Here is a 40,908-nt window from a genome sequence, read left to right on the forward strand (position 1 = left end):
TACTTGATGCGATAATATTTAACTGCAACCAAAAACCTCAAGCCAGGGACATTGATGCACGGGGAATCGCCAACCTGCTATGGGCCATGGCTAAACTGGCGGACAACAGGCAGAAGCGGAGGCCAGAGCTCAACGAGGCCGTGGCCGCGCTGCTGCCCCACGTTAACACACAGAAAGCTAACTTTAACCCACAGGGTATCGCCAACCTGCTGTGGGCCATGGCGAAACTGGTGGACAACGGCCAGGAGCAGACACCAGAACTCAAACAGGCCGTGGCCGCGCTGCTGCCCCACGTTAACACACAGAAAGCTAACTTTAACCCACAGGGTATCGCCAACCTGCTGTGGGCCATGGCAAAACTGGTGGACAACGGGCAGGAGCAAATACCAGCACTCAAAGAAGCCTTGGCCGCGCTGTTGAACCAATTGAACGCACAAAAAGCTAACTTCAGACCACAGGGTATCGCCAACCTGCTGTGGGCCATGGGGAAACTGGTGGACAACGGGCAGGAGCGGACAACAGAGTTAAATGAGGCCGTGGTCGCGCTGTTGCCCCACGTGAACGTACAGAAAGATAACTTTAAACCACAGGAAATCGCCAACCTGCTGTGGGCCATGGCGAAACTTGTGGGCAACGGGCAGGAGCAAACACCAGGGCTCAAAGAGGCTCTGGTTGCGTTGTTGCCCCACGTGAACGTACAGAAAGCTAACTTTAAACCACAGGAAATCGCCAACCTGCTGTGGGCCATGGCGAAACTGGTAGACAACGGCCAGGAGCAAACACCAGAACTCAACGAGGCCGAGGCCGTGCTGTTGCCCTACGTGAACGCACAGAAAGCTAACTTTACACCACAAGGTATCGCCAATCTGCTGTGGGCCATGGCGAAACTGATGGACAACAGGCAGGAGCAGACTCCAGAGCTCAAAGAGGCCGTGGCCGCGCTGCTGCCCCACGTGAACGCACAGAAAAACCAATTTATTCCTCAGCATATCGCCAACCTGCTGTGGGCCATGGCGAAACTGGTGGACAACGGCCAGGAGCAGACACCAGAACTCAAACAGGCCGTGGCCGCGCTGCTGCCCCACGTGAATGCACAGAAAAACCAATTTATTCCTCAGCATATCGCCAACCTGCTGTGGGCCATGGCGAAACTGGTGGACAAAGGGCTGGTGCAGACACCAGGGCTCAACGAGGCCGTGGTCGTGCTGTTGCCCCACGTGAACGCACAGAAAGCTAACTTTACACCACAGGAAATCGCCAACCTGCTGTGGGCCATGGCGAAACTGGTGGACAAAGGGGAGGAGCGGACACCAGAACTTAAAGTGGCCGTAGCCGTGTTGTTGCCCCACGTGAAGGCGCAGAAAGACCAATTCAATGCCCAGGATATTACCAACCTGCTGTGGGCCATGGCGAAACTGATGGACAGCGAGCTGGAGCGGTCACCAGGGCTCAACGAGGTCGTGGCCGCGCTGTTGCCCTACCTGGACGCTAAGAAAGATCAACTTATCCCTCAGCATATCGCCAACCTGCTGTGGGCCATGGCGAAACTGCTGGACAACGGGCAGGAGCAGACACCAGGGTTCAAACAGACCGTGGCCGCACTGTTGCTCCTCGTGAACGCACAAAAAACCAACTTTAAACCACAGGAAATCGCCAGCCTGCTGTGGGCCATGGCGAAACTGGTGGGCAACGGGCAGGAGCAGGCACCAGAACTCAAAGAGGCCGTGGCCGCACTGTTGCTCCTCGTGAACGCACAGAAAACCAACTTTAAACCTCAGGAAATTGCCAACCTGCTGTGGGCCATAGCGAAACTGGTGGACAACGGGCAGGAGCAGACACCAGAACTCAAACAGGCCGTGGCCGCACTGTTGCTCCTCGTAAACGCACAGAAAACCAACTTTAAACCTCAGGGTATCACCAACCTGCTGTGGGCCATGGCGAAAATGGTGGACAACGGCGAGGAGAGGACAACAGAGTTCAATGAGGCCGTGGCCGCACTGTTACCCCACGTGAACGCACAAAAAGCTAACTTTACACCACAGGGTATTGCCAACCTGCTGTGGGCCATGGCGAAACTGGTGGACAACGGGCAGGAGCGGACAACGGAGTTCAATGAGGCCCTGGTCGGGCTGCTGCCCCACGTGAACCCACAGAAAGCTAACTTTAAACCACAGGAAATCGTCAATCTGCTCTGGGCCATGGCAAAACTGGTGGACAGCGGGAAGGAGCAGACACCAGAACTCAATGAGGCCGTGGCCGCGCTGTTGCCACACGTGAACGCACAAACAGACCAATTTAATGCCCAAGGCATCGCCAACCTGCTGTGGGCTATGGCGAAACTGGGTGAACTCGTTGACCTGAACGTGGTTACATCCACGTTCGAATCGCTTGTCTACCGAATCAGTGACAACCCTCAGCTCTCTCAGCAAGACATATCGATGTCTCTCTGGGGAGTCATGGTATGCTGTGCCAGATTGTCTCTGTTCTCCAATACCAATAACATTAACGTGCTTGAAAAGAACATGGATGACCTGTTTACTCGCCTGGAAAATACATTCCCGAACAATGAAGATGATCAATCCATCCTTGCCCTGGCCGCCATTTGGCTTGGCAGAACGTGTCCAGTCGTCCCCCATTACCAGACAAATATTTCAAAAACCCAGGTCGACTTTCGCGATCAACTCCAATCATGCTTTCCCTCTTTGCGGATTGAAGAAGAAAAGAGTCTGAATTCATTACCTCCGGTTGACCTGCTCCTGCCAGATCACAACATAGTGATTGAAGTTCAGGGACCGTCTCATTACGTGGGTGGTGATTTCAACACCAGGAATGGTTCGACTCTACTGAAAATCGCACTGTTACAAAAAGCAGGTTTTGAGGTCATTGAAATTCCGGTTAACAGGCTTTGCCATCAGGATTTAATGAAACCATACATTGATCAAATAAAAATCAGGACAGGGATCCCGCCACAGGGGCATGGCTCTGTACCACTTAAAAGAAGTTGGGCAGATGCGGTATACATTACTGCTGATAAAGGCAGGCAACCCTCAAATCATGGTTACTCAACCGCCGAAGAACATCATGAAGAACAAAACGGTAAACCAGCCAAGAGGAAGAAAACAAACAGCCAGTAATCCTCTCCCTTCGACCCAGGAACCGTTTCCACATTACTGCAAAATGAACTTCTGAACAGAACCGCAGTCTGCTTTTTATATTTCCATGAATTAATGAAATATAGTTATGGATAGATGCTCTGCTGGTATCAGTGGTCAATACGCAAGATCAGGCAATGATGACAAAAAAACGGATGACCAAACCGCTTCTTCAAGGCGTGGACGATATAAATATACCACAGTCAGACAATGGGATACCCCCTCCCGCACTGCCCCGGGGCGTAATGAATTTTACCATTCTTCTTTCACACGCTCTTCTCAACATCTACAGTACCGTTCAGTAAACCCTGCTCAAGATTTCAATAGCCTCACCAAACAGGAAATAATGGATGGCCTGCTGAGTAAATCTTATCGTTTCGGTGATCGCTATGATGGGAGACATCACGGTCAATATGCCAGCTTAATTAAAAAATACACGTCAGCTGCTAAACGACCGTTAAATCGAGCGGAACAAAGCCAGCTGATGCGTTTGCTGCAAAATTTCACAGCAACGCGGACCTGGAATTGGCGAAGCCTGACGACGACACTCCACTCATTTACTTCAGCAGGTGTTTTTACTACCCATAGCCCCATAGATGAGCGTGTTAAGCATACTCAAGTTGCCTTATTGTCAACACTGCTTGATGCAATAATATTCAAGTGCAACCAAAAACATGAAGCCAGCTATGTTGGTGCCCAGGAAATCGCCAACATGCTGTGGGCTATGGCGAAACTGGTAGACAGCGGGCAGGAGCGAACACCAGGGCTCAACACGGCTGTGGCCGCACTATTGCCCCACGTGAACGCACAGAAAGACCAATTTATTCCTCAGCATATTGCCAACCTGCTATGGGCCATGGCGAAACTGGTGGACAACGGGCAGGAGCGAACACCAGGGCTCAATGAGGCCGTGGCCAGGCTATTGCCTCACGTTAAAGCACAGAAAGACCAATTTAACACCCAGGGCATTACCAACCTGCTGTGGGCCATGGCGAAACTGGTGGATAACAGGCATGAATTGACTCCAGGACTCAAAGAGGCTGTGGCCGCACTGTTGCCCCACGTGAACGCAAAAAAGAACCAATTTATTCCTCAGCATATCGCCAACCTGCTGTGGGCCATGGCAAAACTGGTGGACAACGGGCAGGAACAGACACCAGAACTCAAAGAGGCCGTAGCCACGCTGTTGCCCCACGTGAACGCACAGAAAGCTCACTTTAAACCACAGGAAATCGCCAACCTGCTGTGGGCCATGGCGAAACTGGTGGACAACGGGCAGGAGCAAACACCGGTGCTCAACGGGGCCGAGGCCGCACTGTTGCCCCACGTGAGCGCACAGAAAGCTAACTTTACAGCACAGGGTATCGCCACCCTGCTGTGGGCCATGGCGAAACTGGTGGACAACGGGCAAAAGCGAACAACAGAGTTCAACGAGGCAGTGGCTGCGCTGTTGCCCCACGTGAGCACACAGAAAGCAAACTTTAAACCACAGGGTATCGCCAACCTGCTGTGGGCCATGGCGAAACTGGTGGACAACGGGCAAAAGCGAACACCAGAGTTCCACGAGGCGGTGGCTGCGCTGTTGCCCCACGTGAACGCAAAAAAAAACCAATTTAATCCTCAGCATATCGCCAACCTACTGTGGGCCATGGCGAAACTGGTGGACAACGAGCAAGAGCAGACACCAGGGCTCAACAAAGCCGTGGCCGCGCTGTTACCCCACGTAAACGCACAGAAAGAACAATTTAATGCCTTGGAAATCGCCAACCTGTTATGGGCCATGGCGAAACTGGTGGATAACAGGCATGAGTTGACACCAGGGCTCAAAGAGGCTGTGGCTGCGCTGTTGCCCCACGTGAGCGCACAGAAAGCAAACTTTACACCACAGGGTATCACCAACCTGCTGTGGGCCATGGCAAAACTGGTAGACAACGGGCAGGAGCAAACACCAGGGCTCAAAGAGACTGTGACCGCGCTTTTATCCCAAGTGAACGCACATAAAGACCAATTTATTCCTCAGCATATCGCCAACCTGCTGTGGGCCATAACGAAACTGGTGGACAACGGGCACGAGCAGACACCAGGGCTCAACAAGGCCGTGGCCGCGCTGTTGCCCCACGTAAACGCACATAAAGACCAATTTAATGCCCAGGGAATCACAAACCTGCTATGGGCCATGGCGAAACTGGTTTATAAGGGTCTGGAGCGGACACCACAGCTCAAAGAGGCCTTGGCCACGCTGTTGCCCCACGTGAACGCACAGAAAGGTAACTTTACACTACAGGAAATCGCCAACCTGCTTTGGGCCATGGCGAAACTGGTTGATAAGGGGCTGGAGCGAACACCACAGCTCAAAAAGGCCGTAACCAGGCTGTTGGCCTTCGTGAACGTACAGAAAGATAGCTTTAAACCACAAGAAATCGCCAGCCTGCTGTGGGCCATGGCGAAACTGGTGGATAGCGGGCAAGAGCGGACACCAGAGTTTAACAAGGCCGTTGCCACGCTATTGCGCAACGTGAACACACAGAAAGCTAACTTTAAACCACAGGAAATCGCCAATCTGCTGTGGGCCACTGCGAAACTGGCGGATAGCGGGCAGGAGCGGACACCAGAGTTTAACGAGGCCGTGGCTGTGCTGTTGCCTCACGTGAACGCAGCGAAAGCTAACTTTAAACCACAGGGAATCGCCAACCTGCTGTGGGCCATGGCGAAACTGGGTGAACTCCTTGAACTGAACGTGGTTATCTCTACGTTCGAAGCGCTTGTCTACCGAATCAGTGAAAATCCTCAGCTCTCTCAGCAAGACATATTTATGTCTCTCTGGGGGTTAATGGTATGCTGTGCCAGATTGTCTCTGGTCTCTGATGCCAACAAAAATAACTGGCTTGAAAGGCACATGGATGACCTGTTTACCCGTCTGGAAAATACATTCCTGCACAATGAAGAGGATCAACGCATCATTGCCATGGCCGCCAGTTGGCTTGGGAGAGCATGCCCGTTCGTCCCCCATTACCAGACTATCAGGTCAAGACCTCAATCCGACTTCCGCGATCAACTCCAATCATGCTTTCCCTCTTTGCAGATTGAAGAAGAAAAGAGTCTGAACTCACTGCCTCCGGTTGACCTGCTCCTGCCAGATCACAACCTGGTGATTGAAGTTCAGGGACCGTTTCATTACGTGGGTGGTGATTTCAAAACCAGGAAGGGTTCGACTCTGCTGAAAATCGCACTGTTGCAAAAAGCAGGATTTGAGGTCATTGAAATTCCGGTTAACAGGTTATGGAATGAGGATTTAATGAAACCATACATTGATCAAATAAAGACCAGGATAGGCATCTCGCCACAGGAGCATGGTTCTGTATCACTTGAAAGTGAGTGGACATATGAGGCATACGTTACTGCTGATAAAGGCGGGCAACCCTCAGATCACGGTTACTTAACCACCGAAGAACATTCAGAAGAGCAAACCGGCAAACCAGGATACAGGAAGAAAACAAAAAGCCAGTAATCCCTGCCCTTCGACCCAGGAACCGTTTTCACATTCCAGCAAAATGAACTTCTGAACAGAACAGCAGTCTGCTTTTTATATTCTCATGAATTAATGAAATATAGTTATGGATAGAAGCTCTGCTGGTATCAGTGGTCAATACGCAAGATCAGATAATGATTACAACCAAACGAATGACCATGCCGCTTCTTCAAGGCGTGGACGATATAGACATGCCACAGTCAGACAATGGGATAATCCCCCCCGCACTGCCCCAGGGCGTAATGAATTTTACCAATCTTCTGCCACATCCCCTTCTCAATATCTACTGCGCCGTTCAGTAAACCCTGCTCAAAATTTTAATGCTCTCACCAAACAGGAAATAATGGATGGCCTGGTGAGTAAATCGAATCGTTTCGGCCATCGCTATGACGGGAGAGATCATGGCCTGTATGCCAGTTCAATTAAAAAATACACGTCAGCGTCTAAAAGACCGTTAAATCGAGCGGAACAAAGCCAGCTGATGCGATTGCTGCAAAATTTCACAGCAACGCGAAGCTGGAATTGGCTAAGCCTGACAACCACACTTCATTCATTGACTTCAGCGGGTGTTTTTACCCTTCATAGCCCCTTGAATGATCGTGTTAGGTTTACTCAAGCTGCCTTATTGTCAACACTGCTTGATGCAATAATATTCAAGTGCAACCAAAAAGCTGAAACCAGCTATATTGGTGCCCAGGGTGTCGCCAATCTGCTGTGGGCCATGGCGAAACTGGTAGACAGCGGGCAGGAGCGAAAACCAGTGCTCAACGAGGCTGTGGCCGCACTGTTGCCCCACGTGAACACACAGAAGGACCAATTTATTCCTCAACATATTGCCAACCTGCTGTGGGCCATGGCGAAACTGGTGGACAACGGGCAGGAGCGGACACCAGGGCTCAATGAGGCCGTGGCCAGGCTATTGCCCTACGTGAACGCACAGAAAGGTCACTTTAAACCACAGGAAATCGCCAACCTGATGTGGGCCATGGCGAAACTGGTGGACAACGGGCAGGAGCGGACACCAGGGCTCAATGAGGCCGTGGCCAGGCTATTGCCCTACGTGAACGCACAGAAAGGTCACTTTAAACCACAGGAAATCGCCAACCTGATGTGGGCCATGGCGAAACTGGTGGACAACGGGCAGGAGCAGACACCAGAGTTCAACGAGGCCGTGGTCGCGCTGTTGCCCCACGTGAACGCACAGAAAGAACAATTTAATGCCCAGGGTGTCACCAACCTGCTGTGGGCCATGGCAAAACTGGTGGATAACGGGCAGGAGCAGACGCCAGAGCTCAACGAGGGTGTGGTTGCGCTGTTGCCCTGCGTGAACGCACAGAAAGCTCACTTTAAACCACAGGAAATCGCCAACCTGCTGTGGGCCATGGCGAAACTGGTGGACAACGGGCAGGAGCAGACACCAGAGTTCAACGAGGCCGTGCCCGCGCTGTTGTCTCAGGTAAACGCACATAAAGACCGATTTGATGCACAGGGTATTACCAACCTGCTGTGGGCCATGGCGAAATTGGTGGACAACGGCCAGCAGCGGACACCAGGGCTCAACGAGGCCGTGGCCGCGCTGCTGCCCTGCGTGAATGCACAGAAAGACCAATTTATTCCTCAGCATTTCGCCAACCTGCTGTGGGCCATGGCGAAACTGGTGGACAACGGGCAGGAGCGGACATCAGAGATCAAAGAGGCCGTGGCCGCGTTGTTGCCCCACGTGAACGAACAGAAAGACCAATTTAATGCCCAGGGTATCACCATCCTGCTTTGGGCCATGGCGAAACTGGTTGACAGCGGGCAGAAGCGGACACCAGCGCTCAAAGAGGCCGTGGCCGCACTGTTGCCCCACGTGAATACACAGAAAGCTAACTTTAAACCACAGGAAATCGCCAACCTGCTATGGGCCACGGCGAAACTGGTGGACAACGGGCAGGAGCGGACACTGCAGCTTAAAGAGGCCGTGGCCGTGCTGTTGCCACAAGTGAACCCAGAGAAAGCTAACTTTAAACCACAGGAAATCGCCAGCCTGCTGTGGGCCATGGCGAAACTACTGGACAACGGGCAGGATAGGACACCAGAGCTTAAAGAGGCCCTGGCCACGCTGTTGCCACACGTGAACGCACAGAAAGATAACTTTACACCACAGGCTATCGCCAACCTGCTGTGGGCCATGGCGAAACTGGTGGATAGCGGGCAGGAGCGGACACCAGAGTTTAACGAGGCCGTGGCCGCGCTGTTGCGCCACGTGAACACACAGAAAGCTAACTTTAAACCACAGGAAATCGCCAATCTGCTGTGGGCCACGGCGAAACTGGGTGAGTTCGTTGAGCTGAACATGGTTACCTCTATGTTCGAATCGCTTGTTTACCGAATCAGTGAAACCCCTCAGCTCTCACAGCAAAACATATTGATGTCTCTCTGGGGAGTAATGGTTTGCTGTGCCAGGTTGTCTCTAGACTCCAATAACAATAACTGGCTTGAAAAACACATGGATGACCTGTTTACTCGTCTGGAAAACACCTCCCCAGACAATGAAGAAGATCAATCCATCACTGCTATGGCCGCAAGCTGGCTTGGGAGAGCGTGCCCGGTCGTCCCCCATTACCAGACTACCATGTCAAAACGTCAATCCGACTTTCGCGATCAACTCCAATCAAGCTTTCCCTCTTTGCAGATTGAAGAAGAAAAGAGTCTGAACTCATTGCCTCCGGTTGACCTGCTACTGCCAGATCACAACATGGTGATTGAAGTTCAGGGTCCCTCTCATTACGTGGGTGGTGATTTCAAAACCAGGAATGGTTCGACGCTGCTGAAAATCGCACTGTTGCAAAAAGCAGGATTTGAGGTCATTGAAATCCCAATTAACATGCTTTGGAACCGGAATTCAATGAAACGATGTATTGATCAAATAAAGGCCAGGGTAGACATCTCGTCACAACGTCATGGCCCTGTATCACTTAAAAGAAGGTGGGCAGATGCGGCATACGTTACTGCTGATAAAGGCACGCAACCCTCAGATCACGGTTACTTAACCGCCAAAGAACATTCAGAAGAGCAAACCGGTAAACCAGCAAAGAGGAAGAAAACAAACAGCCAGTAATCCTCTCCCTTCGACCCAGGAACCGTTTTCACATTCCAGGAAAGTTCTACCAACGTTGAAGGCCTGTTGTCACTGAATTTCGCCCCAAATGAACTTCTGAACAGAACAGCAGTCTGCTTTTTATATTCTCATGAATTAATGAAATATAGTTATGGATAGAAGCTCTGCTGGTATCAGTGGTCAATACGCAAGATCAGATAATTATTATAACCGACCGGGTGGCCATGCCGCTTCTTCAAGACGTGGACGATATAGATATGCCACAGTCAGACAATGGGATACCCCCTCCCGCACTGCCCCAGGGCGTAATGAATTTTACCATTCTTCTTTCACACGCTCTTCACAACATCTACAGTACCGTTCAGTAAACCCTGCTCAAGATTTCAATACCCTCACCAGACAGGAAATAATGGCTGGCCTGCTGAGTAAATCTTATCGTTTCGGTGATCGCTATGATGGGAGAGATCACGGTCAATATGCCAGTTCAATTAAAAAATACACGTTAGCTGCTAAAAGACCGTTAAATCGAGCGGAACAAGGCCAGCTGATGCGTTTTCTGCAAAATTTCACAGCAACGCGGAGCTGGAATTGGTTAAGCCTGACGACAACACTTCACTCATTTACTTCAGCGGGTGTTTTCACCCCTCATAAACCAATGGATGAGCGTGTTAAGCTTACTCAAGCTCACTTATTGTCAGCACTACTTGATGCAATCATATTCAAGTGCAACCAAAAAGCTGAAACCAGCTATATTGGTGCCCAGGGTGTCGCCAACCTGCTGTGGGCCATGGCGAAACTGGTAGACAGCGGGCAGGAGCGAAAATCAGGGCTCAACGAGGCTGTGGCCGTACTGTTGCCCCACATGAACGCACAGCAAGACCCATTTATTCCTCAACATATTGCCAACCTGCTGTGGGCCATGGCGAAACTGGTGGACAACGGGCAGGAGCGAACACCAGGGCTCAATGAGGCCGTGGCCAGGCTATTGCCCGACGTGAACGCACAGAAAACTCACTTTAAACCACAGGAAATCGCCAGCCTGCTGTGGGCCATGGCGAAACTGGTGGACAACGGGCAGGAACAGACACCAGCGTTCAACGAGGCCGTGGCCGCGCTGTTGTCCCGGGTAAACGCACATAAAGACCGATTTAATGCACAGGGTATTACCAACCTGCTGTGGGCCATGGCAAAACTGGTGGGCAACGGGCAGGAACAAACAGCAGGGCTCAAAGAGACCGTGATCGTGCTGTTGCCCTGCGTGAACGCACTGAAAGACCGATTTATACCTCAGCATATTGCCAACCTGCTGTGGGCCATGGCGAAACTGGTGGACTACGGGCAGGAGCGGACACCAGGGCTCAAAGAGGCCGTGGCCGCGCTGTTACCCAACGTGAACGCACAGAAAGACCAATTTAATGCCCAGGCTATTGCCAACCTGCTGTGGGTCATGGCGAAACTGGTGGGCAGCGGGCTGGAGCGGGCACCAGGGCTCAAAGAGGCTGTGGCCACGCTGTTGCCCCAGGTGATCGCAAAGAAAGCTAACTTTAAACCACAGGGTATTGCCAACCTGCTGTGGGCCATGGCGAAACTGGTGGACTACGGGCAGGAGCGGACACCAGGGCTCAAAGAGGCCGTGGCCGCGCTGTTACCCAACGTGAACGCACAGAAAGACCAATTTAATGCCCAGGCTATTGCCAACCTGCTGTGGGTCATGGCGAAACTGGTGGGCAGCGGGCTGGAGCGGGCACCAGGGCTCAAAGAGGCTGTGGCCACGCTGTTGCCCCAGGTGATCGCAAAGAAAGCTAACTTTAAACCACAGGGTATTGCCAACCTGCTGTGGGCCATGGCGAAACTGGTGGACTACGGGCAGGAGCGGACACCAGGACTCAAAGAGACCGTGGCCGCGTTGTTGCCCCACGTGAACGCACATAAAGCTCACTTTAAACCACAGGAAATCGCCAACCTGCTGTGGGCCATGGCGAAACTGCTGGACAACGGGCAAGAACGGACACCAGAACTCAAAGAGCCTGTGGTCGCCCTGCTATCCCACGTGAACATACAGAAAGCTCACTTTAAACCACAGGAAATCGCCAACCTGCTGTGGGCCATGGCAAAACTGGTGGACAACGGACAAGAGTGGACACCAGAGCTCAACGAGGCCGTGGCCGCGCTGTTGCCTCGTGTGAACGCACAGAAAGCTAACTTAATACCACAGGAGACTGTTAACCTGCTATGGGCCATGGCGAAACTGGGCGAACTCATTGAGCTGAACGTGGTAACATCCACGTTTAAATCGCTTGTCTACCGAATCAGTGGCAACCCTCAGTTCTCTCAGCAAGCGATATTGATGTCCCTCTGGGGAGTAATGGTATGCTGTGCCAGATTGTATCTGGTCTCCGATGCCAACAAAAATAACTGGCTTGAAAAGCACATGGATGATCTGTTTACTCGCCTGGAAAATACATTCCCAGACAATCCAGACAATAATGAAGAGGAACAATACGTTATTGCCATGGCCGCAAGTTGGCTTGGGAGATCATGCCCGTTCGTCCCCCATTACCAGATAATCATGTCAAAACCTCAATCCGACTTCCGCGATCAACTCCAATCATGTATTCCATCTCTGCAAATTGAAGAAGAAAAGAGTCTGAATTCATTACCTCCGGTTGACCTGCTACTGCCAGATCACAACATGGTGATTGAAGTTCAGGGGCCCTCTCATTACGTGGGTGGTGATTTCAAAACCAGGAAGGGTTCGACTCTGCTGAAAATTGCACTGTTGCAAAAAGCAGGATTTGAGGTCATTGAAATTCCGGTTAACAGGCTTTGGAATCAGGATTTAATGAAACCGTACATTGATCAAATAAAGACCAGGACAGGCATCCCGCCACAGGGGCATGGCTCTGTATCACTTAAAAGAACGTGGGCAGATGCGGCATACGTTACTGCTGATAAAGGCAGGCAACCCTCAGATCACGGTTACCTGACCGCCGAAAAACAGTTAGAAGAACAAACCGGCAAACCAGCCAGGAGGAAGAGAAAAAACAGCCAGTAACCCCCCCCTCCCTTCCACCCAGGAACCGTTTTCACATTCAAGTAAAGTTCTACCAGCTGAAGACCTGTTGCCCCTGAATTTCGCCCCGGATGATTTGAAGATAATGGATGGTTGGCATCAGGAGCAGATGAGTTTCTCCCACTGCTTACATTGATCAACATTCCAGCAAAATGAACTTCTGAACAGAACAGCAGTCTGCTTTTTATATTCTCATGAATTAATGAAATATAGTTATGGATAGAAACTCTGCTGGTATCGGTGGTCAATACACAAGATCAGATAATTATTATAACCGACCGGGTGGCCATGCCGCTTCTTCACGGCGTGGACGATATATATATGCCACAGTCAAACAATGGGATAACCCCTCCCGCACTGCCCCGGTGCGTCATGAATTTTACCATTCTTCTTTCACACGCTCTTCTCAACATCTACAGTACCGTTCAGTAAACCCAGCTCAAGATTTTAATGCTCTCACCAGACAGGAAATAATGGATGACCTGGTGAGTAAATCTTATCGTTTCGGTGATCGCTACGATGGGAGACATCACGGTCAATATGCCAATTCAATTAAAAAATACACGTCAGCGTCTAAAAGACCATTAAATCGAGCAGAACAAAGCCAGCTGATACGTTCACTGCAAAATTTTTCCGTAACACGGAGCTGGAATTGGCGAAGCCTGACGACAACACTTCATTCATTGACTTCAGCGGGTGTATTTACCCCTCATAACCCCATGGAGGAGCGTGTTAAGCATACTCAAGCTGCGTTACTGTCAACGCTACTTGATGCAATAATATTCAAGTGCAACCAAAAACCTCAATCCAGGGATATTGATGCCCAGGGTGTCGCCAACCTGCTGTGGGCCATGGCAAAACTGGTAGACAGCGGGCAGGAGCGAACACCAGGGTTCAACGAGGCTGTGGCCGCACTGTTGCCCCTCGTGAACGAACAGAAAGACCAATTTAATGCCCAGGGTGTCGCCAACCTTCTATGGGCCATGGCGAAACTGGTGGACAAGGGCCAGGAGCGGACACCGGGGCTCAATGAGGCCCTGGCCAGGCTATTGCCCGACGTGAACGCACAGAAAGATAACTTTAAACCACAGGAAATTGCCAACCTGCTGTGGGCCATGGCGAAACTGGTGGACAACGGGCACGAACAGACACCAGGGCTCAACGGGGCCGTAGCTGTGCTGTTGCCCCTCGTGAACGCACAGAAAGCTCACTTTAAACCACAGGAAATTGCCAACCTGCTGTGGGCCATGGCGAAACTGGTGGACAACGGGCACGAGCAGACACCAGGGCTCAACGGGGCCGTAGCCGTGCTGTTGCCCCTCGTGAACGCACAGAAAGCTCACTTTAAACCACAGGAAATCACCAACCTGCTGTGGGCCATGGCGAAACTGGTGAACAACGGGCAGGAGCAGACACCAGAGTTCAACGAGGCCGTGGCCGCACTGTTGCTCCTCGTGAACGCACAGAAAACCAACTTTAAACCACAGGAAATTGCCAACCTGCTGTGGGCCATGGCGAAACTGGTGGATAACAGGCATGAGTTGACACCAGGGCTCAAAGAGGCTGTGGCCGCATTGTTGCCCCACGTGAACCCCAAAAAAAACCAATTTATTCCTCAGCATATCGCCAACCTGCTGTGGGCCATGGCAAAACTGGTGGACAACGGACAGGAACAGACACCAGAACTCAACGAGGCCGTGGCTACGCTGTTACCCCACGTAAATGAACAGAAAGCTAACTTTAAACCACAGGGTATTGTCAACCTGCTGTGGGCCATGGCGAAACTGGTGGGCAGTGGGCTAGAGCGGGCACCAGAGCTCAAAGAGGCCGTGGCTGCGCTGTTGCCCCATGTGAACGCACAGAAGGACCAATTTGATGCCCAGGGTATCGCCAACCTGCTGTGGGCCATGGCGAAACTGGTGGACAACGGGCACGAGCAGACTCCAGAACTCAACGAGACCGTGGCCGCGCTGTTGTCCCAAGTGAACGCACAGAAAGCTCACTTTGAATCACAGGGTATCGCCAATCTGCTGTGGGCCATGGCGAAACTGGTGAACAACGGGCAGGAGTGGATACCGGGTCTCAAAGAGGCCGTGGCCGCGTTGTTGCACCACGTGAACGCACAGAAAGCTCATTTTACACCACAGGGTATCGCCAACCTGCTGTGGGCCATAGCGAAACTGTTGGACAACGGGCAGAAGTGGTCACCAGGGCTCAATGATGCCGTGGCCGCGCTGTTGCCCCACGTGAACGCAAACAAAGACCAATTTATTCCTCAGCATATCGCCAACCTGCTGTGGGCCATGGCGAAACTGGTGGACAACGAGCAAAAGCGAACACCAGAGTTCAACGAGGCGTTGGCTGCGCTGTTGCCCCACGTGAGCGCACAGAAAGCAAACTTTAAACCACAGGGTATCGCCAACCTGCTGTGGGCCATAGCGAAACTTGTAGACAACGGGCAAGAGCTAACAACAGAGCCCAAAAAGGCCGTGGCCGCCCTGTTGCCCCACGTAAACACACATAAAGACCAATTTAATGCCCTGGGAATCGCTAACCTTCTGTGGGCCATGGCGAAACTGCTGGACAACGGGGAGGATAGGACACCACAGCTTAAAGAGGCCGTGGCTGCGCTTTTGCCACACGTGAACGCACAGAAAGGTAACTTTAAACCACAGGGTATCGCCAACCTGCTGTGGGCAATGGCGAAACTGATGGATAGCGGGCAGGATCGAACAACAGGGCTTCACGAGGCCGTGACTGCTCTGTTGCCTCACGTGAACGCAAAGAAAGACCAATTTAAAGCCCAGGGAATCGCCAACCTGCTGTGGGCCATGGCGAAACTGGGTGAACTCCTTGAGCTGAACGTGGTTATCTCTACGTTCGAATCGCTTGTCGACCGCATCAGTGAAAATCCTCAGCTCTCTCAGCAAACGATATTGATGTCCCTTTGGGGAGTAATGGTATGCTGTGCCAGGTTGTCACCAGACGCCAATAACAATCACTGGCTTGAAAAGCACATGGATGACTTGTTTACTCGCGTGAAAAATACATCTCCGGATAACTTAGAGGATCAATCCGTTATTGCCATGGCAGCAAGTTGGCTAGGTAGGGCCTGTCCTGTCGTCCCCCATTACCGGACAACTATTTCAAAACCTCAAGCCGACTTCCGCAATCAACTCCAATCATGCATTCCCTCTTTGCAGATTGAAGAAGAAAAGAGTCTGAACTCATTACCTCCGGTTGACCTGCTACTGCCAGATCACAACATGGTGATTGAAGTTCAGGGTCCCTCTCATTATGTGGGTGGTGATTTTAAAACCAGGAATGGTTCAACCCTGCTGAAAATCGCACTGCTGCAAAAAGCAGGATTTGAGGTCATTGAAATCCCGGCTAACCAGCTTTTGAACAACGATTTAATGAAACCATATATTGATCAAATAAAGATCAGGACAGGCATCCCGCCACAGGGGCATGGCTCTGTATCACTTAAAAGAAGGTGGGCAGATGCGGCATGCGTTACTGCTGATGACAGGCAACCCTCAGATCACGGTGACTTAACCGCCGAAGAACATTCAGGAGAACAAACCAACCCGACAAAGAGGAAGAAAACAAACAGCCCGTAATCGTCTTCCTCCCATCATGACTCAAGTAAACTTTTCAGCAAAATGAACTTTTGAACAGAACCGCTGTCAGCTTTTTAAATTTTCATGAATTAATGAAATATAGTTATGGACAGAAGCTCTGCTGGTATCAGTGGTCAATACGCAAGATCAGGTAATGGTTGCAACCAACCAGGTAACCATGCGGCGTCTTCAAAGCGTGGGCAACATAGGCATGCCACCGTCAGACAATCGAATAAATCCCCCCCCACTGCCCCGGGGCCTAATGTTGACCATTCTTCTGGCACACCCCCTTCTCAATCTCTACAGCGCCGTAAAGTAAACCCTGCTCAAGGTTTTAATGCCCTCATCACACAGGAAATAATGGATGATCTGGTGAGAGCATCGGATCGTTTCGGTCATCGCTATAATGGGAAAAATCACGGTCAATTTGCCAGTTCGATTAAACAATACACGTCAACGTCTAAAAGACCGTTAAATCGAGCGGAACAAAGCCAGCTGATGCATTTGCTGCAAAATTTCACCGCAACGCGGAGCTGGAATTGGTTAAGCCTGACGACAACACTTCACTCATTTACTTCAGCGGGTGTTTTCACCCCTCATAAACCAATGGATGAGCGTGTTAAGCATACTCAAGCTCGCTTATTGTCAGCACTACTTGATGCAATCATATTCAAGTGCAACCAAAAAACTGATACCAGCTATATTGGTGCCCAGGGTGTCGCCAACCTGCTATGGGCCCTGGCAAAACTGGTAGACAGCGGGCAGGAGCGAAAATCAGCGCTCAAAGAGGCTGTGGCCGCACTGTTGCCACACATAAACGCACAGCAAGACCCATTTATTCCTCAGCATATTGCCAACCTGCTGTGGGCCATGGCGAAACTGGTGGACAATGGGCAGAAGCGAACACCAGTGCTCAATGAGGCCGTGGCCGGGCTTTTGCCCCTCGTGAACGCACCGAAAGCTGACTTTAAACGACAGGAAATCGCTAACCTGCTGTGGGCCATGGCGAAACTGGTGGATAACGGGCAGAAGACACCAGAACTCAAAAAGGCTATGGCTGCGCTGTTGCCCCGCGTGAAGGCAAATAAAGATCAATTTAATGCCCAGGATATCGCCAACCAGCTGTGGGCCATCGCGAAACTATTGGTCAACGGGCACAAATGGACACCCGAACTCAACGATGCCGTGACCGCATTGTTGCCTTGCGTGAACAAATTTTTGCCTTGCGTGAACAAATTGTTGCCTTGCGTGGACAAACAGAAAGCCCAATTTACTCCTCAACATCTCGTCAACCTGCTGTGCGCCATGGCAAAACTGGTAGACAACGGGCAGAAGCAGACACCGGGGCTCAAAGAGGCCGTGGCCGCGCTGTTGCCAAAAGTGAAAGAACAGAACGCAAATTTTGTACCACAGGGTATCGCCAACCTGCTGTGGGCCATGGCGAAACTGGGGGAGAACGGCCAGGAACAGACACCAGAACTCAAAGAGGCCGTGGCCGCGCTGTTGCCAAAAGTGAAAGAACAGAAAGCAAATTTTAAACCACAGGGTATCGCCAACCTGCTGTGGGCCATGGCGAAACTGGTGGAGAACGGCCAGGAACAGACACCAGAACTCAAAGAGGCCGTGGCCGCGCTGTTGCCCTTTGTGAAGGCACCAGAAAAAACATTTAATGCCCAGGAAATCACCAACCTGCTGTGGGCCATGGCGAAACTGATGGACAACGGGCAGGAGCGGACACCAGAGTTCAACAAGGCCCTGGGGGCGCTGTTGCCCCACGTGAACACACAGAAAGACCAATTTATTTCTCAGCATATCGCCAACCTGCTGTGGGCCATGGCGAAACTGGTGGCTAACGGGCAGGAGCGAACACCAGAGTTTAACCAGGCCATGGCCGCGCTGTTGCCATGCATCAACACGGAGAACGCTAACTTTAACCCACAGGAAATCACTAACGTGCTGTGGGCCATGGCGAAGTTGGCAGACAACGGGCTGGAGCAGACACCAGGGCTCGAAGGAGCTCTGGCCGCGTTGTTGCCCCGTGTGAACGCTCAGAAGGAGCAATTTATTCCTCAAAATATCGCCAACCTGCTGTGGGCCCTGGCAAAACTGATGGACAAAGGGGAGTCGACACCTGAGCCCAACGCGGTCATTGCCGGGCTGCTGCACCAGGTGAACGCACAGAAAGCCAATTTTAAACCACAGGGTATCGCCAACCTGCTGTGTACCATGGCGAAACTGGTGGACAACGGGCAGGAGCGATCACCAGAGTTTAAGGAGGCCATGGCCGCGCTGTTGCCATGCATCAACACGGAGAAAGCTAACTTTAAACCACAGGAAATCGCTAACGTGCTGTGGGCCATGGCGAAACTGGCGGACAACGGGCTGGAGCAGACACCAGGTCTCAAAGAAGCTGTGGCCGCGTTGTTGCCCCATGTGAACGCTCAGAAGGGGCAATTTATTCCTCAGCATATCGCCAACCTGCTGTGGGCCATGGCGAAGCTGGTGGACAAAGGGCTGGAGCAAACTCCAGAGCTCAAAGAAGCTGTGGCCGCACTGTTGCTCGACGTGAATGCACAGAAAGACCAATTTAATGCCCAGGGTACCGCCAACCTGCTGTGGGCCATGGCGAAACTGGTGGACAACGGGCATGAACAGACGCCGGAGCTCAAAAAGGCCGTGGCTACACTGTTACCCCACGTGAAAACACAGATAGACCAATTTATTCCTCAGCATATCGCCAACGTGCTGTGGGCCATTGCGAAACTGGTGGACAACGGGCTGGAGCAGACACCAGGGCTCAAAGAAGCTGTGGCCGCGTTGCTATCCGATGTTAACGATAAGAAGAAGCAATTTATTTCTCAGCATATCGCCAACCTGTTGTGGGCCATGGCGATGCTGGGTGAACTCGTTGAGCTGAACCTGGCTACCTCTACGTTCGAATCGCTTGTCTATCGAATCAGTACAAACCTTCAGTTTTCTAATAAGGAAGAGATATCGATGTCTCTCTGGGGAGTCATGGTATGCTGTGCCAGGTTGGCTCTAGACACCAATGCCAATAAAAATAACGTGCTTGAAAAGCACATGCATGAACTTTTGACTCACCTGGAAAATACATCGCCAGATAAAGAAGAGGATCAATCCATCAGGATCATGGCTGCAAGTTGGTTTGGCAGAGACTGTCCGGTCGTTCACCATTACCAGACAAACAGTTCAAAAACCCAGGCCGACTTCCGCGATCAACTCCAATCATCTATCCCATCTCTGAAAATTGAAGAAGAAAAGAGTCTGAACTCACTGCCTCCGGTTGACCTGCTCCTGCCAGATCACAAAATGGTGATTGAAGTTCAGGGACCGTCTCATTACGTGGGTGGTGATATCAAAACCAGGAATGGTTCGACTCTGCTGAAAATCGCACTGTTGCAAAAAGCAGGATTTGAGGTCATTGAAATTCCGGTTAACAGCCTTGACAATCAGGATTTAATGAAACCATACATTGATCAAATAAAAACCAGGACAGGGATCCCGCCACAGGGGGATGGCTCTGTATCAATTAAAAGAAGGTGGGCAGATGAGGCATGCATTACTGCTGATGACAGGCAACCCTCAGATCACGGTTACTTAACCGCCGAAGAACAGTCAAAAGAACAAACCGGCAAACCAGCCAAGAGGAAGAAAAAAAAGCGAGGAACCCCCTCCTCTCGACCCAGGAACCGTTTTCACATTCCAGCAAAATGAACTTCTGAACAAAACCACAGTCTGCTTTTTATATTTCCATGAATTAATGAAATATAATTATGGACAGAAGCTCTGTCGGCATCAGTGGTCAATACGCAAGATCAGATAATGGTTACAGCCAACCGGGTGACCATACCGCTTCTTCAAGGCGTGGGCGATATAGACATACCACCGTCAGACAATGGAATAATCCCCCCCGCACTGCCCCGGGGCGTAATGAATTTGACCATTCTTCTTTCACACGCTCTTCACAGCATCTACAGTACCGTTCAGTAAACCCTGCTCAAGATTTCAATACCCTCACCAGGCAGGCAATAATGGATGGCCTGCTGAGTAAATCGAATCGTTTCGGTGATCGCTATGATGGGAGAGATCACGGACAATATGCCAGTTCAATTAAAAATTACACGTTAGTTTCTAAAAGACCTTTAAATCGAGCTGAACAAAGCCAGCTGATGCGTTTTCTGCAAAATTTCACAGTAACACGGAGCTGGAATTGGCGAAGCCTGACGACAACACTACATTCATTTACTTCAGCGGGTGTTTTTACCCCTGATAACACCATGGATCAGCGTGTTAAGCGGACACAAGCTGCCTTATTGTCAACGCTGCTGGCTGCAATAATATTCAAGTGCAACCGCAAAGCTGCAGCATGGGATATTGATGCCCGGGGAATCGCCAACCTGCTGTGGGCCATAGCGAAACTGGTGGACAACGGCCAGAAGCACACACCAGAGTTCCGGGAGGCCGTGGCCGCGCTGTTGCCACACGTGGATGCACAGAAAGACCAATTTATACCTCAGCATACCGCCAACCTGCTGTGGGCCTTAGCGAAACTGGTGGAGAACGGCCAGGAGCAGACACCAGAACTCAAAGAGGCCATGGCTGCCCTGTTACCCTGCGTGAACGCACAGAAAGCTGACTTTAAACCACAGGAAATCACTAACCTGCTGTGGGCCATGGCGAAACTGGTGGACAACGGGCAGAAGCAGACACCGGAACTCAAAAAGGCTGTGACTGCGCTGTTGCCCCGCGTAAAGGCAAAGAAAGATCAATTTAATGCCCAGGATATCGCCAACCAGCTGTGGGCCATTGCGAAACTGTTGGTCAACGGGCACGAATGGACACCCGAACTCAACGATGCCGTGACCGCATTGTTGCCCCGCGTGAACAAACAGAAAGCCCAATGTACTCCTCAACATCTCGTCAACCTGCTGTGGGCCATGGCGAGACTGGTGATCAACGGGCAGGAACAGAAACCTGAGCTAAACGAAGCCGTAGCCACACTGTTGCCCCATATAAACGCACAGAAAGACCAATTTAATGCCCAGCATATCGCCAACCTGATTTGGGCCATGGCAAAACTGGTGAGCAATGGGCAGGAGCAGACACCAGAACTCAAAGAGGCCGTAGCCGCGCTATTGCACAAAGTGAAAGAACAGAAAGCAAATTTTAAACCACAGGGTATCGCCAACCTGCTGTGGGCTGTGGCGAAACTGGTGGACAACGGCCAGGATCAGACACCGGGGCTCAACAAGGACGTGGCCGCGCTGTTGCCCTGTGTGAAGGCACAAAAAGAACAATTTAATGCCCAGGGTGTCGCCAACCTGCTGTGGGCCATGGTGAAACTGATGGACAACGGTCAGGAGCGGACACCCGATTTCAATGCGGCTGTGACCGCGCTTTTGTCCCAGGTGGACATAAAGAAAGCTAACTTTAAACGTCAGGAAATCGCCAACCTGATTTGGAGCATGGCAAAACTGGTGGACAACGGGCACAAGTGGACACCCGAGTTCAACGAGGCCGTGACCGCGCTGTTGCCCCATGTGAGCGCACAGAAATACCGATTTATTCCCCAGCATATTGCCAACCAGCTGTGGGCCATGGCGAAACTGGTGGACAACGGGCTGAAGCGGACACCACAGCTCAAAGAGGCCGTGGCCGCGCTACTGGCACACGTGAACGCAGATAAAGCCAACTTTAAACCACAAGAAATCGCCAACGTGCTGTGGGCCATGGCGAAACTGGCGGACAACGGGCTGGAGCAGACACCTGGGCTGAAAGAAGCTGCGGCCGCGTTGTTACCCCATGTGAACACTCATAAAGAGCAATTCATTCCTCAGCATATCGCCAACCTGCTGTGGGCCATGGCAAAACTGATGGACAAAGGGGAGTCGACACCAGAGCCCAACGCGGTCATGGCCGGGCTGCTGCACCAGGTGAACGCACAGAAAGCCAATTTTAAACCTCAGGGCATCGCCAACCTGCTGTGGGCCATGGCGAAACTGGTGGACAACATGAAGGACCGGATACCAGAGCTCAACGAAGCTCTGGTTGCACTGTTGCCCCACGTGAACGAGCAGAAAGTTAACTTTAAACCACAGGAAATCGCCAACGTGCTGTGGGCCATGGCCAAACTGGTAGACAATGGGTATGAGCCGACAACAGAGTTCATCAAGGCTATAACCGCGCTGTTGCCCTGTGTGAACGCACAGAAAGGCCAATTGATTCCTCAGCATATTGTCAACCTGCTGTGGGCCATGGCGAAACTGCTGGACAACGGGCTGAAGTGGATACCGGGGCTCAAAGAGGCCGTGGCCGCGCTGCTGCCCCACGTTAGCCCACAGAAAGCTAACTTTGAACCACAGGGTACCGCCAACCTGTTGTGGGCAATGGCGAAACTGGTGGACAACGGGCAGGAACAGACGCCGGAGCTCAACGAGGCCGTGGCGGCACTGTTGCCCCACGTGAACACACAGAAAGACCAATTTATTCCTCAGCATATCGCCAACCTGCTGTGGGCCATGGCGAAACTGATGGACAAAGGACAGGAGCAGACGCCAGAGTTCAATGATACCGTGGGCGCGCTGTTACCCCTCGTGAACGCACTGAAAGATCAATTTACTTCTCAGCATATCGCCAACCTGTTGTGGGCCATGGCGAAGCTGGGTGAACTCGTTGAGCTGAACGTGGTGATATCGACGTTCAAATCCCTCGTCTACCGAATCAGTGGCAACCCCCAGGTCTCCAGGCAAGCGATATTGATGTCTCTCTGGGGAGTAATGGTATGCTGTGCCAGGCTGTCCCTGGTCTCCAATGGCAATAAAAATAATGAGTTTGAAAAGCCTATGGATGAACTGTTTACCCGGCTGAAAACAGACTTCCCGGACAATGAAGAAGATCAATCCATCATTGCCATGGCCGCAAGTTGGCTTGGGGTACCTTGTCCGTTCTTCCCCCGTTACCAGACCGTCATTTCAAAACCTCAAACCTTCTTCCGTGAGCAACTCCAATTATGCCTTCCCACTTTGCAGATTGAAGAAGAAAAGAGTCTGAACTTTTTACCTCCGGTTGACCTGCTGCTGCCAGATCACAACATTGTGATTGAGGTTCAGGGCCCCTTTCATTACGTGGATGGTGATTGCAAAGCCAGGAATGGGTCGACTCTGCTGAAAATCGCACTGTTGCAAAAAGCAGGATTTGAGGTCATTGAAATCCCGGTTAACCAGCTTGGTAACCAGGATTCAATGACATTATGTATTGATCAAATAAAAACCAGGGTAAACCTCTCAGCAAAATGAACTTCTGAACCGCACAGCAGTCTTCTTTTTATATTTTCATGAATTAATGAAATATAATTATGAATAGAAGCTCTGCCGGAATCAGCGGTCAATGCGCACGATCAGGTAATGCTTACAACCAACCGAATGACCATGCCGCTTCTTCAAGGCGTGGGCGATACAGGCATGCCACAGTCAGACAATGGGATCCTCCTTCCCGCACAGCCACGGGGCGTAATGAATTTTACCATTCTTCTGCCCCACGCCCTGCTCAATATCTACTGCGCCGTTCAGTAAATCATGCTCAAGATTTTAATGCGCTCACCCAACAGGAAATAATGGATGGCCTGGTGAGTAAATCGTATCGTTTCGGTCATCGCTATGATGGGAGAGATCACGGCCTATATGCCAGTTCAATTAAAAAATACACGTCAGCGTCTAAAAGACCATTAAATCGAGCTGAACAAAGCCAGCTGATGCGTTTGCTGCAAAATTTCACTGCAACGCGGAGCTGGAATTGGCTAAGCCTGACGACAACACTGCACTCATTTACTTCAGCAGGTGTTTTTACCCCCCATAAACCTATGGATCAGCGTGTTAAGCGTACACAAGCTGGCCTGTTGTCGACACTGCTGGATGCAATAATTTTCAAATGCAACCGAAAAGCTAAAGCATGGGATATTGATGCCCGGGGAATCGCCAACCTGCTGTGGGCCATGGCGAAACTGGTGGACAACGGCCAGCTGCGCACACCAGAGTTCAAAGAGGCCGTGGCCGCGCTGTTGCCTCACATGAATGAGCAGAAAGACCAATTTATTCCTCAGCATATCGCCAACCTGCTGTGGGCCATGGCGAAACTGACGGACAACGGCCAGGTGCAGACACCAGAACTCAATGAGGCCATGGCTGCCCTGTTGACCCGCGTGAACGCACAGCAAGCTGATTTTAAACCACGGGAAATCGCCAACCTGCTATGGGCCATGGCGAAACTGTTGGACAACGGGCAGGAGCAGACACCAGAGTTCAACGAGGCCGTAGCCGCGCTGTTGCTCCACGTGAACGCACAGAAAGACCAATTGAATGCCCAGGATATCACCAATCTGTTGTGGGCCATGGCGAAACTGGTGGACAACGGGCAAAAGCAGACAACAAAGCTGAAAGAGACTGTGGCTGCACTGTTGCCCTACGTGACAACACAGAAAGCTCACTTTATACCACAGGAAATCACCAGCCTCCTGTGGGCTATGGCGAAACTGGTGGACAACGGGCAGGAGCAGACACCAGCGCTCAACGAGGCCGTGGCCGCCCTGTTGCCCTGCGTGAAAACACAGAAAGCTGACTTTAAATCACGGGAAATCGCCAACCTGCTTTGGGCTATGGCAAAACTGATGGACAACGGGCAGGAGCAAACTCCGGGGCTCAACGAGGCCGTGGCCGGGTTGTTGCCCTGCGTAAACACAGAGAAAGACCAATTTATTTCTCAGCATATCGCCAACCTGCTGTGGGCCATGGCGAAACTGGTGGACAACGGGCAGGAGCAGACACCAGCGCTCAAAGAGGCCGTGGCCGCGCTGTTGCCTCGCGTGAACGTACAGGAAGGCCAATGCATTCCTCAGGCTATCCCCAATCTGCTCTGGGCTATGGCGAAACTGGTGGACAACGGGCAGGAGTGGATACCGGGGCTCAAAGAGTCCGTGGCCGCGCTGATGCCGCAAGTGAGCGCTCAGAAAGCTAACTTTGAACCACAGGGAATCACCAAACTGCTGTGGGCCATGGCGAAACTGGTGGACAACGGCCAGGAGCAGACACCAGAACTCAACGAGGCTGTGGCCGCCCTGTTGCCTCACGTGAACGCACAGAAAGGCCAATTTCATGCCCAGGGTATCACCAACCTGCTGTGGGCCATGGCAAAACTGGTGGACAATGGGCAGAAACAGACGCCAGGACTCAACGAGGCCGTGGATGCGCTGTTGCCCCACGTGAACGCACAGAAAGACCAATTTACGCCTCAGCATATCGCCAACGTGCTGTGGGCCATGGCAAAACTGGTGGACAACGGGCAGAAACAGACACCAGGACTCTACGAGGCCGTGTACGCGCTGTTGCCCCATGTGAAGGCACAGAAAGCGAACTTTAAACCACAGGGTATCACCAACCTGCTGTGGGCCATGGCAAAACTGGTGGACAACGGGCAGGAGCGAACACCAGAGTTCAACGAGGCCATGGCCGCGCTGTTGCCCCACGTGAACGCACATAAAGAACAGTTTCATGCCCGGGCTATCGCCAACCTGCTGTGGGCCATGGCAAAACTGATGGACAGTGGGCAGGAGCGGACTCCAGAGTTCAACGAGGCCGTGGCCGCGCTGTTGCTAAACGTGAAGTCACAGAAAGCTGACTTTCAAACACAGGAAATCGCCAACCTGTTGTGGGCCTTGGCGAAACTGGTGGATAACGGAATGGAGCGAACAACAGGGCTTAACGAGGCCGTGGCTCTGCTGTTACCACGTGTAAACGAAAAGAAAGCCAACTTTACACCACAGGGTATCGCCAACCTGCTGTGGGCCATGGCGAAACTGGTGGACAACGGGCAGGAGCGGACACCTGAGCTCAACAAGGCCATGGCCTCGTTGTTGCCCCACGTGAGCGCACAGAAAGCCAACTTTACACAACAGGGTATTGCCAATCTGCTGTGGGCCATGGCGAAACTGCTGGACAACGGCCAGGAGCGGACTCCAGAGTTCAACGAGACCGTCGTCGTGCTGTTGCCCCACGTGAATGCCAAAAAAGACCAATTTATTGCTCAGAATATTGTTAACCTGCTGTGGGCTATGACAAAACTGGTGGACAACGGACAAGAGCGAACACCAGGGCTCAACGAGGCCGTAGTAACGCTGTTGCCCCAGGTGGACGTACAAAAAGACCAATTTAATGCCTGGGGGATCGCCAACCTGCTGTGGGCCATGGCGAAACTGGGTGAACTCGTTGAGCTGAGCGTGGTTAGCTCCACGTTTGAATCGCTTGTCTACAGAATCAGTGACAACCCTCAGCTCTCTCAGAAAGACATAAAGATGTCTCTCTGGGGAGTCCTGGTATTGTGTGCCAGGTTGTTTCTAGACTCTAATACCAATAAAAATAACGTGTTTGAGAAGCACATGGATGACCTGTTTACTCGCCTGGAAAATACCTATCCAGACAATGAAGAGGATCAATCCGTTATTGCCATGGCCGCAAGCTGGCTTGGCAGGGCGTGTCCGTTCGTCCCCCATTACCAGACAAACATGTCAAAATCTCAGGCCGACTTTCGCGCTCAACTCCAATCATGCATTCCCTCTTTGCAGATTGAAGAAGAACAGAGTCTGAGCTCATTACCCCCGGTTGACCTACTACTGCCAGCCCACAACATGGTGATTGAAGTTCAGGGACCGTCTCATTACGTGAATGGTGATTTCAACACCAGGAATGGTTCGACTCTGCTGAAAATCGCACTGCTGCAGAAATCAGGATTTGAGGTCATTGAAATCCCGGTTAACCAGCTCAGGAGCCAGGATTCAATGAAACGATGCATTGATCAAATAAAGACCCGGGTAGACATCCCGCCACAGGGTCATGGCTCTGTATCACTTAAAAGCGGGTCGGCAGATGAGAAATACGGCACTGCTTATATATAAACATTTCAGCAAAATGAACTTCCGAACAAAACAGCAGTCTACTTTTTTATATTTTCATGAATTAATGAAATATAATTATGGATAGAAGCTCTGCAGGTATCAGTGGTAAATACGAAAGATCACATAATAATTATAACCGACCGAATGACCAGGGCGCTTCTTCAAGGCGTGGCCGATATAGACATGCCACAGTCAGACAGTGGGATGATACCCCACGCACTAACCCGGGGCGTAATAAATTTTACCGTTCTTCTGACGCATGCCCTTCTCAACATCTACAGTGCCGTTCAGTAAACCCTGCTCAAGATTTTAATGCGCTCATCAAACAGGAAATAATCGATGATCTGGTGAATAAGTCGCATCGTTTCGGTCATCGCTATGATGGGAGAGCTCACGGCCTATATGCCAGTTTAATTAAAAAATACACGTCAGCGTCTAAAAGACCTTTAAATCGAGCGGAACAAAGCCAGCTGATGCGTTTGCTGCAAAATTTCACAGCAACGCGGACCTGGAATTGCCGAAGCCTGACGACAACACTTCATTCATTTACTTCAGCGGGTGTTTTTATCCCCCATAACCCCATAGATGAGCGTGTTAAGCGTACTCAAGCTGCCTTATTGTCAACGCTACTTGATGCAATAATATTTAACTGCAACCAAAAACCTGAAGCCAGGGATATTGATGCCCGGGGAATTGCCAACCAGCTGTGGGCCATGGCGAAACTGGTGGACAACGGGCAGGAGCTGATACCAGAGCTCAAAGAGGCCGTAGCCGCGCTGCTGCCCCACGTGAACGTACAGAAAGCTAACTTTATACCACAGGGCATCGCCAATCTGTTGTGGGCCATGGCGAAACTGGTGGACAACGGGCAGCAGCTGACAACAGAGTTCAACGAGGCGGTAGCCGCGCTGTTGCCCCATGTGAACGCACAGAAAGCTAATTTTAAACCACAGGAAATTGCCAACCTGCTGTGGGCCATGGCAAAACTGGTGGGCAACGGGCAGGAGCGGACACCAGCACTCAACGAAGCCGTGGCCGCGCTGTTGCCCCACGTGAAGGTACAGAAAGACCAATTTATTCCTCAGCATATCGCCAACCTGCTGTGGGCCATGGCGAAACTGGTGGACAACGGGCAGAAGCGGACACCAGGGCTCAAACAGGCCGTGGCCGCGCTGTTGTCCCATGTGAATATACAGAAAAAACAATTTATTCCTCAGCATATCGCCAACCTGCTGTGGGCCATGGCGAAACTGGTGGACAACGGGCAGGAGCAGACACCAGAGCTCAACGAGGCCGTGGCAGCGCTGTTGCCCCTCGTGAACGCACAGAAAAAACAATTTATTCCTCAGCATATCGCCAACCTGCTATGGGCCATGGCGAAACTGGTGGACAACGGGCAGGAGCGGACACCAGGGCTCAACGAGGCCGTGGCCGCGCTGTTGCCCCACGTGAAAGTACAAAAAGACCAATTTATTCCTCAGCATCTTGCCAACCTGATGTGGGCCATGGCGAAACTGGTGGACAACGGGCTGGAGCGAACACCAGGGCTCAACGAAGCTGTGGCCGCGCTGTTACCCCACGTAACCACACCAATAGCGAACTTTAAACCACAGCATATCGCTAACCTGCTGTGGGCCATGGCGAAACTGGTGGACAACGGGAAGGAGCGGACACCAGGGCTCAACGAGGCCGTGGCCGCGCTGTTGCCCCACGTCAAAGTACAAAAAGACCAATTTATTCCTCAGCATATTGCCAACCTGCTGTGGGCCATGGCAAAACTGGTGGACAACGGGCAGAAGCGAAGACCAAGGCTCAAGGAAGCTGTGGCCGCGCTGTTACCCCACGTAAACACACAAATAGCGAACTTTAAACCACAGGAAATCGCCAACCTGCTGTGGGCCATGGCGAAACTGGTGAACAACGGGGAGTGGACACCAGGGCTCAACGAGGCCGTGGCTGCACTGTTGCCCCACGTGATCGCACAGAAAGACCAATTTATTCCTCAGCATATCGCCAATCTGCTGTGGGCCATGGCAAAACTGGTGGACAACGGGCAGGAGCAGACACCAGTGAGCATAGAGGCCGTGGCCGTCCTGCTGCCCCACGTAAACGCACAGAAAGCTAAATTTAAACCACAGGAAATCGCCAACCTGCTGTGGGCCATGGCGAAACTGGTGGACAACGGGCAGGAGCAGACACCAGGGCTCAACGAGGCCGTGGCCGCGCTGTTGCACCACGTGATCGCACAGAAAGACCAATTTAATCCTCAGGGTATCGCCAACCTGCTGTGGGCCATGGCGAAACTGGTAGGAAGCGGGCAGAAGCGAACACCACAGCTCAACGAGGCTGTGGCGGCGCTGCTGCCCAGCGTGAACGTACAGAAAGGCCAATTTAGTGCTCAGGGTATCACCAACCTGCTCTGGGTCATGGCGAAACTGCTGGACAACGGGCAGGAAAAGTCAGCAGAGCTCAAAGAAGCCTTGGCCGTGCTGTTGCCCCACGTGAACTCACAGAAAGACCAATTTAATCCTCAGGGTATCGCCAACCTGCTGTGGGCCATGGCGAAGCTGGGTGAACTCGTTGAGCTGAGCGTGGTTACCTCTACGTTCGAATCGCTTGTCTACCGAATCAGTGACAACGCTCAATTCTCTCAGCAAGCGATATTGATGTCTCTCTGGGCAGTAATGGTATGCTGTGCCAGGTTATCTCTTGTCTCCAACGCCAATAAAAATAACGTGCTTGAAAAGCACATAGATGACCTGTTTACTCGCCTGAAAAATACATCACCAGCCAGTGAAGAGGATCAATCCATCATTGCCATGGCCGCAAGCTGGCTTGGCAGAGCGTGTCCGATCATCCCCCATTACCAGACTAACATGTCAAAAACTCAAACCGACTTTCGCGATCAACTTCAATCATGCATTCCCTCTTTAAAGATTGCCGCAGAAAGGAGTCTGAACTCATTACCTCCGGTTGATCTGCTACTGCCAGATCACAATATTATTATTGAAGTTCAGGGACCCTCTCATTACCTGTGTGGTGATTTCAAAACCAGGAATGGCTCGACTCTGCTGAAAATCGCACTGCTGCAAAAATCAGGATTTGAGGTCATTGAAATCCCGACTAAATCGCTTTCGAACCCGGATTCAATAAAACGATATATTGATCAAATAAAGACCAGAGTGGACATCCCGCCGCAGGGCCATGGCTCTGTATCACATAAAATCGGGTGGGCAGATGAGGCAAACGCTACCGCCGATAAAGGGGGTCAATCCTCAGATCACTGTTACTTAACCGCCGAAGAGCATTCAGAAAAGCAAACAGGCAAACCAAAAAAAGGAAGAGAAAAAAAAGCAATAAGCAGTTGGCCAAAATGATTTGAAAATAACGGATTGGTGGCATAAGAAGTAGATGTGTATCCCCAACGAGCTGGTTTTATAAATATTTCAGTGAAATGAACTTCTGAACATAACAGCAGTCTACTTTTTACATTCTCATGAAATAATGAAATATAATTATGAATAGAAGCTCTGCCGGTATCAGTGGAAAATCCACAAGATCAGATAATGGTTACAACCAACCGAATGACTATGCCGCTTCTTCAAGGTGTGGGCGATATGGACATGCCACAGTCAAACAATGGGATGATCCCCCCCGCATAGCCCAGTGGTGCAGTGAATTTTTAGCCGCTTTATCTTCTCAATTTCTGGTGCGCCGTTCAGTAAACCCTGCTCGAGATTTTAAGGCGCTCATCAACCCAGTAAGAATGGATGACCTGGTGAGTAAAACGAGTCGTTTCGGTCATCGCTATGATGGGAGAGATCACGGTCAATATGCCAGTTCAATTAAAAATTACACGTCAGCGACTAAAAGACCGTTAAATCGAACTGAACAAAGCCGACTGATGCCTTTGCTGCAAAATTTTACAGTCAGACGGAGCTGGAACTGGCGAAGCCTGACGACAACATGTCACTCATTGACTTCAGCGGGCGTTTTTACCCCTCATAAGCCCGTGGATCAGAGTGTCAAGCTCACTCAAGCTGCTTTATTGTCCACGCTATTGGATGCAATAACGTTCAAGTGCAACCAAAAACCTCAAGTCGAGGATATCAATGCCCGGGGAATCGTCAACCTGCTGTGGGCCATGGCAAAACTGGTGGACAACGGGCAGAACCAGACATCAGAGCTCAAACAGGCTGTGGCCGCGCTATTGCCCTTCGTGAACGCACAGAAAGATAATTTTACACCACAGGGTATCGCCACCTTGCTGTTGGCCATGGCGAAACTGGGTCAGCTTATTGAGCTACATGTGGTTACCTCCACGTCCGAATCGCTTGTCTGCCGAATCAGTGACAACCCTCAGCTCTCTCAGAAAGACATATTGATGTCTCTCTGGGGAGTCATGGTATTGTGTGCCAGGTTGTTTCTAGACTCTAATGCCAATAAAAATAACGTCCTTGAAAAGCACATGGTTGATCTGTTTACTCGCCTGGAAAATACATATCCAGACAATGAAGAGGATCAATCCATTATTGCCATGGCCGCAAGCTGGCTTGGCAGAGCGTGTCCGGTCGTCCCCCATTACCAGACAAACGTTTCAAAACTTCAGGCCGACGACTTCCGTGCTCAACTCCAATCATGCATTCCTTCTTTGAAGATTGAAGAAGAAAAGAGTCTGAACTCATTACCCCCGGTTGACCTGCTACTGCCAGAGCACAACATGGTGATTGAAATTCAGGGAACGTCTCATTACGTGAGTGGTGATTTCAACACCAGGAAAGGTTCGACTCTGCTGAAAATCGCACTGCTGCAAAAAGCAGGATTTGAGGTCATTGAAATCCCGATTAACCTGCTCATGAGCGAGGATTCAATGAAATTATGTATTGATCAAATAAAGACCCGGGTAGACACCCCGCCACAGGGTTATGGCTCTGTATTACTGAAAAGCGGGTCGACAGATGAGCAATACGGCACTGCTTATATATAAACATTTCAGCAAAATGAACTTCTGAACGGCACAGCAGTCTGCTTTTTATATTTCCATGAATTAATGAAATATAATTATGGATACAAGCTCTGCCGGTATCAGTGGTCAATACGCAAGATCAGTTAATGATTGTAATCGACCGGGTGGCCATGCCGCTTCCTCGAGACGTGGACGATACCGACATGCCACGGTCAGGCAGTTGGATGATACCCCACGCACTAATCCCGGGCGCAATACATTTTACCGTTCTCCTGACGCATGCCCTTCTCAAAATCTACAGCGCCGTTCAGTAGACCTTACTCAAGATTTTAATGCGCTCATCAAACAGGAAATAATGGATGATCTGGTGAATCAATCGCATCGTTTCGGTCATCGCTATGATGGGAGAAATCACAGCTGGTATGCCAGTTCAATTAAAAAATACACATCAGCTGCTAAAAGACCGTTAAATCGAGCGGAACAAAGCCAGCTGACAGGTTTGCTACAAAATTTTACCATAACACGGCGTTGGGACTGGCGAAGCCTCACGACCACACTTCATTCATTGACTTCAGCGGGTGTTTTTACCCCTCATAAACCCATGGATGAGCGTGTTAAGTGTACTCAAGCTGCCTTATTATCAACGCTACTTGATGCAATCATATTCAAGTGCAGCCAAAAACCTCAAGCCAGGGACATCGATGCCCGGGGAATCGCCAACCAGCTGTGGGCAATGGCGAAACTGGTGGTCAACGGGCAGCATTGGACACCAGGGCTCAAAGAGGCAGTGGCCGCGCTGTTGCCCCATGTGAACGCACAGAAAGACCAATTTATTCCTCAGCATATCGCCAACCTGCTGTGGGCCTTGGCGAAACTGGTGGTCAACGGGCAGGAGCGGACCCCGGAACTCAACGAGGCCGTGGCCGCATTGTTGCTCCAGGTAAACGCACAGAAAGATCAATTTAATGCCCAGGGTATCGCCAACCTGCTGTGGGCCATGGCGAAACTGGTGGACAATGGGCAGGAGCGGATACCAGAGTTCAAAGAGGTCTTAGCCACCCTGTTGTCCCACGTAAACTCACAGAAAGACCAATTTAATACTCAGGATATCGCCAACCTGCTGTGGGCCATGGCGAAACTGGTGGACAACGGACAGGAGCAGACAACAGGCCTCAAAGCAACTGTAGCCACGTTGTTGCCCTGCGTAAACGCACAGAAAGACCAATTTATTCCTCAGCATATCGCCAATCTGCTGTGGGCCATGGCGAAACTGGTGGACAACGGGCAAGAGCGGACACCAGAGTTCAACGAGACTGTGGCCGCGCTGTTGCCCCACGTGAACGTACAGAAAAACCAATTTAAGGCCCAGGGTATCGTCAACCTGCTGTGGGCCATGACGAAACTGGTGGACAGCGGGCAGGAGTTGACACCAGGGCTCAAAGAGGCCGTGGCCGCGCTGTTGCCCCACGTGAACGCAAAGAAAGATCAATTTAATGCCCAGGGTAACGCCAACCTTCTGTGGGCCATGGCAAAACTGGTGGACAACGGGCTGGAGCGAACACCAGAGTTCACAGAGACCATGACCGCACTGTTGCCCCATGTGAACGCACACAAAGACCAATTTATTCCTCAGCATACTGCCAACCTGCTGTGGGCCATGGCGAAACTGGTAGACAACGGTCAGGAGTGGACACCAGGGCTCAAAGAGGCTGTGGCCACGCTGTTGCCCCACGTGAACGCACAGAAAGACCAATTTAGTGCCCAGGATATCGCCAACCTGCTGTGGACAATGGCGAAACTGGTGGTCAGCAGGCAGGAGCAGATACCAGGGCTCAACGAGGCCGTGGCCGCGTTGTTGTCCCATGTGAACACACAGAAAGACCAATTTAATGCCCAGGCCATTGCCAACCTGCTGTGGGCCATGGCAAAACTCGTGGACAACGGACTGGAGCAAACACCAGAGTTCAACGAGGCCGTGGTCGCGCTGCTGCCCCACGTGAACACACAGAAAGACCAATTTAATGCCCAGGCCATTGCCAACCTGCTGTGGGCCATGGCGAAACTCGTGGACAACGGACTGGAGCAAACACCAGAGTTCAACGAGGTCGTGGTCGCGCTGTTGCCCCACGTGAACACACAGAAAGACCAATTTATCCCTCAGCATATCGTCAACCTGCTGTGGGCTAAGGCAAAACTGGTGGACAACGGGCAGGAGCAGACACCAGGTCTCAAAGAGGCCGTGGCCGCGCTGTTGCCCCACGTGAACGCACAGAAAGACCAATTTAATGCCCAAGGTAACGCCAACCTTCTGTGGGCCATGGCAAAACTGGTGGACAACGGGCAGGAGCAGACACCAGGTCTCAAAGAGGTCGTGGCCGCGCTGTTGCCCCACGTGAACGCAAAGAAAGACCAATTCAATGCCCGGGATATCGCCAACCTGCTGTGGGCCATAGCGAAACTGGTGGACAACGGGCAGGATCAGACATCAGAGCTCAACGAGGCCGTGGCCGCGCTGTTGTCCTACGTCAACGTACAGAAAGCTAGCTTTAAACCACAGGGTATCACCAATCTGCTGTGGGCCATGGCAAAACTGGTGGACAACGGGCAGGAGCGAACACCGGGGCTCAACGAAGCTGTGACCGCGCTGTTACCCCACGTAAACACACAAATAGCGAACTTTAAACCACAGGAAATCGCCAACCTGCTGTGGGCCATGGCGAAACTGGGTGAGCTCGTTGAGCTGAACGTGGTTAAATCCACGACTGAACTTCTTGTCTACCAAATCAGTAAATGCCCTCAGTTATCTCAGCAAGATATATCGATGTCTCTCTGGGGAGTATTGGTATGCTGTGCCAGGCTCTCTCCAGATGCCAATGCCAATAAAAGCAGCTTGCTTGAAAAGCACATGGATGGCCTGTTTACTCGCCTGGAAAATGCAGCCTCAAACAATGGAGATGAACAATCCATCATTGCCATGGCCGCAAGCTGGCTTGGCAGAGTGTGTCCGATCGTCCCCCATTACCAGACAACCATTTCAAAAACTCAAACCGACTTCCGCGATCAACTTCAATCATGTATTCCCTCTTTACAGATTGAAGCAGAAAGGAGTCTGAACTCATTACCTCCGGTTGATCTGCTACTGCCAGACCACAATATTATTATTGAAATTCAGGGACCCTCTCATTACGTGTGTGGTGATTTCAAAACCAGGACTGGTTCGACTCTGCTGAAAATCGCACTGCTGCAAAAAGCAGGATTTGAGGTCATTGAAATCCCCACTAACACCTTTTGGAACCCGGATTCAATAAAACGATGTATTGATCAAATAAAGACCAGGGTGGACATCCCGCCTCAGGGCCATGGCTCTGTATCATATAAAATCGGGTGGGCAGATGAGGCAAACGTTACCGTCGATAAAGGGTGTCAATCCTCAGATTACTGTTACTTAACCGCCGAAGAACATTTAGAAAAGCAAACGGGCAAACCAACAAAAAGAAAAAGGAAGAGAAAAAAAAAGCCAATAACCTCTTCCCTTTCATCATGACTCAAGAACTGTGTTCATATTCCAGGGATGGAGCGCCAGCGTTGAATACCTGTTGCCCAAAATGATTTGAAAATAACGGATTGGTTTTACAGGCATTACAGTAAAATGAACTTCTGAACAGAACAGCAGTCTGCTTTTTATACTTTCATGAATTAATGAAATATAATTATGGACAGAAGCTCTGCAGGTATCAGTGGTAAATACGCAAGATCAGATAATGCTTACAACCAACCGAATGACCATGCCGCTTCTTCAAGGTGTGGGCGATACAGGTATGCCACAGTCAGACAGTGGGATCCTCCCCCCCGGACAGCCCCGGGGCGTAATGAATTTTACCAATCTTCTGCCCCATGCCCTTCTCAATATTTACCGCGCCGTTCCGTAAATCCTGCTCAAGATTTTAATGCGTTCACCCAACAGGAAATAATGGATGGCCTGGTGAGTAAATCGTATCGTTTCGGTCATCGCTATGATGGGAGAGATCACTGCCTATATGCCAATTCAATTAAAAAATACACGTCAGCTGCTAAAAGACCGTTAAATCGGGTTGAACAAAGCCAGCTGATGCGTTTGCTGCAAAATTTTACAGTAACACGGAGTTGGAATTGGCGAAGCCTGACGACAACAATGCACTCATTTACTTCAGCGGGTGTTTTTACCCCTCATAAACCGATGGATCAGCGTGTTAAGCGTACACAAGCTGCCGTATTGTCGACGCTACTGGATGCAATAATATTCAAGTGCAACCGAAAAGCTAAAGCATGGGATATTGATGCCCGGGGAATCGCCAACCTGCTTTGGGCCATGGCGAAACTGGTGGACAACGGGCAGGAGCAGACACCAGAGTTCCAAGAGGCCGTGGCCGCGCTGATGCCCCATCTAAACGCAAATAAAGACCAATTTATCCCCCAGCAAATTGCCAATCTGCTGTGGGCCATGGCGAAACTGGTGAACAACGGGCAGGAGCGGACACCAGAGATCAACGAGACCGTGGCCGCGCTGTTGCCCCATGTGAACGAACAGAAAGACCAATTAATTCCTCAGCATATCACCATCCTGCTGTGGGCCATGGCCAAACTGGTGGACAACGGGCAAGAGCGGACACCCGGTCTCAACGAGACGGTGGCCACGCTGTTGCACCTCGTGAACGCACAGAAAGACCAATTTAATGCCCAGGGGATCGCCAACCTGCTGTGGGCCATGGCAAAACTGGTGGACAACGAGCAGGAGTGGATAACAGGGTTCAAAGGGACCGTGGCCGTGCTGTTGCCCCATGTGAACGCACAGAAAGACCAATTTATTCCTCAGGCTATCGCCAACCTGCTGTGGGCCATGGCGAAACTGGTGGACAACGGGCAGGAGCAGACAACAGAGTTCGAAGAGGCCATGGCCGCGCTGTTGCCCCAGGTGAATACACAGAAAGCTAACTTTAAACCACAGGAAATCACCAACCTGCTATGGGCCATGGCGAAACTGGTGGACAGCGGGCAGGAGCAGACAACAGAGCTCAAAGAGGCCGTAGCCGCGCTGTTGCCCCACGTGAACGCACAGAAAGATCAATTTAATGCCCAGGATATCGCCAACCAGCTGTGGGCCATGGCGAAACTGGCGAACGAAGGGCAGGAGCAGACACCAGAGCTCAAAGAGGCCGTGGCCGCGCTGTTTCCCCATGTGAACGCACAGAAAGGCCAGTTTATTCCTCAGCATATCGCCAACCTGCTGTGGGCCATGGCGAAACTGGTGGATAATGGGCAAGAGCAGACACCAAGGCTCAAAGAGGCCGTGGCCGCGCTGTTGCTCCTCGTGAACATACAGAAAAACCAATTTAAGGCCCAGGGAACCGCCAACCTGCTGTGGGCCATGGCGAAACTGGTGGACAACGGCCTGGAGCGGACACCAGGGCTCAACGAAGCCTTGGCCGCGCTGTTGCCCCACGTGAAAGCACTGAAAGACCAATTTATTCCTCAGCATATCGCCAACCTGCTGTGGGCTATGGCGAAACTGGCGGACAAAGGGCAAAAGCAGACACCAAGGTTCACAGAGGCCGTCGCCGCCCTGCTAACCTGCGTGAACGCACAGAAAGCTAACTTTAAACCACAGGAAATCGCCAACCTGCTGTGGGCCATGGCGAAACTCGTGGACAACGGGCAGGAGCTGACACCGCTGCTCAAAGAGGCCGTGGCCGCGCTGTTGCCACTCGTCAACACAGCGAAAGCTAACTTTAACCCACAGGAAATCGCCAACCTGCTGTGGGCCATGGCGAAACTCGTGGACAACGGGCAGGAGCTGACACCAGGTCTCAAAGAGGCTGTGGCCGCGCTGTTGTCTCTCGTGAACGCACAGAAAGACCAATTTATGCCTCAGCATATCGCCAACCTGCTGTGGGCCATGGTAAAACTGATGGACAACGGTCAGGAGCGGACACCAGAGCTCAAAGAGGCCGTGGCCGTGCTATTGCCCCTCGTGAACGCACAGAAAGCAAACTTTAAACCAAAGGAAATCGCCAACCTGCTATGGGCCATGGCGAAACTGGGCGAGCTTGTAGAGCTGAATGTGGTTACCTCCACGTCCGAATCGCTTATCTACAAAATCATTGACCACCCTCAGCTCTCTCAGAAAGGCATATTGATGTCTCTCTGGGGAGTCATGGTATTGTGTGCCAGGTTGGCTCTAGACTCTAATGCCAATAAAAATAACTTGCTTGAAAAGCACATGGATGACCTGTTTACTCGCCTGGAAAATACATCCCCGGATAATGAAGAGGATCAACACATCATTTCCATGGCCACCAGTTGGCTTGGGAGAACGTGTCCGGTCATCCCCCATTACCAGACAAACAATTCAAAAACTCAAACCGACTTCCGCGATCAACTCCAGTCATGCCTTCCATCTTTGAATATTGAAGAAGAAAAGAGTCTGAACTCATTACCTCCGGTTGATCTGCTACTGCCAGACCACAATATGGTGATTGAAATTCAGGGACCGTCTCATTACGTGAGTGGTGATTTCAACACCAGGAATGGTTCGACTCTGCTGAAAATCGCACTGCTGCAAAAAGCAGGATTTGAGGTCATTGAAATCCCGGTTAACCAGCTCAGGAGCCGGGATTCAATAAAACTATACATTGATCAAATAAAGACCAGGATAAACATCCCGCCACAGGATCATGGCTCTGTATCACTTAAAAGCGGGTCGGCAGATGAGAAATACGGCACTGCTTATATATAAACATTTCAGCAAAATGAACTTCTGAACTGTACAGCAGTCTGCTTTTTATATTTTCATGAATTAATGAAATATAATTATGGATAGAAGTTCTGCTGGTATCAGTAGTAAATACGCAAAATCAGATAATGATTACAACCAACCGAATGACCATGCCGCTTCTTCAAGGCGTGTGCAATATAGACATGGTACAGTCGAACAGTGGGATAATCCCCTCCGTACTACCCCGGGGCGTAACGATTTTTACCACTCTTCTGACGCTTGCTCTTCTCAAAATCTAATGTTCCGCTCAGTGAACTCTGCTCAAGATTTCAATGCCCTCATTAAACAAGAAGTAATGGATGATCTGGTGAGTAAATCATATCGTTTCGGTCATCGCTATGATGGGAGAAATCACGGTCGATATGCCAGTTCAATTAAAAAATACACGTCAGCTGCTAAAAGACCGTTAAATCGCGCGGAACAAAGCCAGCTGATGCGCTTGCTGCAAAATTTCACAGCAACGCGGAGCTGGAATTGGCGAAGCTTGACGACAACACTGCATTCCTTTACTTCAGCGGGTGTTTTTACCCTCCATAACCCCATAGATGAGCGTGTTGAGCGTACTCAAGCTGCCTTATTGTCAACGCTACTTGATGCAATAATATTTAACTGCAACCAAAAACCTGAAGCGAGGAATATTGATCCCCAAGGCATAGCCAATCTGCTGTGGGCCATGGCGAAACTGGTAGACAACGGGCAGGAGTGGACATCAGGGCTCAAAGAGGCCGTGGCCGCGCTGTTGCCCCACGTGAACGCACAGAAAGACCAATTTATTCCTCAGCATATCGCCAACCTGCTGTGGGCCATGGCGAAACTGGTGAACAACGGGCAGGAGCGGACACCAGAGTTCAAAGAGGCCATGGCCGCGCTGTTGCCCCACGTGAACGCACAGAAAGACAAATTTAATCCTCAGCATATCGCCAACCTGCTGTGGGCCATGGCGAAACTGGTGGACAACGGGCAGGAGCGGACACCAGAGTTCAAAGAGGCCATGGCCGCGCTGTTGCCCCACGTGAACATACAAATAGCGAACTTTAACCCACAGGAAATCGTCAATCTGCTGTGGGCCATGGCAAAACTGGTGGATAACGGGCAAGAGCAGACACCAAGGCTCAAAGAGGCCGTGGCCGCGCTGTTGCCCCTCGTGAACATACAGAAAAACCAATTTAATGCCCAGGGAATCGCCAACCTGCTGTGGGCCATGGCGAAACTGGTGGACAACGGGCAGGAGCGGACACCGGGGCTCAACGAGGCCGTGGCCGCGCTGTTGCCCCACGTGAAAGCACTGAAAGACCAATTTATTCCTCAGCATATCGCCAACCTGCTGTGGGCGATGGCGAAACTGGCGGAGAAAGGGCAAAAGCAGACACCAAGGTTCAAAGAGTCCGTGGCCGCCCTGCTACCCTGCGTGAACGCACAGAAAGCTAACTTTAAACCACAGGAAATCGCCAACCTGCTGTGGGCAATGGCGAAACTGGTGGACGACGGGCAGGAGCAGACACCAGAGATCAAAGAGACCGTGGCCGCGCTGTTGCCCCACGTGAACGCACAGAAAGCCAACTTTAAACCACAGGGTATTGCCAACCTGCTGTGGGCCATGGCGAAACTGGTGGACGACGGGCAGGAGCAGACACCAGAGATCAAAGAGACCGTGGCCGCGCTGTTGCCCCACGTGAACGCACAGAAAG

The 40,908-nt window shown here is 51.2% G+C and carries 13 protein-coding genes; all 13 read left to right on the forward strand.

What is annotated here, in order from left to right:
- Positions 1-3,134 (forward strand): DUF1601 domain-containing protein (locus ACO6UY_RS18020; protein ID WP_422490801.1); only part of this gene is annotated, 3,134 nt, incomplete at its 5' end.
- A gap of 106 nt (positions 3,135-3,240) precedes the next feature.
- Positions 3,241-6,660: a DUF1601 domain-containing protein gene (locus tag ACO6UY_RS18025; RefSeq protein ID WP_422450748.1), complete on the forward strand. Its 3,420-nt coding sequence runs from the start codon at positions 3,241-3,243 to the stop codon at positions 6,658-6,660.
- A 106-nt stretch (positions 6,661-6,766) separates the two neighbouring features.
- Positions 6,767-9,784, forward strand: coding sequence for a DUF1601 domain-containing protein (locus ACO6UY_RS18030; protein ID WP_422490803.1), 3,018 nt, complete (start codon positions 6,767-6,769; stop codon positions 9,782-9,784).
- Between the two features lie 151 nt (positions 9,785-9,935).
- Positions 9,936-12,839: a DUF1601 domain-containing protein gene (locus tag ACO6UY_RS18035; protein ID WP_422490804.1), complete on the forward strand. Its 2,904-nt coding sequence runs from the start codon at positions 9,936-9,938 to the stop codon at positions 12,837-12,839.
- 233 nt (positions 12,840-13,072) lie between these two features.
- Entirely contained in the window at positions 13,073-16,480 is a 3,408-nt protein-coding gene (locus ACO6UY_RS18040) for a DUF1601 domain-containing protein (protein WP_422490806.1), read from the forward strand.
- A 105-nt stretch (positions 16,481-16,585) separates the two neighbouring features.
- Positions 16,586-20,215 carry a DUF1601 domain-containing protein gene (locus ACO6UY_RS18045; RefSeq protein ID WP_422490808.1) on the forward strand — a complete coding sequence of 1,210 codons (3,630 nt, stop codon included), beginning with the start codon at positions 16,586-16,588 and terminating at the stop codon, positions 20,213-20,215.
- A gap of 59 nt (positions 20,216-20,274) precedes the next feature.
- Complete coding sequence (locus tag ACO6UY_RS18050) at positions 20,275-23,796, forward strand: DUF1601 domain-containing protein (RefSeq protein WP_422490809.1); 3,522 nt, start codon at positions 20,275-20,277, stop codon at positions 23,794-23,796.
- A gap of 59 nt (positions 23,797-23,855) precedes the next feature.
- Positions 23,856-27,443: a DUF1601 domain-containing protein gene (locus ACO6UY_RS18055; RefSeq protein WP_422490810.1), complete on the forward strand. Its 3,588-nt coding sequence runs from the start codon at positions 23,856-23,858 to the stop codon at positions 27,441-27,443.
- Between the two features lie 77 nt (positions 27,444-27,520).
- On the forward strand, positions 27,521-30,820 hold the full coding sequence (locus ACO6UY_RS18060) for a DUF1601 domain-containing protein (RefSeq protein WP_422450738.1): 3,300 nt from the start codon (positions 27,521-27,523) through the stop codon (positions 30,818-30,820).
- Between the two features lie 140 nt (positions 30,821-30,960).
- Positions 30,961-32,430 carry an RAP domain-containing protein gene (locus ACO6UY_RS18065; protein WP_422490811.1) on the forward strand — a complete coding sequence of 490 codons (1,470 nt, stop codon included), beginning with the start codon at positions 30,961-30,963 and terminating at the stop codon, positions 32,428-32,430.
- Positions 32,431-32,506: 76 nt separating this feature from the next.
- Positions 32,507-35,953 carry a DUF1601 domain-containing protein gene (locus ACO6UY_RS18070; protein ID WP_422490813.1) on the forward strand — a complete coding sequence of 1,149 codons (3,447 nt, stop codon included), beginning with the start codon at positions 32,507-32,509 and terminating at the stop codon, positions 35,951-35,953.
- A gap of 168 nt (positions 35,954-36,121) precedes the next feature.
- Positions 36,122-39,181 (forward strand): DUF1601 domain-containing protein, encoded by a 3,060-nt coding sequence (locus ACO6UY_RS18075; protein ID WP_422450735.1) that lies wholly within the window; start codon positions 36,122-36,124, stop codon positions 39,179-39,181.
- Positions 39,182-39,257: 76 nt separating this feature from the next.
- Positions 39,258-40,908 (forward strand): DUF1601 domain-containing protein (locus tag ACO6UY_RS18080; RefSeq protein WP_422461540.1); only part of this gene is annotated, 1,651 nt, incomplete at its 3' end.

It is taken from the genome of Endozoicomonas sp. ALE010 (genome assembly GCF_049310165.1).
GTDB lineage: Bacteria > Pseudomonadota > Gammaproteobacteria > Pseudomonadales > Endozoicomonadaceae > Endozoicomonas.

What these genes read in the sequence shown, in the direction of transcription:
- ACO6UY_RS18025 (WP_422450748.1), top strand. Translation starts at nt 3,241, where the DNA reads ATGGATAGATGCTCTGCTGGTATCAGTGGTCAATACGCAAGATCAGGC.
- ACO6UY_RS18030 (WP_422490803.1), top strand. Translation starts at nt 6,767, where the DNA reads ATGGATAGAAGCTCTGCTGGTATCAGTGGTCAATACGCAAGATCAGAT.
- ACO6UY_RS18035 (WP_422490804.1), top strand. Translation starts at nt 9,936, where the DNA reads ATGGATAGAAGCTCTGCTGGTATCAGTGGTCAATACGCAAGATCAGAT.
- ACO6UY_RS18040 (WP_422490806.1), top strand. Translation starts at nt 13,073, where the DNA reads ATGGATAGAAACTCTGCTGGTATCGGTGGTCAATACACAAGATCAGAT.
- ACO6UY_RS18045 (WP_422490808.1), top strand. Translation starts at nt 16,586, where the DNA reads ATGGACAGAAGCTCTGCTGGTATCAGTGGTCAATACGCAAGATCAGGT.
- ACO6UY_RS18050 (WP_422490809.1), top strand. Translation starts at nt 20,275, where the DNA reads ATGGACAGAAGCTCTGTCGGCATCAGTGGTCAATACGCAAGATCAGAT.
- ACO6UY_RS18055 (WP_422490810.1), top strand. Translation starts at nt 23,856, where the DNA reads ATGAATAGAAGCTCTGCCGGAATCAGCGGTCAATGCGCACGATCAGGT.
- ACO6UY_RS18060 (WP_422450738.1), top strand. Translation starts at nt 27,521, where the DNA reads ATGGATAGAAGCTCTGCAGGTATCAGTGGTAAATACGAAAGATCACAT.
- ACO6UY_RS18065 (WP_422490811.1), top strand. Translation starts at nt 30,961, where the DNA reads ATGAATAGAAGCTCTGCCGGTATCAGTGGAAAATCCACAAGATCAGAT.
- ACO6UY_RS18070 (WP_422490813.1), top strand. Translation starts at nt 32,507, where the DNA reads ATGGATACAAGCTCTGCCGGTATCAGTGGTCAATACGCAAGATCAGTT.
- ACO6UY_RS18075 (WP_422450735.1), top strand. Translation starts at nt 36,122, where the DNA reads ATGGACAGAAGCTCTGCAGGTATCAGTGGTAAATACGCAAGATCAGAT.